52 protein-coding genes and 1 tRNA gene are annotated in these 56745 nt (G+C 58.4%); 19 read left to right on the top strand and 34 right to left on the bottom strand.

The window, feature by feature from the left end; translation table 11 throughout:
* Positions 1-545: 545 nt before the first annotated feature.
* Positions 546-971: a DUF2996 domain-containing protein gene (locus ACVWZG_RS10000; RefSeq protein WP_011432290.1), complete on the bottom strand. Its 426-nt coding sequence runs from the start codon at positions 969-971 to the stop codon at positions 546-548.
* Positions 972-1051: 80 nt separating this feature from the next.
* A complete protein-coding gene (locus ACVWZG_RS09995) occupies positions 1052-1417 on the bottom strand; it encodes an NAD(P)H-quinone oxidoreductase subunit M (RefSeq protein ID WP_011432289.1) in 366 nt (121 codons plus the stop codon).
* A 114-nt stretch (positions 1418-1531) separates the two neighbouring features.
* On the opposite strand from ACVWZG_RS09995, the gene ACVWZG_RS09990 reads away from it, so the two are divergent.
* On the top strand, positions 1532-2620 hold the full coding sequence (locus tag ACVWZG_RS09990) for a radical SAM/SPASM domain-containing protein (protein ID WP_414330230.1): 1089 nt from the start codon (positions 1532-1534) through the stop codon (positions 2618-2620).
* A 95-nt stretch (positions 2621-2715) separates the two neighbouring features.
* Here the strand turns inward: ACVWZG_RS09990 and ylqF are convergent, their stop codons facing one another.
* The 3 genes from ylqF to ACVWZG_RS09975 form a co-directional block, all read right to left on the bottom strand.
* Positions 2716-3567, bottom strand: a complete 852-nt coding sequence (ylqF, locus tag ACVWZG_RS09985; protein ID WP_414418820.1) for a ribosome biogenesis GTPase YlqF — start codon at positions 3565-3567, stop codon at positions 2716-2718.
* A 342-nt stretch (positions 3568-3909) separates the two neighbouring features.
* On the bottom strand, positions 3910-4404 hold the full coding sequence (locus ACVWZG_RS09980; protein ID WP_414330224.1) for a GNAT family N-acetyltransferase: 495 nt from the start codon (positions 4402-4404) through the stop codon (positions 3910-3912).
* Positions 4405-4472: 68 nt separating this feature from the next.
* Positions 4473-4757 (bottom strand): DUF6464 family protein, encoded by a 285-nt coding sequence (locus ACVWZG_RS09975; protein WP_457406829.1) that lies wholly within the window; start codon positions 4755-4757, stop codon positions 4473-4475.
* 182 nt (positions 4758-4939) lie between these two features.
* On the opposite strand from ACVWZG_RS09975, the gene ACVWZG_RS09970 reads away from it, so the two are divergent.
* Positions 4940-6022 (top strand): Mrp/NBP35 family ATP-binding protein, encoded by a 1083-nt coding sequence (locus tag ACVWZG_RS09970; RefSeq protein WP_457406827.1) that lies wholly within the window; start codon positions 4940-4942, stop codon positions 6020-6022.
* Here ACVWZG_RS09970 and ACVWZG_RS09965 read toward each other — a convergent pair.
* From ACVWZG_RS09965 to ACVWZG_RS09950, 4 genes are all read right to left on the bottom strand, one after another.
* Positions 6019-6387 carry a hypothetical protein gene (locus ACVWZG_RS09965; protein ID WP_414347463.1) on the bottom strand — a complete coding sequence of 123 codons (369 nt, stop codon included), beginning with the start codon at positions 6385-6387 and terminating at the stop codon, positions 6019-6021. The two genes, ACVWZG_RS09970 and ACVWZG_RS09965, sit on opposite strands and share 4 nt — an antisense overlap.
* Positions 6388-6452: 65 nt before the next feature.
* On the bottom strand, positions 6453-8384 hold the full coding sequence (locus tag ACVWZG_RS09960) for a BamA/TamA family outer membrane protein (protein WP_457406825.1): 1932 nt from the start codon (positions 8382-8384) through the stop codon (positions 6453-6455).
* A 187-nt stretch (positions 8385-8571) separates the two neighbouring features.
* Positions 8572-8916 carry a hypothetical protein gene (locus ACVWZG_RS09955; RefSeq protein ID WP_011432412.1) on the bottom strand — a complete coding sequence of 115 codons (345 nt, stop codon included), beginning with the start codon at positions 8914-8916 and terminating at the stop codon, positions 8572-8574.
* Positions 8917-9158: 242 nt separating this feature from the next.
* Positions 9159-10412 carry an ABC transporter substrate-binding protein gene (locus ACVWZG_RS09950; protein WP_457406822.1) on the bottom strand — a complete coding sequence of 418 codons (1254 nt, stop codon included), beginning with the start codon at positions 10410-10412 and terminating at the stop codon, positions 9159-9161.
* A 325-nt stretch (positions 10413-10737) separates the two neighbouring features.
* Here ACVWZG_RS09950 and ACVWZG_RS09945 point away from each other — a divergent pair, with 325 nt between their 5' ends.
* Both ACVWZG_RS09945 and ACVWZG_RS09940 read left to right on the top strand, forming a co-directional pair.
* A complete protein-coding gene (locus ACVWZG_RS09945) occupies positions 10738-11556 on the top strand; it encodes an ABC transporter ATP-binding protein (RefSeq protein ID WP_457384143.1) in 819 nt (272 codons plus the stop codon).
* On the top strand, positions 11553-12260 hold the full coding sequence (locus ACVWZG_RS09940) for an ABC transporter ATP-binding protein (protein ID WP_414418768.1): 708 nt from the start codon (positions 11553-11555) through the stop codon (positions 12258-12260). Before ACVWZG_RS09945 ends, ACVWZG_RS09940 begins: the two co-directional genes overlap by 4 nt.
* Positions 12261-12305: 45 nt before the next feature.
* On the opposite strand, the gene recN is transcribed toward ACVWZG_RS09940, so the two are convergent.
* The 4 genes from recN to ACVWZG_RS09920 form a co-directional block, all read right to left on the bottom strand.
* The gene (gene recN / locus ACVWZG_RS09935; RefSeq protein WP_457406820.1) at positions 12306-14012 is read right to left on the bottom strand and encodes a DNA repair protein RecN; all 1707 of its coding nucleotides are present in this window, start codon (positions 14010-14012) and stop codon (positions 12306-12308) included.
* 176 nt (positions 14013-14188) lie between these two features.
* Positions 14189-15223, bottom strand: coding sequence for a M14 family metallopeptidase (locus ACVWZG_RS09930; protein WP_457406818.1), 1035 nt, complete (start codon positions 15221-15223; stop codon positions 14189-14191).
* Between the two features lie 234 nt (positions 15224-15457).
* Complete coding sequence (locus tag ACVWZG_RS09925; RefSeq protein ID WP_457406816.1) at positions 15458-16927, bottom strand: glutamate-cysteine ligase family protein; 1470 nt, start codon at positions 16925-16927, stop codon at positions 15458-15460.
* Positions 16928-16998: 71 nt separating this feature from the next.
* On the bottom strand, positions 16999-18351 hold the full coding sequence (locus tag ACVWZG_RS09920; protein ID WP_457406814.1) for a TldD/PmbA family protein: 1353 nt from the start codon (positions 18349-18351) through the stop codon (positions 16999-17001).
* A 324-nt stretch (positions 18352-18675) separates the two neighbouring features.
* On the opposite strand from ACVWZG_RS09920, the gene ACVWZG_RS09915 reads away from it, so the two are divergent.
* Positions 18676-19986 (top strand): UbiH/UbiF/VisC/COQ6 family ubiquinone biosynthesis hydroxylase, encoded by a 1311-nt coding sequence (locus ACVWZG_RS09915; RefSeq protein ID WP_457406812.1) that lies wholly within the window; start codon positions 18676-18678, stop codon positions 19984-19986.
* Positions 19987-20072: 86 nt separating this feature from the next.
* On the opposite strand, the gene ACVWZG_RS09910 is transcribed toward ACVWZG_RS09915, so the two are convergent.
* Positions 20073-20423 carry a hypothetical protein gene (locus tag ACVWZG_RS09910; protein ID WP_414329946.1) on the bottom strand — a complete coding sequence of 117 codons (351 nt, stop codon included), beginning with the start codon at positions 20421-20423 and terminating at the stop codon, positions 20073-20075.
* A gap of 238 nt (positions 20424-20661) precedes the next feature.
* Between ACVWZG_RS09910 and ACVWZG_RS09905 the strand changes: the two genes are divergently transcribed.
* From ACVWZG_RS09905 to ACVWZG_RS09895, 3 genes are all read left to right on the top strand, one after another.
* The gene (locus ACVWZG_RS09905) at positions 20662-20955 is read left to right on the top strand and encodes a TIGR02450 family Trp-rich protein (protein WP_414329949.1); all 294 of its coding nucleotides are present in this window, start codon (positions 20662-20664) and stop codon (positions 20953-20955) included.
* A gap of 364 nt (positions 20956-21319) precedes the next feature.
* Entirely contained in the window at positions 21320-21793 is a 474-nt protein-coding gene (ispF, locus tag ACVWZG_RS09900) for a 2-C-methyl-D-erythritol 2,4-cyclodiphosphate synthase (RefSeq protein WP_457406845.1), read from the top strand.
* A gap of 268 nt (positions 21794-22061) precedes the next feature.
* The gene (locus ACVWZG_RS09895; protein ID WP_457406842.1) at positions 22062-23825 is read left to right on the top strand and encodes an ABC transporter substrate-binding protein; all 1764 of its coding nucleotides are present in this window, start codon (positions 22062-22064) and stop codon (positions 23823-23825) included.
* Positions 23826-23954: 129 nt separating this feature from the next.
* Here the strand turns inward: ACVWZG_RS09895 and ACVWZG_RS09890 are convergent, their stop codons facing one another.
* Together ACVWZG_RS09890 and ACVWZG_RS09885 are read right to left on the bottom strand one after the other, a co-directional pair.
* A complete protein-coding gene (locus ACVWZG_RS09890; protein ID WP_457406810.1) occupies positions 23955-26120 on the bottom strand; it encodes an amylo-alpha-1,6-glucosidase in 2166 nt (721 codons plus the stop codon).
* Between the two features lie 131 nt (positions 26121-26251).
* Positions 26252-27322 carry a glycosyltransferase family 4 protein gene (locus tag ACVWZG_RS09885; RefSeq protein ID WP_414350481.1) on the bottom strand — a complete coding sequence of 357 codons (1071 nt, stop codon included), beginning with the start codon at positions 27320-27322 and terminating at the stop codon, positions 26252-26254.
* 256 nt (positions 27323-27578) lie between these two features.
* On the opposite strand from ACVWZG_RS09885, the gene ACVWZG_RS09880 reads away from it, so the two are divergent.
* On the top strand, positions 27579-28274 hold the full coding sequence (locus ACVWZG_RS09880) for a hypothetical protein (protein WP_414330153.1): 696 nt from the start codon (positions 27579-27581) through the stop codon (positions 28272-28274).
* A 141-nt stretch (positions 28275-28415) separates the two neighbouring features.
* Here ACVWZG_RS09880 and ACVWZG_RS09875 read toward each other — a convergent pair whose 3' ends face one another.
* From ACVWZG_RS09875 to ACVWZG_RS09845, 7 genes are all read right to left on the bottom strand, one after another.
* Positions 28416-29717 carry a class I SAM-dependent methyltransferase gene (locus ACVWZG_RS09875; RefSeq protein WP_457406808.1) on the bottom strand — a complete coding sequence of 434 codons (1302 nt, stop codon included), beginning with the start codon at positions 29715-29717 and terminating at the stop codon, positions 28416-28418.
* 54 nt (positions 29718-29771) lie between these two features.
* Positions 29772-30884, bottom strand: a complete 1113-nt coding sequence (locus tag ACVWZG_RS09870) for a glycosyl transferase (protein WP_457406806.1) — start codon at positions 30882-30884, stop codon at positions 29772-29774.
* A gap of 10 nt (positions 30885-30894) precedes the next feature.
* Positions 30895-31794 (bottom strand): DMT family transporter, encoded by a 900-nt coding sequence (locus ACVWZG_RS09865; protein ID WP_457406803.1) that lies wholly within the window; start codon positions 31792-31794, stop codon positions 30895-30897.
* Positions 31794-32159 carry a hypothetical protein gene (locus ACVWZG_RS09860; RefSeq protein ID WP_457406801.1) on the bottom strand — a complete coding sequence of 122 codons (366 nt, stop codon included), beginning with the start codon at positions 32157-32159 and terminating at the stop codon, positions 31794-31796. Before ACVWZG_RS09860 ends, ACVWZG_RS09865 begins: the two co-directional genes overlap by 1 nt.
* Before the next feature lie 59 nt (positions 32160-32218).
* A complete protein-coding gene (locus tag ACVWZG_RS09855; RefSeq protein ID WP_011432432.1) occupies positions 32219-32500 on the bottom strand; it encodes a hypothetical protein in 282 nt (93 codons plus the stop codon).
* A 114-nt stretch (positions 32501-32614) separates the two neighbouring features.
* Positions 32615-33691 (bottom strand): leishmanolysin-related zinc metalloendopeptidase, encoded by a 1077-nt coding sequence (locus ACVWZG_RS09850; RefSeq protein WP_457406799.1) that lies wholly within the window; start codon positions 33689-33691, stop codon positions 32615-32617.
* 151 nt (positions 33692-33842) lie between these two features.
* Positions 33843-34313, bottom strand: a complete 471-nt coding sequence (locus ACVWZG_RS09845; RefSeq protein ID WP_414331929.1) for a hypothetical protein — start codon at positions 34311-34313, stop codon at positions 33843-33845.
* Between the two features lie 597 nt (positions 34314-34910).
* Here ACVWZG_RS09845 and ACVWZG_RS09840 point away from each other — a divergent pair.
* The 6 genes from ACVWZG_RS09840 to ACVWZG_RS09815 all read left to right on the top strand — a co-directional run bounded on the left by ACVWZG_RS09840 (position 34911) and on the right by ACVWZG_RS09815 (position 41772).
* Positions 34911-35879, top strand: a complete 969-nt coding sequence (locus ACVWZG_RS09840) for an isopenicillin N synthase family dioxygenase (protein WP_457406797.1) — start codon at positions 34911-34913, stop codon at positions 35877-35879.
* An 18-nt stretch (positions 35880-35897) separates the two neighbouring features.
* Positions 35898-36572, top strand: coding sequence for a cysteine hydrolase family protein (locus ACVWZG_RS09835; RefSeq protein WP_457406794.1), 675 nt, complete (start codon positions 35898-35900; stop codon positions 36570-36572).
* Between the two features lie 34 nt (positions 36573-36606).
* Entirely contained in the window at positions 36607-38814 is a 2208-nt protein-coding gene (locus ACVWZG_RS09830; protein ID WP_457406791.1) for a phosphoketolase family protein, read from the top strand.
* A 56-nt stretch (positions 38815-38870) separates the two neighbouring features.
* Entirely contained in the window at positions 38871-40196 is a 1326-nt protein-coding gene (locus tag ACVWZG_RS09825) for an AAA family ATPase (RefSeq protein WP_457406788.1), read from the top strand.
* Positions 40174-40839, top strand: a complete 666-nt coding sequence (locus ACVWZG_RS09820; protein ID WP_414328947.1) for a Rho termination factor — start codon at positions 40174-40176, stop codon at positions 40837-40839. Before ACVWZG_RS09825 ends, ACVWZG_RS09820 begins: the two co-directional genes overlap by 23 nt.
* A gap of 489 nt (positions 40840-41328) precedes the next feature.
* Positions 41329-41772 carry a DUF29 domain-containing protein gene (locus ACVWZG_RS09815; protein ID WP_457406785.1) on the top strand — a complete coding sequence of 148 codons (444 nt, stop codon included), beginning with the start codon at positions 41329-41331 and terminating at the stop codon, positions 41770-41772.
* A gap of 123 nt (positions 41773-41895) precedes the next feature.
* Here ACVWZG_RS09815 and ACVWZG_RS09810 read toward each other — a convergent pair whose 3' ends face one another.
* The 5 genes from ACVWZG_RS09810 to petP form a co-directional block, all read right to left on the bottom strand.
* Entirely contained in the window at positions 41896-42825 is a 930-nt protein-coding gene (locus tag ACVWZG_RS09810; RefSeq protein WP_011432440.1) for a restriction endonuclease, read from the bottom strand.
* Positions 42826-42958: 133 nt separating this feature from the next.
* Positions 42959-43030: transfer RNA gene (locus tag ACVWZG_RS09805), tRNA-Met, on the bottom strand.
* Between the two features lie 100 nt (positions 43031-43130).
* Positions 43131-44591, bottom strand: coding sequence for a DASH family cryptochrome (locus ACVWZG_RS09800; RefSeq protein ID WP_457406783.1), 1461 nt, complete (start codon positions 44589-44591; stop codon positions 43131-43133).
* 12 nt (positions 44592-44603) lie between these two features.
* On the bottom strand, positions 44604-44933 hold the full coding sequence (locus ACVWZG_RS09795) for an HU family DNA-binding protein (RefSeq protein WP_457406781.1): 330 nt from the start codon (positions 44931-44933) through the stop codon (positions 44604-44606).
* 37 nt (positions 44934-44970) lie between these two features.
* On the bottom strand, positions 44971-45168 hold the full coding sequence (gene petP / locus ACVWZG_RS09790) for a cytochrome b6f subunit PetP (protein WP_041436278.1): 198 nt from the start codon (positions 45166-45168) through the stop codon (positions 44971-44973).
* A 141-nt stretch (positions 45169-45309) separates the two neighbouring features.
* On the opposite strand from petP, the gene ACVWZG_RS09785 reads away from it, so the two are divergent.
* Positions 45310-45753 carry an ATP-binding protein gene (locus ACVWZG_RS09785; RefSeq protein ID WP_011432443.1) on the top strand — a complete coding sequence of 148 codons (444 nt, stop codon included), beginning with the start codon at positions 45310-45312 and terminating at the stop codon, positions 45751-45753.
* Between the two features lie 3 nt (positions 45754-45756).
* Here ACVWZG_RS09785 and ACVWZG_RS09780 read toward each other — a convergent pair whose 3' ends face one another.
* The gene (locus ACVWZG_RS09780) at positions 45757-47565 is read right to left on the bottom strand and encodes a DUF3352 domain-containing protein (RefSeq protein ID WP_457406778.1); all 1809 of its coding nucleotides are present in this window, start codon (positions 47563-47565) and stop codon (positions 45757-45759) included.
* A gap of 298 nt (positions 47566-47863) precedes the next feature.
* Between ACVWZG_RS09780 and uvrB the strand changes: the two genes are divergently transcribed.
* Positions 47864-49951 carry an excinuclease ABC subunit UvrB gene (gene uvrB / locus ACVWZG_RS09775; protein ID WP_457406776.1) on the top strand — a complete coding sequence of 696 codons (2088 nt, stop codon included), beginning with the start codon at positions 47864-47866 and terminating at the stop codon, positions 49949-49951.
* Here the strand turns inward: uvrB and ACVWZG_RS09770 are convergent.
* Complete coding sequence (locus ACVWZG_RS09770) at positions 49948-50079, bottom strand: hypothetical protein (protein WP_414343450.1); 132 nt, start codon at positions 50077-50079, stop codon at positions 49948-49950. The two genes, uvrB and ACVWZG_RS09770, sit on opposite strands and share 4 nt — an antisense overlap.
* Between ACVWZG_RS09770 and ACVWZG_RS09765 the strand changes: the two genes are divergently transcribed.
* Entirely contained in the window at positions 50061-51905 is a 1845-nt protein-coding gene (locus tag ACVWZG_RS09765; protein WP_457406773.1) for a mechanosensitive ion channel family protein, read from the top strand. The genes ACVWZG_RS09770 and ACVWZG_RS09765 overlap by 19 nt on opposite strands.
* 33 nt (positions 51906-51938) lie before the next feature.
* The gene (locus ACVWZG_RS09760) at positions 51939-52544 is read left to right on the top strand and encodes a DUF721 domain-containing protein (RefSeq protein WP_414351773.1); all 606 of its coding nucleotides are present in this window, start codon (positions 51939-51941) and stop codon (positions 52542-52544) included.
* A gap of 8 nt (positions 52545-52552) precedes the next feature.
* Here ACVWZG_RS09760 and pxcA read toward each other — a convergent pair whose 3' ends face one another.
* The 4 genes from pxcA to ACVWZG_RS09740 form a co-directional block, all read right to left on the bottom strand.
* A complete protein-coding gene (gene pxcA / locus ACVWZG_RS09755) occupies positions 52553-53935 on the bottom strand; it encodes a proton extrusion protein PcxA (RefSeq protein WP_457395589.1) in 1383 nt (460 codons plus the stop codon).
* Between the two features lie 180 nt (positions 53936-54115).
* Positions 54116-55519: a glycosyltransferase gene (locus ACVWZG_RS09750; RefSeq protein ID WP_414398428.1), complete on the bottom strand. Its 1404-nt coding sequence runs from the start codon at positions 55517-55519 to the stop codon at positions 54116-54118.
* 256 nt (positions 55520-55775) lie between these two features.
* The gene (locus tag ACVWZG_RS09745; RefSeq protein WP_011432450.1) at positions 55776-55892 is read right to left on the bottom strand and encodes a photosystem II reaction center X protein; all 117 of its coding nucleotides are present in this window, start codon (positions 55890-55892) and stop codon (positions 55776-55778) included.
* 104 nt (positions 55893-55996) lie between these two features.
* On the bottom strand, positions 55997-56353 hold the full coding sequence (locus ACVWZG_RS09740) for a ferredoxin-thioredoxin reductase catalytic domain-containing protein (protein ID WP_011432451.1): 357 nt from the start codon (positions 56351-56353) through the stop codon (positions 55997-55999).
* Positions 56354-56745: the final 392 nt, after the last annotated feature.

The following is a 56745-nucleotide window of genomic DNA, read 5'->3' as shown; positions in this document are numbered from 1 at the left end:
TTCGAGACCTCCCGTAGCACCGCCTTAGCTTTCTTTACAAACGATAATCTTTTTGGCCTCGACAGAACATCCCTCCCAATGGCAAGGGATCCCTGCACTGGGGAACAACCTCTGGGCCGACCGGGTTCGAGCCCCAGCTGCGCCGTTTGCCGGGGAACCTGATCTACGGGAGCAGCCCTCTGGGCAATTATGGGCATTTCGATTCAAACTAGAAACGTTGAATGCACGGGGCCAGAAGGCTTTTCAAGGACTCCGTCGCGCTGGCGCGATCAGTAGCCCAGGCCTCTCACCCTAACCTGAAACGCGACTATGAACGGCTGATCCCGCTGGGGCGGTACCGTTCTTCGAGCCAAGTGCGCAGCTCATCTTCCGGGAAGGCGGCAGCCAAGGTGCCCGTTCTGGGATCGTGGGCATGCCGAAGAACATGGCCGGATGGATCCTGGCTTTACGGTAACTGCAGCCGGCTGCACCTCCCCTTGTCTCTTGCGAGCAGACTTACTCTCTCCGGCTAGGGGTAGCCAGGGATCCTTCAAGGTCACGCGAACTCAATACCACTGCTGAGCGTAAAGGCGCTGCACCAAATAAAACACGAATAGGTTGACATCCACGCGCCGCTCGTCGATCATAAAAGACTCGATGGTGCTGGCCGGGGATCCTTCGGTGGTACAGCGGAAGAACTTGCGGCCATTCAAGGATCCCTCAGCAAACAGCACGCTAAATTGCTTCTTGCCTCCTGCAAACGCGCCGACCAGCGTCTTGCCTTCCAGGCGCAGCTCCAGATCGCTGACTCCGCGCTTTTGAAAAGCCGCAATGGCTGCCGGGATCACCTCTTCCGTGATCTGTTGCTCGAAGGGCTTTTCTTCCTTAGCAACTTTTTTCGCAGCGGCTTTGGGGGAATCCTCAGCAGCAGGCTTGGCAGCTTCAGCGGGTTTCTCGGCAGCAGCGGCCTCGGGGGTGGGTTCTCCAGACATGGGGAAACGCTCCGACAATCAGATGGGTAAAAGCCTTAGATGCAGAACAATCAAAAACTCTGTCCAGAACCGGCAAAGAGCTAGCCCTTGGGGATGTATTGGCCGACAATTTCTTCAGCAGGGATCTGGGGAAAGCCCATGCTGAAGTTGGGGGCACGCCCCTGCAGGTTATAGGCGATCTCCCCTTGCTTGAGCAGGGAGCGGATGAAATGTTCCAGGTCAGACCCAATGCGGCGGATATTGTACTCGGTCAAGTCTCGCCCCCGGTATTCTTCCACCAACTCTTCGAAACGGGCATAGACCTTTTGCAGGGCAGCATCCGTCCAGACCAGCTCGTTGTCCGGATCCACATCGAGGGTAAACAGGTCGTCGCGGGGCACGAAGTTGTTGTCGGCAGTAACTTCACCGGCAAAAATGTGGACGTGGCGAGTGGTGCATTTCAGCATTGCGATGGCTCCGCTCCGGATCTAACCTGATAAACAGCGTATCACTACCTAGCGCTTGTGGGGGATCCGCTATTTGCCCTCGACTTGTTCCGGCCCTCTCTATGTCTGCTGTTAATGTCTGCTGTTATTCCCCAACTGGAACGCCTGCACATAGAGGTGACCAACGTTTGCAACTTTAAGTGCGAGTTTTGTCCAGATGGGATCATGCAACGGCGGCGGGGGCACATGGAGCCCGCTCTGCTGGAGCAGATTTTGGAGGAAGTAGCGGCAACAGGGCTGGCCCGCGTGATGGCTTTTCACCTGATGGGGGAGCCGCTGCTCTACCCATACCTTTTCGAGGGTATTCGCAGGGCCGCTGAGCTTGGCCTTCGCCTGCACCTGACCAGCAACGGCAGCACCTTTGCCCTCTGGCCGGAGCACATTGAAAAGCTGAACCGCAGCCCCTTTGCTAAGCTAACCATTTCCCTGCAAACTCCCGATCCAGTCACCTTCAGCATTCGCGGAGCACCTCCCCGCCTCACGCCGGAGCGCTACTTTGCTGGGATTACCCAATTTCTGCAGGTGCACTTGCGCTCCTCCAGCCCTACGCAGGTGCATCTCAAATTCCTGGATACTAGCCCCCACCCGTTTTTGGTGCCGCATAAGGCTCTTTCGGTGATCGATTCTGCACAGCAGATGCGCGCTCAGCTCTCGGCTTGGGCCAGACGAGCTTTGCAAGGGATCCCGGATGCACCGGCTCTCGATTGGGTAGAAGCCCAGATTGCTACTTACCGACCGGGCCGCTGGCAGCAGATCCGCATCCATCCCCGCTTGGTTTTGGAAACGTTTCCCTTGGACAGTTGGGGCAACGTGGAGACAGACCGGGTAATCCCAGCTCGCTGGGGATACTGCAATGGCGCTTCCGGTCAGGCGGGGATCCTCTACGACGGCACGGTGGTGCCCTGTTGCAAGGACTATGAAGGGCAAATCCCGCTGGGGCAAGTGACGCTGGGGGGATCCCTGGCCGAGATTTTGCGGGGCCAACCGGCCTGTGCGCTGCGGCGGGGGTTCAATCGTCTGCAGGTGAACCATCCCGTTTGCCAGCGCTGTATGGGTGGAGACACTTGCATCAAAGCCTTGGCCAGACAAGTGGGTTCCGTTGTCTACTTCAAGGTGTATCGGCCTTGGAAACAGAGGCTGGATCCCGGTTGGGGACAAGTGTAGACAGTTTCGGGAAAAGTCAACGCCCCACAGCAGCGGTTTCCCTGCCGTGGGCATAGCAACAACGTGACTTTCTTTCGTGATTTCTTCTAAGGGGCTCAAGCCTTGGGAGGGAGTTCCAAGGCCAGCGGCCCCAGCAAGCCCTTGCGGTAGTCGTTGAGAACTTGCCGTGCCGCCCGCTGGGGATCCCCTTGATACCGCCGCTCGGCCAACTCCTGCACTGCGGCACCACCGGGAGGGATCGGATCCGGCCAACCGTAGCGCTTTTGCAAGAGAGATCCGGCTTGGGGCTGCACCCTCAGCACGTGATCCAAAAAGTGGGCCGCCACCCGTTCGGGATCGTAGGCCGCTTCGCCGATGTCATCGCAGATGGCCAATAGAGAGGCCGCCTGTTGATCCGGCAGAGAGGGCGGTAGGATGCCCGGCGAGTCCAACAGATCCAACTCTCCCCCCAGCCGCACCCACCGCAGTTGCCGCGTCACCCCAGGACGTGCTGCGCTCTCAGCTGCCCGCCGCCCCAACAGTCGATTCAGCAAAGCAGATTTGCCCACATTGGGAAAGCCCACCACCACCGCCCGAACGGCCCGCGGTCGCATTCCCCGCTGTTGACGCCGCATATTGACCGATTGCCCCAGTTGCAAGACCGCCTGCTTGAGGCGATTCACCCCTTCTCCTGAGCGGCCATTGGTGGGATAGACAGGGATCCCTTGCCGTAAAAAATACTCCTGCCAAGCTTTCAGATCCCCAGCCTCAATGCAGTCCGCCCTGTTCAGAGCCAGGAGGCGAGGTTTTTCCCCCAGCCACCGGCCCAGCTCAGGATGACGACTGGCCAACGGGATCCGCGCATCCAACACCTCGATGACTGCATCCACCCGCTGCAACTCTTCCCGCAACTGGCCAATTGCCTTGGCAATATGGCCAGGATACCACTGGATGGCCGGAGAACTCATGCCGCCAGAACCCTAGAAGTGGACAGCAGAAATCAACAGTGGGATCCAATCTAGCCCGATTCCCCAAAAGAGGCTCGACCTGCCGGCTGAAGTAGCCAATAATACAACGTGAGTGCCGCTGGGATCCCTTTCCTGGGCAACCTAATGTTTAACCAACGGGGGTGCGGGGGCAACAAGCCCCGCGCTCTACCCGCAGGGTTAGCGTCGGGATACATGGATCCCTGCATGCTATGAGGTAAAGACTCCATCCCGCTGACGCCAAGGGAAGCCCGCGCTCTGTCCGTAGGACGAGCGCCGGGAGGATGTCACGAATGCTAGGGTCTGTAACAGAGGGGAGCTTGCTCAAGATCGACAGGGATCCTCAGCCAGCCGAGCCAAAGCTTCCAAATCAGCACCCACCACGCGGTTGAGAATCCATTCGGGATGTTGCTGGGCACCCATGCGTCGATAGAACTCTATCGCCGGCTGATTCCAATCCAAAACCATCCACTCCAGCCGCCCATATCCTTTGGCCACCGCCTCCTGAGCCACCCGCGCCAAGAGCGCTTTGCCAATGCCTCTGCCGCGAAACTCCGGCAACACGAACAGATCCTCAAGGTAAATCCCTGGTCGGGTCAGGAACGTGGAAAAATTGCGGAAGTAGAGGGCAAATCCCACCGCTTGCCCCTCCACTTCTGCCAACAACGCCGAGGCCAAAGCCTCTGGGCCAAACAAATAGTGGCGCAACAGATCAGCGGATCCCGTTACCAGGTGGCTCAGCTTCTCGTACTCGGCCAAGGCGCAGATGAGGTCAAACAAAACGGGCACATCTAAGGCGGTGGCAGGACGGATTTCCATACTTTTGCCTGGCTTCACAACCAATTCCTTGAATTTCCTGAGATACCGGCACGAGAACAGACCACAGTTTATTCTTGTTGTGGACAGAACGCCCAGGCAGCATCTTTTGGACGCGCAGCGTGGTGGGGGCAGCGGCAGGGGCCCAGAGGACTCACCGCACAAGGCAGGTAGGGTGACCGAGAAAAGTAACGGCAGAAGGGATCCCAGGCCGAGTCAGAAAAGAGAGTTGGCATGGCCCGGCGCTCGTCCCCGATTGAGAGGCGACGGGATCCACTCTTTTCCAGCAGAGGGATCAACTGCGCCCAGAACGTTAGCCCCAACCACAAGCCAACTCCCATGACCAGTGCTTGCACGATCGTTCTCCTTCACTCACCCGTTCAAGAGTGTCGCCTTCCGACCCCGATAGCCTAAGTCAGCTTGTTTCGGCAGAGCTAGAGCGGCAGCCCGTTTTGGAGCTGTCCTTCGCTGCCGGCAAGAACCCGAGAAAAACCGATTAGAGTGAAATATGGACTGACCCACTGGGCCTTTGGATTCCATGACCACCTCCACCCTTGATGCTGCTGCCATCCTTGAAGCGTTGCGCCCTGTTCAAGATCCGGAGCTGCGCCGCAGCCTGGTGGAACTGAACATGATCCGGGATATTCGCGTCGAGCCTGGGCGAGTGGCCTTTACCCTGGTACTGACCACGCCGGCCTGCCCTTTGCGGGAATTCATTGTGGAGGAGTGCAAAGCTGCCATCCGCCGGTTGACCGCCATCGAAGCCATTGATGTTACGGTAACGGCAGAAACCCCCCGTTCCCCTTCCCTGCCGAATCGCCAGTCCATCCCCGGTGTGCGCAACATCATCGCCATTTCCAGCGGCAAGGGGGGCGTGGGCAAAACCTCGGTGTCGGTGAATGTGGCGGTGGCGCTGGCCCAAAGCGGGGCCCGGGTGGGGCTACTGGATGCCGACATTTACGGCCCCAATGTGCCGCTGATGTTGGGCCTGCAGGATCGGTCTCTGGTTGTGCAAAAACGGGAGGACGGCGGTGAGGATATCTTCCCCCTGGAAAATTACGGCGTCAAGATGGTGTCGATGGGCCTTTTGGTGGGACGGGATCAGCCGGTGATCTGGCGGGGGCCAATGTTAAACGGGGTGATCCGGCAATTTCTCTATCAGGTGCAGTGGGGAGAGTTGGACTACTTGATTGTAGATATGCCCCCCGGCACCGGCGATGCCCAATTGACCCTAGTGCAGGCAGTGCCGCTGGCAGGAGCTGTGATCGTCACCACGCCACAATCGGTGGCCCTGCTGGACAGCCGCAAGGGCTTGAACATGTTTCGGCAGTTGGGGGTGCCCATCCTGGGCATTGTGGAAAACATGAGCTACTTCATCCCACCCGACCTGCCGGATCGCCAGTACGATATTTTCGGCTCAGAAGGGGGAGAGACCACGGCCCGCGAGCTTGGTGTCCCGCTGCTGGGGCGGATCCCGCTGGAAATCGCCCTGCGCCAAGGGGGAGATATGGGTACGCCTATTGTCATCGGCCAACCTGAGTCGGCTTCAGCCCGGGCCTTGAAGCAGATTGCCAAAACCTTGGCAGGCCGCGTTTCCATGTTGGCTTTGGGGGCAGGCTAGAAGCGCTCGGCTTCCACCAACGAGACCCCGAAGCTGCGTCCTCCCACCACAATCCCCTCTTGGGCCTTGCCGCGCACGGTTACAGTGCTGTTCATGGCCGGTAGGCCCTTGTCGGTGATGACCCAAAGGGAACCGCTGTTGTCTTGGAGCTCATACACACCCTGGCCGAACACCCCTATCTGGTTCACCACGCGACCGCGGACATACACATCGGTGTAGCGGGAGGGATTTTGCTCTACGGTGGCGATGGGAGTTGTGCCGATGCCCAGCCGCGCCAGTTGCCCACACCCTGCCAGGGCTAAGCTGAGGCCCAGCAGGAGCGCCAGGGATCCGCCGCGGAACGATTGGCCAAGTTGCTGTTTCATGGGTTGCTTCCACTGACGAGCACCTGCTCCCACCATAGCAAGCCGGCAGCCGATCCACGGCCAAGTTAGAACTTCTCGCCAATGCCGAAATGCAGTTGACCTTGGCCGGCTCCGCCTTGCCCAACCGCGTAGTCGATGCGCAGCGGCCCCAAGGGAGATTGGATGCGAATGCCGACCCCCAGCCCCAAACCACTGCCCGGCTTGTTGCGCACCGCTGCGGGATTGCCGGCCACGGCAGCTCCACTGCCCAGATCAGTGCCGTAGTCGGCGAAAACCACGGCTCCCACCGGGTCAAAAAGGGGGAAACGCAACTCGGCGGTTGCCGTAGCAAAGCTGCGACCGGAACCGATACCCCCCTCAAAAAAGCCCCGCACCGAGTTGCCGCCACCAATGGCAAAAGCATCGTAGGGAGCCAAGTCGCCGATGGTCGTGCCCGCCCGCACATCAAAGGCCAATACCTGCGGTCGCTCGCTGCGGGTTTCAAACAGGTTGACGGGAATGAACTGGCTGTAGCCGGCCTCGAGGCGGTTGGCATTCAAGCCATTTTGAAACAGACGTACCGACTGTTCGGTGGAGATGCGAAAGACCGAGCCCTGGCTGGGGCTGTTGGGGTTGTCGCGGGTATCGTTGATGAGGCCGAGGCGCAGGGTGGTGTAGCTGTCTTGGCCGCTCTCGCTGAAGGTAATCGGGTTGCCCAGCACATCGAAGCGCTGCTGCTCCCCGTTGCTGTTGCGAGCTTCTACAAATTGGATGCGGGTGCCCAAGCTAGCCCGCCAATTGCCCCCAATCGGGCGAGAGAAAGTCACCCCGCCACCAAGACGGTTGATGCGCACGGGATCCCCATTGGGCAGGGTGAATCCCTCATTAAAGACAAAGCTGGAGCTCTGCTGGTTGGAGATGTTGACGTTGTAGGAGGTGGGAATGTCCAGCGTGGCAATCCGCGGGTCGGTGAAGTTTAAGTCGAAGAGGGTTTCGTTGGTGCCCACCTGCACGTTGAAGCTGGCACTTTGGTTGTTGCCGCCCAAGTTTTGTTCGGAGACGTTGAGGCCGGCGAAGACCCCTGTGGCGGAGCTAACGCCGATGGTGCCGCCCAAGGTACCGGTGCGACGTTCTTCCACGTTCACCACCACCACCACCTTGTCGGGATCCTGGCCGGGGTTGAGCCCCACATTCACATCTTGAAACAGGTTGAGATTAAAAACCGCCTGCAGGTCTTCCTGGATTTGGTTGCGGTTAAACACATCCCCCGGCTTGGACTTCAACTCGCGGGTGATGATGAAGTCACGGGTTTTGGTGTTGCCCTGAACGCGAATATCCTCGATCACCCCCTCGGCAATTTCCAGGACGATGGTGCCATCTTCGGAGGAGCGCACATCCGTAACCTTGGCCAGCACGTAGCCCTTGTCGGCGTACCACTGTTCAATCTCGGCCACCGCCGATTGCAGCTTGCCAAAGTTGAGCACCTGCCCTTCTTGATCGGCAAAGGCGGCCCGCAACACTTCGGGATCCAAAACGTTCGCCCCTTCTGTGCGCACGGCTTTCAGGATTGGGTTGGGCTTGACCTCAAAGGTGACCCGCACCCCCAAAGGCGTATCGGAAGGCACTGCCCGCACATCGGCAAACAATCCGGTGGCAAACACGGCATTGATGTCTTCCCGCAACTGGGATCGGGTGGAAACCTCGCCGGCGCGGGTGCGGATGACGCTGTAAACCCGGTTGATCAGCTCCGGATCTTCAGTGCCCTCAACCACTACCTCCGCTACCAACACTTCTGGCTCGCCGGCAGTGGGGGGTGGGGTGGGGGAGGGCTGGGCGGGGGTGTCGCCACCGGTGCGCAGGTCGAGGGTGCCGGGCTGAGGAACCGATTGCGCCCAAGCCGGGGATCCCATCAGCAGAGCGCTACGGGACGCTTCAGCAAACGCAAAAGCGGTGCTGAGCACCATCCCGCGGGTGAGAGCTGAAGCCAGCCAAGGGCGAAGTTGCCTGGAACGATTCATGGGGATCCCTCGCACACCAAAAAGCAAGATTGCAGAGCCGGGCCAAGCTTGCGTTAAAACCCTCTGCCGCCCAGCAGCGGACAATTGCCCTGGATTATATCAATCCCCATCCACCCAGATCCGAGCGTGGCCGCGAACCGGATTGCGGACTTGGGCAGTCTGGAGTGCAAAAAGCAGCCTCCCCCGCTCAAGGCAGGCGCAGGGATCCCCTACAGCGCTGGCCGCAAGACCTCGGCTCGACTTCCTCGGCAGCTAGGTTGACTTGGGAGTTGAGGATGACGACGGTGATGGGAGCAGGAGTGGGAGGCAAAGAGCGGCTGCTCCTCCAGCCCCAACTGTCGGCGTACTGTTGTGGGGGAACGTTGGGCAGGATCAGGACGGTGTTTTGCAGGACGTTGCTTTGCAGGGTGGTGGCGTTGCCGTTCAGGATCGCCATCTGCTGGGTGTGGGAAGTCTGAGCCAGGACGGCTGGAGCAAACCCGAAGCCGAGCAGAGCTGCCACTCCGGGGAGGAGGAGTTGGGTGGACAACATCGAGGATTCTCCACAAGACGCCAGGATGCCGACACTTTAGCCTGCTTTGCCCTCCGCTGAGTTGCCGCAAAAAAAGCTACGTGATGGGGAGGGATCCCTGCTGGGGACGTACAGCCGCGCGGCCCAGGCCCACAAAAAAGCCTGCAGAGGGTACTCTGTGCAGGCCCGTCTTGCTCATCTGGATTGTCTTGATGGAGCTCAGAAGGAGAAACCGACCCCCACTCAGGAGCCGCAGGGGAAAATCAGCTCTCCGGCTCAAACACCTTCAGATCCACCACCTTCCCCCCTTGGAAAGTCCAGTGGGCAAAGGTGCCGGCCACCTCCCCATTCTCATCGAAGTTGATGGATCCAGAGGCGCCGGTGTAGAAGATGTCTTCCCCTTTGCCGATCAGCTCCACCGCCTTGGCCCACTCTCCGGGCAGGATCTCGGTGCCGGGGGGATTGGCCACTTCCCGCAAGGCATCTCGAACAGCGGTGCCATCGGTGCTGCCGGCTTTCTGAATGGCCAGAGCCAGGACAAAAGCGGCATCGTAGGCGGTGTCGATGTAGGGGGTGGGGGGCAGCTCCCCGTAGGCGGCTTTGTAGGCTTCGGCAAAGATTTGGTAAGCCTTGCTATCGGTGAGGGCCTGAGGCGAAACGCCGATGGATCCCTCTAGCTTTTCGGCTCCCACCTGGGCTGCCACATCGGGAGAGCGCATGCCATCGGTGAAGACAAAGCGGTCAAACAGTCCTTCTTCCAAAGCTTGCCGCAAAATGACCACACCGTTTTCGGGGTAGCCAATCAGCACCAACGCCTGGGGATCCCCTTCCTTCAGTCGGGTCAGCTCACTGCGGTAGGAAGCCTTGCCGGGCTCGTAGGGAACCGACTTGGTGATGGTGCCGCCCCGCTTTTCAAAAGCAGTCTTAAAGCTGTCGGCAAGGCCCTGGCCGTAGTCGTTGTTAATGTAAATAATGGCCAGGCGCTCCAGCTTCTCTTCACGGGTGATCTGGGCCAGGGCTACCCCTTGATAGGCATCGGAAGGAACCGTGCGAAACAGAAAATCGTTGTCCTCCAGGGTGGTGATGGTGGGGGCGGTGGAAGCGGGGGAAATTTGCGGGATCCGATTGGGAACAGAAACCGTCGTGGCCACCGGAATGGTGATGCCGCTGCCCAAGGCGCCGATGATGCCGGCCACCTTCTCCACGGTGACCAACCGTTGAGCTGCGTCGATAGCCGGCTGAGCCGACGTCTGGTCATCCGCTTCGACCACTTGGGCAGGGGATCCCAAAATGCCGCCAGCCGCGTTGATTTGGTCAATCGCCAGCTTGATCCCCTTGAGGCAGTTTTCCCCGAAGGCCTGCAGATCCCCGGTAAGAGACATCAAGGCCCCGATTTTGACCGGCCCTTGAGTGGCCTGCTGAGCCGTGCTGGGCAGCAGAGTGGTGGCAAGAGCAGCCGCCGTCAGGGCAGCCGCCGCCGCAAAGGCCCGTCGGGTGAGTTTGTTCATGGGAGACATAACCAACAACCTCCTATGAGGGAAGGGAAAGTAGAACTCAGATCCCAAAGGTCAAGTAAAGTCAAGTGTTGAGTCGTAGCAGTCAGACGTTGACTCACCTCAAAGCGTTCCCCACTTCCTCAAGAAAAGATGGCTCCGGGAAACAGGCGGGCCAGACTCAGGATCTCGCCCGTTCCTTGGCTGCTGTAGGGCTGGCTGCGGCCTCCAAAGGCAGTTGCCCCTGTAGGAATCCAGGAAGGATAATGGGCAAACTCGGCCATTGGGCTCATTATATTTTGAGAAATACTGAACTCATCGGTCGGCGGGGTTTTCCCAAGGCAGCGGCGTGATTGTTATCGACGACATCTCCAAGCGGTTTGGCGGCATTAGCGCGGTGGATCACTGTTCCTTCCGCATCGAAACCGGTCGGATTACGGGCTTGATTGGCCCGAATGGGGCCGGGAAGACCACGCTTTTTAACATCATCGCCGGGTTTATTCGGCCCAGCAGCGGGCGCATCTGGCTGGATGGGGAAGACATCACCGGCTTGCCCCCTCACCATCTGTTCCGTCGAGGGCTGGTGCGCACCTTTCAGATCCCGCGGGAGTTTGGCCGCATGACCGTCTTGGAGAACTTGATGGTGGTTCCCCCCAACCAGATAGGGGAAAACCTGTTCGCCACTTGGTTCAGTTGGCGGCGGGTGCAACGACAAGAACGCAACCTGCAAGCTCGGGCGGAAGAGGTTCTGGAACGGCTGAACCTGATCCATCTGCGGGATCAACTGGCCATCACCCTTTCCGGCGGGCAAAAAAAACTCTTGGAACTGGGACGTACCTTGATGACCGATGCGCGGGTGATCCTGCTGGATGAACCGGGGGCTGGCGTCAACCGCACCCTGCTGGCGGATTTGATGCGCTTTATCGAGTATCTCAACCGCGAGCGGGGCTGCACCTTTTGCATCATCGAGCACGACCTGGATCTGGTGACCCGTCTCTGCGACCATGTGGTGGTCATGGCTGCCGGCAAGGTTCTCACCCAGGGATCCATGGAGGAGATCAAACAAAACCCAGCCGTGCGGGAGGCCTATTTGGGATCTGTGGCACTGGCCGACTCCCTAAACCCACCCCAACCCTCCCCTCTGCCTTCGGAGGGATCCCTCTCATGACCCCTTTGCTGGACATCCAAGATCTCTACAGCGGCTACCGGGGGGTGGACATCCTCAAAGGGATCCACCTGAAGGTGAACCCCGGGCAAATTGTGGTGATCATCGGCCCCAATGGAGCCGGCAAATCGACGGTGCTGAAATCCTTATTTGGCTTGGCCACCATCCGCTCAGGCCGAGTGCTGTTTCAGGGATCCGACATCACCCACCTGCCCGCTGAGCAACTGGTGCGACGGGGAATCGGCTTTGTGCCCCAGACCAACAATGTCTTTCCTTCCCTCACCGTGCAAGAGAACCTGGAGATGGGGGCCTTCATCCGACGCGACAACCCTGCCGCCCAACTGGAGCGGGTTTATGAGCTGTTTCCACCCCTGAAAGAGAAACGACGCCAAGCGGCGGGATCCCTATCGGGTGGACAACGGCAGATGCTGGCCATAGGGCGAGCGTTGATGGTGGAGCCGCAGTTGTTGTTGCTGGATGAGCCGACCGCCGGCCTGTCACCGCTGTACATAGAACAGACCTTCGCCCTCCTGCAAGAGATCAACCGTCTTGGCATCAGCATCCTCATGGTGGAGCAAAATGCCAAGCAGGCCCTGAAGATGGCGGACTGGGGCTATGTCTTGTCCACGGGAGAAAACCGCTTTGAGGATACTGGCCCCAACTTGTTGAACAATCCTGAGGTGCTGGAGCTGTTCTTGGGCGGGTGAGGCCCTCACCCCCCTCCCCTCACTCAAAACAAAAGGAGAGGAGGGTCAAGCGGGGCTGGCCAGTTGCTGCTTGCGCAGTTGAGCTGCTTGGTTGAGAAGAGCCTCCACAAACGTCATCGCTTCTTGGGCAGAGTGACCGGCAGTGAGTTGGGCCAGTTCTTCGCGGCGTTCTCGTTCTCCCAAAAGCTCCACCCGCACAGAAGTTCGTTTTTGGTGCACCACCTTGTGAACCCGCAGGTGGTGATCCGCCAAGGCAGCGATCAGGGGTTGGTGGGTGACGCAGAGGATCTGGTGATCTCGGGCGATGCTGTGCAGCTTGGTGGCGATGGCTTGCGCCACTTTGCCCGACACGCCGGTATCGATCTCGTCGAAAACCATGGTGGCCACCGGATCGATGCGGCTGAATACGGCTTTCAAGGCCAGCAGAAAACGGCTCATCTCGCCGCCCGAGGCAATGCTGGCCAAGGGCTGAAGAGGCTCACCCGGGTTGGGGCTAATCCAAAAACTCACCTGATCCACCCCCTCTGCTGTCGGGGGGCCGGGTTGGATCTGCACCCGGAATTGCACTGCGCTCATCCCCAGCGGGCTGAGCTCTTCTATGAGGGCCTTTTCCAGTTGACAGGCCGCTTGTTGCCGCAGTTGAGAGAGCACCTGGCAATGGCGCTCCAGGTCTTGGGCAGCTTTGTCCAGCCGCACCTGCAATTCCTCTAGGTCGGTGTTGTCTCCTCGCAGTTGGGCCAACTCCGTCTGCACCCGCTCCGCATGGGCCATCACCTCGGCCAAGGTCGGGCCGTATTTGCGGCAGGCTTGTCTGAGTTGCGCCAAGCGCCGTTCAATTTTGTTCAACCGACCGGGATCCGCCTCCAGCGTCTCGCCGTAGCGAACCAGCTCCCGCCCCACCTCCTCCACCTGAATCAGGGCGCTGCTGACCATTTCCGCCAGAGGGGCTAGGTCGGGATCCCGCTGGGTCATGGTCTGGAGCAGCCGCTCTACCTGGCCCAACAGATCGGCGATGGCCGGTGAGCCGCTGTCGTTTTGATAGAGCAATTGGTGAGCTGCGTAGCTTTGCTGTTGCAGTTCCACGCGGTGGGCCAGGCGCTCCCGTTCCCGCTCCAGCTTGGCCATTTCGTCGGGATCCTCCAGGCGCAGGGCGGCCAGCTCTTGCGCTTGAAACTCCAGTAGGTCTAGCCGTTGCAGGCGCAGTTGTTGGTTTTGCCGGCGGGATTCCACCTCTGTTTTCAGTTGGTTCCAGGTTTGGTAAAGGGCAGCCACCTCCGCCCGTGTTCGCAACAACTCTTCGCCGCCAAAGTCGTCCAGCCAACGGCGCTGGGTTTGGGGAGATTGGATTTGAACGGTTTGCCCCTGGGCGGTGATCTCCACCAATTTGGCCCGCAGGTTGAGCATCTGGGCTTTGTTCACCAGCACCCCATTCACCCGCAGGCGACTGGTGAGCTTGCCGTTGCGCAACACCAGCTCGCGACTACAAACCAGGCCCTCCTCTAGGGGGTCGATGTGCTCTTGTTCTAGCCAGGCTTGCAGTTCAGGATTAAGACTGAAGATCGCTTCCACCAGACCTCGTTCGCTGCCAGTTCGCAGAGCCCGAGCTGTACCTCCTAGAGCTGCATCCAGAGCATCGAGGATGATGGATTTGCCGGCCCCGGTTTCTCCGGTGAGCACGTTTAGCCCCGCTCGAAAGGGGATCTCCAATTGCTCGATCAGGGCAAAGTTCTCGATCCGCAGCAGGCGCAACATAGGGATCCCGTGGGCTCAGCGTGCCGTTGGCAGTTTTCAGGATAGGGCTTGCGGGGTCGCTCTGTCCCACGTTAGCGTACTCACCATCCCTCGGTAGACGGGTACTGTTAGCGCAGCGGTGCGGAGCACTACCCGTTCTGGTTTGGGGATCCCCTCGGGGAAATTGGCAGCCCGGCTCAGCCCACCAGGGGGTAGCGCTCCATCAGGTAGCAGAGGCAGTCTTGGCGGATGATGCGGCTGTTGAGGGTGAGCATGCCCGGCATGATGGGCACGCTGGTGCGAATTTCTCCATTGCAGGCATAGAAAAAGCGATCCGCCACATTTTGGCCCTGCTCGTCTTGCACCTCCAGGTGGAAGCCGTTGTTCGTCCAGCCAATGGGGGTGTGGGGGGGAAGCTCCCGAAAATTGAGGAGATCCAAATCCGGCGGGAAGCGGATGTGGGAGGGGGATCCCTCTTGGTCGCCATTCTCTTCCCCAAAGCTGAAGCTCACCTGATCCGGGACTTTGACAATGGCGACGCTGTGGAACAGGTCGATATCTTGGCTGAGGACAGGGCGCTGCGGGATCGCCGACAGGTGAAGGCAGGCTTCCAGAAATTCGTAGGCATGCTGGGTGCCGTGGGGCTGATCCGGCTTGCCGCATTCCAGGGTCACCGCCGGGCAGAAGCGCCCGAAGGCCATGCTCTGCACCCCTTCTGGCTTGGTGAAATAGAGGACGGTGCGCCCAAACAAGGTGGCCAGGTGCAGGGTAGGGGCATCCAGGTGATTGACACAGGCGTAGTGGGGGTTGGTGCCCGTGTTGTTGTGGATATCGACGCTGGCAAAAACGCCCCGCTGCTGCATTTGCTGAAGGACGGCCTGGGCCATGGCATGTTCGGGGGTGGAGCCGGAGCCCCAAATGCGGTTGTAGTCGGGTTGGCCGTCCAGCCGCCGTTGTCCTTGACGGGCTGCCTGAACATTGCCGATGAAGAGGGAAAGGGAGCGGGGCAATTCCCGTTCGCGGCAGCGGTGCAGAGGACTGTAGCGGCGGAGAAGCTGTCGCACCGCCTGCCAGCCGGTGGTTTCGTTGCCGTGCAGCAGCACGGAGACAAACAGGGCCGGATCCCGTCGCCCCGGCAGATGGATGAGGGTCGGCCCACCCAATCGGTCGTAAAGCTGATGGGCCTCTAGATCCAGCAGTTGATCCGGTAGATGATCGAGAACGGTGAGCATACTGTTTGGGCTAAGAGGCTCGACTCAAACTTCTGGCTTCTGGCCTCTCTCCCTGGGGTAGGAGGGAGCAGAAGTCCAACGAAGTCCTTGGTCGCGAATGAACCGTTTCGCTGCGGTAGCTCGGGTCGCAACAAGGCCATCTGAGAGAGAGTTTGCCCACTCGAGATGCGGGCCAGGGATCCGTCCTGCCGCCGCGGTGGCCCACCGCTGGTACAACCGGCTGTGGAGAGAGCCCTAGCTGAGATCCCAGGTGTGTACCGGTTGGCCTTGCCGCTGCCGTTCCCAGTAGGCACAGGTTAATTGTTGCATATCTTTACCATGCCGAGCCACGTAGCGGCGCTGCCAGGTGGCCCCATTCTGCCCCGACTCCACCCGGGCGCGGAGAATGCCCAGGTACTCCTGAATATCGGAGGGGGCCAGATCCAGTTGAACCAAACCCGCCTCTGCTTGGGGGATCAGCTCTTCCAGCAGCAATTGGCGCAGGGATCCCTGCCAACCCTTGAGCCAAGTGATGGGGGCCTCCAGGCCGAAGCGGGCAGCCGTGTAGAAATTGGCGCGGCACTGGGCAAAGCTTAGCTCCTGCTCGGGGGAAACGGGCTGGGATCCCAAGGCTTGCACCAGGCCAAAGTAGAAGGCCGCATTGGCGATCATGTCGGGTAGGGTTGGGCCTGCCGCTGCCACCCGCTGTTCGATGCGCAAGTGGGGAACGGGATCCAAGCCGATCAGGGGTCGGTTCCAGCGCCAGATGGTGCCGTTGTGGAGGCGCAAATGGGCCAGCTCTGATGGGGAAGTGGCTAACCTTTGTGGCAATACCACCGGGTAGCGATGCACATTTTCCCAAAACAGCTCCATTAGGGATCCCTGGACATACCCTTGCCCGAAGGTGACGCGGGGGTAGTGGGTGGGGGCAAGGGGGGGTGGCCCATCTAGGGCCTGCTCGAACAAAGGGATGCGGGTTTCTGCCCACAGGTTGTGCCCGAATAGGTAGGGAGAATTGGCCGCCAGCGCCACCAAGGGGGCTGACACGAGCAGGGAAGCGTTGAAGTAGCGGGCTGCCTGGTGGGGGGCCACCTGCAGATGGATTTGAAAGGAGGTGGTCGCCGCCTCCAGCATGATGTCCGGGTGGGTAACCCGCAACCGCCCAGCCGGTCCTTCGATATCTAGCCCCAGGGAAGGGATCGCTTGGGATTGCTCACGCCGGTGCAAGTTCAGGATCTGCTCGTTGAGGGCCAGGTAACGCTTGCGGGGCGAGATCATCTTCAGGGTCAATTGCCGTTGCTGCACCGTAGGCAAAATGCCGATCATCATCAGCCCCGCCTGCAGGTATTCAGCCACTTGGCAACAGCGATCCCACGTTTGGCCCAGCTCTTGCTGAAACTGCCGCAGAGCCAAGCCGGTCAAAACTTGGGGCCGGCTGTTGATCTCCACGTTAAACTGGGCCAGTTCCGGCACCACCAGCGGATCATTCACCGCTTCCAGGTAGGCTGAGTTGATCGGGGCCGGATCCCCCTGAGGGGTGACCAGCCACGCCTCCAGCTCAAACCCGCCCACCGGGGATCCCTGGGCAAAGGGCCGGCAGGCGGGATCCAGCCCCGGCGCACCGGCCAACCAGCGCTCGAGCAACTTCGTCTCTTGCTGGAGCCGAGCTGCAAACTGAGCAAAGTCTGCAGTACCAAAACGGAGGCAGGTGATCTCCTGGCCCATGGGAACAACTCCGCAGCTTTTGGGAATGAGGTTAATCGCTGTTGCCGGGATCTCGACACCCCTAGCTTTACTTAGCCCGCAGTGATGGATACATCTTCAATGCGCAGGGCGGGAAAGGCAGCCGTGCCGTTGAAAACCGTTACTTCCTGGGAAATGGCGGAGATATTGCGCAAACAATCGTAGAGATTGCCGGCAATGGTGGTCTCCAGGATGGGGCGTTTCTCGCCGCCTTTGACCAAGAAGCCCCCTTTCACCACCCCAGAAAAGTCACCGGTAATGGGGTTGCTGCTGCCGGAGAGGCGGGTGACGATAACTCCTCGATCCATCGCGTAGAGCTCGGACAGGGGGGTTGTCCCTGGGGCCACCCTCAGGCAAGCCGGCCCTACTCCCGGCAGGCTGCCTGCTCCCCCTGTGGCATGGCCGTTGGAGGGAACGCCAGCAGCGCGGGACTCGTAGCTGTTGTACATGAAGTTGCAGAGGATCCCTTCATGAATCAGGGGGGTAATCTGGCGAGGGATCCCTTCGCGGTCGAAGGGCTCAATGGGGTAGCCGGGCAGGCCCAGGCCTTCAGAAACCACGGTGAGCAACGGGCTGGCGATCCGGGATCCCATTTTTTGCGCCAAGGGGCTTTTGCCTTTGCGCACCGCATCCGCCCCCAGCACAAAGAGGAGATCCCCTAGAAACTCCTCCACCACATCTGGCGGCAGGACAATGGGGCCGCGGAAGCTCTCCCCCTCGCCAGCCCCCAGCGCGCCCACGCATTTCTGGACAAAGCGATCAAAAGCCCGCTCCAGCGCCGGCACCAGATCGGCCCGCTTCTGCACACTGTCGCCGTCGTAGGCAAAGCTGCCCACCTCGTCCCCGTCGATGGCCATGCCAAAGAGGGATCCCCCCGCCTCGACACTGTGGTAGTTGGCCCGGATGCCGGTGGAAGAGGCGATGGCCAGGGTCTCTTCCTCCACGCTGAGGGAGCCGCTGTCGATGGTGATGCGAGGGTCTTTGGAGCGCACCCACTCCAGCAATTGGGATCCCAACTGGGTCAGGGTGGCGGCATCCAGTTCCAGCAGCCCCGGATCAAGGGCAAAGGGCACCTGGGGCAGAGGTTGGGGCTCCGGCAGCCCGTTGAGGGGATCCGCCGGCGAAGCCTTGGCCATGGCTACAGCCTCAGCCGCCGTCTCGGCCAGCTCTTCCGGGCGGTTGGAGGTGGCAAAGCCCAGCCTGCCGTCGCAGAAAACCCGGATGCCGAACAGGGTCTCGCTGCTGCTGCGGGCCAGGTTGAGGTCATTTTTCTCAAAAGTGACTTCCGTTTCCCGGCCTGAGTTGGCAAACACTTCTGCCTGGTCGGCTCCAGCAGCCAATGCCTTGTGTACACCCTGTTCACAAAGATCCAGCAGGTTTTCCGGGGAAATGATGGAGCTGGGCATAGAAAGCGGGATAGCAAGAGGACAGTCCTATTATCGGCCATGGCTCAGGGATGCCTTTCCCAGCCCCCTGCGGCCCATGGGATCCCAGCACCAACCCCTTCGTCCAACAACGTCACTCTGGTGCGCACCTTCCGGCCCGCTCCCCCTGGGCAACAATCAGCAGAGAGCTACCCACAGGGATTCCACCCTGCAGCAGCAAACAAAGGGGCTGAGATCAAAAGGGATCCCTCGTGGCGCTTTGACCCCACTTGCCGCTTGTCCTTAGCGGCCTGCCGGGTGCAGGAACCCTAGAATGGAAGTTAAGCCTACTTGCCGTGAGTGCCCATGAGCCTTTTGCCCACTTCCGCTGCTCCCCTAGCCATTGCTCCGACAGCAGCCAAGCCAAGGCGACTGGACTTCGAGGTGGTGATTGCCGGAGCTGGGATGGTGGGATCCACCTTAGCAGCCGCTTTGGGCCAGGCCGGGATCCGCGTCGGGCTGATCGAGGGGCGGGATCTCTCGCAGGGGGTGGGGGCGGATGGCCGAGCCAGCGCTTTGGCTCTGGGGACAGCTCGTATTCTGCAGCGGATTGGGGTATGGCCCCTTATGGAGGCCTGGGGAGTCTCTCCCATCCACCGCATTCAGGTCTCTGATGGGGAAGGCCCCTGGGTGGCTCAGCTGCGCCGTGAGATGCTCCAAGCGCCGGCCCTGGGCTACGTCGTGGAAAATCAAATCACCCAAAAGGCCCTGTTGCAGCGCATTCGCGAGTGCCCTTCGGTAACCCTTTTCAGCCCTGCTCAGGCGCAAAGTTTCTCCCCTGCAGCAGATCACATTCGGGTAGAGCTGGCCCAGGAGGGATCCCGGCAAACTCTGCGAGCTGCTTTGCTGGTGATTGCAGATGGGGCCCGTTCGCGGCTGCGGGAACAGGCTGGGATCCCGTTATCCTGCTGGGGCTATGGGCAGGTGTGCATCGTTTCCACCCTCACCCATGAGCATCCTCACCGGCAGGTGGCCTACGAGCGCTTTCAGGTCAGCGGTCCCTTCGCCATTTTGCCCACCTCCGATCCCCATCGCAGTTGTGTCGTCTGGACAGTTCGCCAAGCGGATCGAGATCGGCTGATGGGCTTATCTGAGGCTGAGTTTCTGCAGGCCATCCGGCCTTGGTTTGGATCCCAGTTGGGAGCCTTGCTGGCGGCCTCTCCCAGAGCCTGTTATGAGCCACAGCGGGCCCATGCCCAAACCTATATCGGATCCCGGCTGGCTTTGGTGGGGGATGCTGCCCATACCACCCATCCGCTGGGGGGGCAGGGAGCGAATCTGGGCATGCGGGATGTGGCGGCCTTGGCTGCCCTGTTGATCGAAGCCAAAATGGCGGGCCGGGATCCCGGCGATCCGGCTTTGTTAAAAGCCTACGAGCGCTGTCGCCGCCCAGAAAACGCGCTGGTTCTTTTTGCAACCGATGCTGCCAATCGCCTCTTTTCCAACCGAAGCTGGCCGTTGCTGGTCTTGCGTCGCCTGGGCCTGTGGGGACTGGAGGTTTTGCCGCTGCTCAAGCCTGCTTTGATGCGCCAAGCAATGGGGATCCGCCCCCACCAACCCCAACTGCAGCAGCTCCCTTTCCCTGCACCCCCGGAACCTCTGGCTACGCCTGTCTAGATCCGGCCAACCTGTCACAGCCGGGCTGGGATCCTCACTAAGAGAAAGTCATTATGTCCTCGGCAGGACAAGCGATCCACATGGGATCAAGGCTGCTCCAGGGGTAAGTCTGAAAACAGCAATGGGGCAATATTGGCCGCCTGGTTGATGGGGATCTCGTCGTTGACGGCATACTGATAAAACTGATCCAAGCGCCGACACAAACCTTCTGGGGTCAAAGCCTGCACATTGGAGCTGATGATATAGCTTTGGGAAGGAGAGGCGCGAAACGCTTGAAAGGCTTTGCGACAAAAGTCCTGCTTGGCCTCCGGGTCTGCTTGTCGCCACTCTGGCCCCGTAAGTTTGCCGGACAAAGTGGGGCCGGTTGCCGCTCCCAAGGGCAGGCCTGTTCCCAAGATTAGGCCAGCCAGGATCAGAAACAGAAGGCCTCCCTTCAAGACTGCCTGCCAGAAAGAGAACTGAAGCCGTTGCCGGTGCTGCTCCATGGTTGGATAGGCTGGAGTGGAAAGGTATCCCCTCGATCATACCGATCACACATACCGGTCACAGGCGGATCTGAGGGAAACTCAGGATCTCAGCTGGCTTTGCCGCTCCCCTCGATCCCCGCTGCCGTCCTCAGGAATGGCCGGAAAGCTGGGTCCCTTTCATCCCTTACCCGCTCGCACCCTCCGTCCCGTGGCTCGCAACAAACCCCGTCGGAAACAGCCTTTCCCGCATCTCCTCGGCTCCAAATGGACTTCCGTTCAGCCTGTTCTGGGTTGGCGACATTTTCAGGTCACCGCTCGCCAACAAGGGGAAGGAGGGCTGGTGTTTGCCGAGCTCAGAGCCGTCTGCGATCCCCAGGTGCGCCTCTGGGTCAACGCGGCCACCCTGAAGAACCGGGATCTTTGGCAGCCGGGTTGGACGCCTCTCGAAGACGGGATCCCCTGTGGGCGGCAGGATCCCCTTCTGGACAGGGCTGGGGGATAGTTTCTCTCAAGCTGGGGCTCAGGGATCGATTAGGATCATCTCTCTAGTGTGGTGTTTTAATTCGGAAGCTTGAGGAGAAGAAAGCGGGATGGCCAGATGTGACGTTTGCGGAAAAGATCTTAGCTACAGCGATTATCAGTGGGCCAAGCGCTGCGCCAATCCCTACGGGAAGTCTCACCTCATCTGCTTCGACTGCTACAGTGGTTCGTCTTGTCCCATCTGCTATTCCCCTCTGGAGCCGGCAGAATAGAAAGAGGCGTTCTCAAAAGCTGCTTGTCGGTTACTCGACTCCCATCCCCCTAGCTCCTCGGAGGGGGCGATGGTCGACAAGGGTCTCGATGGTTTTCCCAAGGGAGCCGGAAAAGTGCGCATTGGCCAGGGCTACGACATCCACCGCCTCGTCGAGGGGCGCCCCCTGATCCTGGGCGGGATCCGGATCCCCTACGAAAAGGGGCTATTGGGCCATAGCGACGCCGATGTCCTCACCCACGCCATCATGGATGCTCTCCTGGGGGCTGCCGCTCTGCGGGATATTGGCTACTACTTCCCCCCTGAAGAAGAGCGTTGGAAAGGGGCAGATAGCATCCTTTTACTACAGCAAGTGGTGCAGCTGGTGGGCCAAGAGGGCTGGTGCGTTGCCAATGTAGACAGTGTGGTGGTGGCGGAGCAGCCGAAGCTCAAACCTCACATCCCCGCCATGCAAGCCCGTCTAGCCGAGGCAATGCAGATCTCCCCTAAGCAAGTGGGGGTAAAGGCCACCACCAACGAAAAGCTGGGCCCCGTCGGCCAGGGAGAGGCCATTGCTGCCTTCGCCGCAGCTCTGTTGCTGGAGTGCTAACCTTCCCAGCAGAGTCTGAAAAGAACCTGGTCACCCCACTGCCTGAGCTGCCAAACTGGCAAGCAATCGCTCCCTCAAAATCGCCGTGAAACCACCCGTCGCCTCGATCCCCAACTTTCCCTCTGGGAAAAGGGCCGGGGGCGCGGGCCAGTCTTCTAGGAGAAAGGCTGGGGGTGAGGGCCTTAGTGGTGTGGAGCGCTTGCGCCTCCAGCACAGGACAGCAACGGGCCGTCTCAAACCTGCTTGGAACGACAACTTGGCAAAGGAAATGGTGGGCCAAAACAGCACCTCAGCAAACCGACTCAGGAGGAACCTTTTTGTCTCTCTACTAGGGATCCTCCTGCTCTGGCTTGGTGCCTGTGCTGCCCCTGCCCGCCCGCCCCATTTGATCGCCACAGTGACTTCGGATCCCAAAACCTTCAACACCTATCTGGCCGCCGAAAGCTCTAGCCGCGACGCTATCGCCTACCTAGAGGCGGGCTTGGTCACCTTGGATGAGGATACCCTCTTGCCCAAACCGGAGCTGGCGGAAGGCTGGGAAGTGTCTGAGGACGGCTTGCGCTATGTCTTTACCTTGCGGGAAGGGCTGCGCTGGTCGGATGGAGAGCCCCTGACGGCAGCAGATGTGGACTTTACCTTTAACCGCATCATCTTCAACGAGCGGATCCCGACTTCTGCGCGGGATGTGAAGCGAATTGGAGAAGCCGGAGCATTGCCTCAGGTGCGGGCGCTGGACGAGCGGCGGATTGAGTTCGTTTTGCCGGAGCCCTTCGCTCCCTTTCTGCTGCAGGCCGGATCCCCTATTTTGCCCAAGCACATCCTCGAGCCCACTGTCGAGCAGTTGGACAGCCGGGGCAACCCCCTTTTCTTGCAAACCTGGGGTATCGACACGCCGGTGCAGCAATTGGTGGGGGCTGGCCCCTATGTCATGCAGGAATACACCCCTGGCCAACGGCTGGTGTACCGGCCCAATCCCTACTACTGGAAGGGGGAAGGGATCCCGCGCATTGAACGGGTAATCCTGCGCATTGTGGACTCAGAGGACACCGCGCTGCTGCAGTTTCGCTCCGGCGAGACCGACGTGTTTTCGGTGCGGGGGAGAGATTTTCAGCTCTTGAAGCGGGAAGAAGAACGGGATCAGTTCACCATCTACAATCTCGGCCAGACATTGAACAACAGTTTCTTTGCCTTCAACCTCAGCCGCGCCCGTAACCCCCAGACCGGGCGGCCTTTTGTGGATCCCGTCAAAAGCCGCTGGTTTAACGATTTGAACTTCCGCCGGGCGGTGGCCCATGCCATGAACCGGCAGTTTTACGTCGATAGCGTTCTGCAAGGGTTGGGCGAGATCCAGCACTCGGTCTTCTCCCCCGCCAGCCCTTTCTACCTCAGCCCCGAAGAGGGCTTGCCCACCTACGACTACAACCCTGAAAAAGCGCGGCAACTGCTCCTCGATGCCGGATACACCTATGATGCTGAGGGCCACCTGCGGGATTCCGAGGGCAACCGTGTCCGTTTCACCTTGCTCACCAACGCCGGCAACAATCAGCGGGAGGCCACTGGCGCGTTGATCAAAGCTGATCTGGAGCGGATCGGCATCACCGTTGATTTTACCCCCATCGCCTTCAACACCCTGGTGCAGCGCACCGATAGCCGCGACTGGGAAACCCTGCTGCTGGGCTTTGGTGGCGGCGGCACCGAGCCCAACAACGGCTCCAACATCTGGCGCAGCGATGGCCGTTTGCACCTCTTCAATCTGGGAGATTTGCCCGGCAACCCGGCAGAAGGGGTTGAGGTCAGCGATTGGGAACGGGAGATCGACCGCATCTTTATCGAAGGGGTGCGGGAGCTAGACTTTGAAAAGCGCAAGGCCCTCTACGACCGGTTTCAAATCATCATCCAGGAACAGCTGCCCCAAATTGGCACTTTCAACCACCTGGTTCTCTCAGCCCTGCGCAACCGCATTCAAGGGGTGGATCCCCGACCCATTCTGGGGCCATTGTGGAATTTGGATCAGCTCTACATTCAAGAGTAGAACTTCTGATGATGTGGGTGATGTGGGATAGGGAGAGGCTGTCTGAACTGTTGAGTTGTGTCCCTATCGCCACATTTGGCAGGTGAAACTTAGTTGTAGGTTGTGTTGCGGATGTCTTGAATTTTGCAACTATTTCACCGTCAACTCCACGTCCCCCGCACTCCTGAGAATGTTGATCCCCACTCCCCCCGCTTGTAAATAGAGGCCGATGTCCAGGGATCCCTGGCCCACCTGCACATTCTCAAGGATGACGTGGGGCAGCCACAGGGGCAGAGTGGGCTTGGTCAAATGTACCCGTTGAGCCAGCCCGTCGATCTCCAGCCCCAGACAAGCCTGCAGCAGCAAAAACACACTGGCCGCCGCCCAAGACTGGGGCAGACAGGCCACCGGATAAAGGGTGGGGCCCTCCCGCTGTCGCCGCCGAAAGCCACAAAACAGCTCAGGCAGCCGCTTCAGCTCCAGAAACTGGCTGGCATCGAACAGCGCTGTCAAGACCCGCACCGCTTCGCCCTTGAAGCCATAGCGAGATAAGCCTGCGGCAATCAAGGCATTGTCGTGGGGCCAGATGGAGCCATTGTGGTAGGACATGGGGTTGTAGCGCCCCTCTCCCTCCGGCACCGTGCGGATCCCCCAGCCGCTGAAGAAAGCTGGCTCCAGCAGTTGCCGGGCAATGCAGGCAGCATGCTCGGGATGGGCAATCCCCGAAAACAGACAGTGGCCCATGTTGGAGCTGCGCACCCGGCAAGGTTGCTTCTGGCCATCCAAAGCCAGGGCATAGCCCCCCAACTCTTCGCACCAGAAGTGATCCCAAAACTGCTGCTGCAGCTTTTCCGCTTGTTGTCGCAACTGGGCTGCTTGCTCTTGCCGCCCCAGCAGCTCGGCCATCTCTGCTGCCAACTGCTTAGCTTCGTAGGCATAGCCCTGCACCTCGCACAGGGCCAAGGGGGGTTCTGCCAGGGATCCGTCCGGGTAGAAGATGGCATCTTCAGAATCTTTCCAGCCCTGGTTGCGCAGGCCCCGCCGCGCCTTGCCGGCATACTCCAAAAAGCCGTCCCCGTCCGCATCCCCGTAAGTGTCCATCCAGTGCAGGGCTGCTTCGATGTTTGGCCAGAGCTGCCGCAACAGCTCTAGATCGCCGCTGCGGCGCACGTAGCGCCCTGCTAGCACCACAAACAAAGGGGTGGAGTCAATGCTGCCGAAATAATTGCCAAAGGGGATCTCGCGCGTCTTGGCCATCTCGCTGGAGCGCTGCTCATGCAGGATCTTGCCAGGCTCGGCATCGCGGCTGGGATCCACCTCCTGGGCCTGGTGGGCCGCCAGATACAGCAGCACCCCCCGCGCCAAGTCTGGAAACCACCAGAGAGTGGCCAGGGCGGTGATCAGGGCGTCGCGCCCGAAGACCGTGGTAAACCAAGGCACCCCCGCATAGGGATAAAGCCCGTAGGGAGTGCGGGTGAGCATCATCAGCAGATCATCCCGTGAGGCGTTGAGCCAATCGTTAAACTGAGCATTGCCGGTGTCGATCCGGTGGGCTTGCGCCCGCAAGGAAGCCCTTTGCTCCCGCTCCGCCTGCAGAGCCTCCTGGTAGGTCAAAGGGGCAATCTCCTCCCCGCCGTAGCTGCAGATCACCCTCAGCTCCAAATCCCGTTCCTCCTGCGGGGCCAAAGGCACCCACCACTGCGCCAGCTTCTCCGACACTAGCTCCGGCGCCAGCAAAAATTGCAACTGGGTTTGCCGCTCCACTCCATCCAAGCCGCGGTAGCGGAGAACCACTCCCTCAGGGTTCACCTGGGCCGGCAGCACTTGACCCCGCTGGGCCCGTCGGATGCCCCGGATCTCAAAAATATCGGCAAAGTCCGCCTCAAAGCGCAGGGTAATCGGCACGCGAAACGGCTCCGAGCCGTAGTTGTGAATGCGAATGCGCTCGTAGGCTACGTTGTTCCACAGAAAAGTAGTCCGTAGAACATGCAGGGTATCTTGACCGATAAACTGCCCCTCTGAGGTGGTGAACTCCGGGTTGGTCAGATCCACCGCCAAAATATCTTTGTCTTCCCGCACCTCTGAGCTGAGCAGCAGGAACTGCTTTCCCTGCAAGTCCAACACCCAGCGGGACAAAAAGCGGGTGTCGTCCCGGAAGAGGCCATGATCCCGGATGCCGAGGGGGCGCATGTTCCCTCGCCGGTCAAAGATGGCAAAGCAGTTGTCATGCTTGAGAACATGAGAGCGTGCCTCCACCCAAGAGGCGCTGGCCCGGATGTAGTACTGATCTTGAATTTGGATGATGTCTTCTGCCATCTCGGTCTTCTCGATCCCTATCCAGCCGGTCTCCTACGCGAACAGCTTACTGCTATCGGTCCACTCAAAGAAGGCGAAGAAGCAGGGGCCCCCCGATGCAGCCCAGCAGCCCTAGCTGCTACTTGGCCCATCTAAGCCTTATTAAGCTGCCTTCTTCGCGACATCTCCTGCCGCTCGTTCACCAGTTGGCGGTAGAGAGCCTCGTAGTCCGACACCATTCTTTCCACGCTGAACCGCTCCTCAAACACCTGCCGCACCCCGGCTCGGCTCAGGGATCCCACCTTCTCCACAGCCTCCACTGCTTCCTCCACCGAGTCGACAATAAAGCCGGAGCGCCTGTCGGCCATTACCTCGGGTACTGAGCCAAAACGGGTGGCAATTACCGGCGTGCCACAGGCCATCGCTTCAATCATCACCAGCCCAAAGGGCTCCGGCCAGCGGATGGGAAACAGCACCGCATAGGCCTTGCCCAAAAACTCGCTTTTCTCTTGGTCGGTGATTTCCCCTATGATCTCCACATTGGGGTGGCGACTGGCCAAAGGCTTAATTTCTAACTCGTAGTACTGGCGATCCACCGCATCGATCTTGATAGCAGCCTTCAGCGGCATCCCTGCCCGCGCCGCAATTTCAATAGCCGTGTCCAGCCCTTTTTCCGGGGAGACCCGGCCCAAAAAGGCCAGGTAGTCCCCCTTTTCTGGATAGAAACGGTGGAGATCCAGGGGCAAGCCGTGGTAGACCGTCCCCACCCAGCGGGCCTGGGGCAGCGGCAGCCGCTGGGCGTTGGAGATGGAGACCACCGGAATGTCCTGAAACTCGGTGTAGAGGGGCTGCAGCTCCGGAATGTCCAGTCGCCCGTGTAGGGTGGCCAAAAAAGAAACCTGCGGGTGGCGACGGGCCAGGGCATAGGGATAGTAGTCGATGTGGCCGTGGATAATGTCAAACTCGTCGGCCATCTGAAAGGCTTTCTCGACCATCAAAACATGAGGAGCCACTGTGTCGATGGCCGTGGGATCCAAACGCAAAGCCCGCTCCCGAAAGGGGATTAGACGCGCTTGGGTTTGGGAGTCGCCGCTGGCGAACAACGTCACCTCATGCCCCCGCCGCACCAGCTCTTCGGTGAGCCAAGACACAACTCGCTCGGTGCCGCCGTAGAGCTTGGGGGGCACACTCTCATGCAAAGGGGCAATCTGAGCAATGCGCATAGCCATCCTCCACACCGAATCATCACTGCTTAACGAAAACTTCTGCTGGCGCTCCGCCGCCGACCCTTGGGATCCCCTGTTGAGGGCACGCCATTCCTGGCTAGACTGTTCCAGAGTGAGCAGGAAAGGAGTTCGGGCTGCCGCCACCTGCCGGAGAGTTGAAGAGGCTTGAATGAGAACCCCAGCCATCACTTGCTCTTGCCCGCCGCAGCTTAATTTTCCTCCTCAGCGCTGGCTGTGGAGTTGCTTGGGAGCCATGGCCATAACGGCTCTCACGGCTGTTGCCGCTTGGGCGCGGCCAGTGCTGGAAGTACGCATGACCCTGGGTTTGCCCATCAGCCCCAACTACTGGTACATGGTAGCTCTCAGCCGGGCCGGCAGCCCTGGCCCTACCGCCAACTTGGTGGATCCCAACGTCCGTGTGGGGCCCAACGAGTACACCTTTGTGCGGGACTGGGATTACCTCATTCGGGTTACCCCCCTCAACGAAGAGTCGGTCTTGCAAGCCACCATCCAGCGGTTTGGAGAGCCGGAACGAGAGTTTGCGGTCGGCTTTAACCAGGTACGGGTTAATCGCCTCACCCGCGACCGCGATACCCTCAACTTCCAGATCGATATCTCCGAGCTGCAGGGTCTCGATGGGCGAGACCAAGATATCCAGGTGGCTCTGCTCACCGCCCGTGCCCCCTTCCGCGTAGCCCCTGAAGAGACCAATCTGGCCATTGATGCCACCCGGGGGGATCTGCCCAATTTCTATCGCCTCAGCCTGTCCAATCAGCGGCAGGTGGTTGTGGACGACCCCCAGCGACAGGAGACGGTGCGCCGCAGCCGCGAATTGATCCAACAAAGTGGCTCCGGGGCTGCCCTCACTCGCGACCTCATTGAGGGCGGGGCTTTGGAGATTTTGGCTGCCAACATCCTCACCTTCGAGCTGCGCCTGGTGGATCGCTAGAGAGGGATCCCTTCCCATCTGACATCTGCCCAAGACCGTTCTTGCAGCCCGGCAGAGCCTCAATCCCTCAATAGTCGTTCCAAGTTGCCGTGAACCGGCCCATTGGCTTCCCTCTACCCTTGGGAGAAAGGCTCGGGGATCTCAAGCGATTGGAAAAACTCCTTCTCCTGGAACGGGTGCAGGATCCAACATCACAAACAAAAACGACTCCAGCCCCGCCAGGTAGGTGAGCACTTCCTCCCGGGCCGCTTCCAGCTCTAACTTGTTGACCTGGGCCGCTTGCTCAATCAAGGCTTTCACTGCCGTTGGCCCCTGCAACAGGGATCCCAGCCAGGCCATCTGAGGAGCTGGAATGGTTAGGCGTCCATAGCTGGATCCCGGCCAATTCATAGCAAACTCCAGCTTCTTCTCGTAGGCTTTGGCGAAGTTTTGGCGAAATTCGACGTTGTCGGCCAGGATGGGGTTAGGCTGCACTCTGCCCCCCAGCCAATCGGCGTCGCTCCAGGGCAAGACCAAGGAAGAGCCGGGGTGTTCTGCCCAAAAATCGATCAGGCGATGGTTGGGGTAGATCAGCTCATAAAAGTGATTCTGGTCGGCAGGCGAGAGTTTGTCCAGCTCGGCTTGCAGCCAGGGGGGCATGGCCCTCTCTTTGAACAAAATTGCAGGATCCCAGTCGGCATAGTCCACCAGACAAACCAGGCCCAGCTCAGCTTCCTCGAGCATGCGCATCAAGTCGGGAACCAAGAAGCCTTTGTCCCCCGGCAAGAGGTAGTTGGCCCGGATGTTGGTGTCGTCTTTGTAGATCTCAGGGTTCCAGCGCAGGGCTGCCCGCATTTCGTCCGAGGCCAAACTGGCCATGAATTCCCGCACCCGCTGACAGGCCTCAGGAGTGGGCAGATCAAACAGCCCCAGCAGCCGAAACGCCTCTTGTAGGCGAAAGATCACCTCCCGCTGGTAGGCGTGATGTAGGTTGGCCCGCAGGATCCCGTCAGGTTTGAGAACCCGCTTAAGCGCCTTTAGCCCCGCCACCGGATCGTCCAGCAGATAGAGCACATCGTTGAGGCTGATGAAGTCAAATTCCAGCCCCAACTGTTCGATGTCCAATAGGTTGAGAACATGGAGCTCCACCTCCCCGAAGCCGTGGTAGCGCAAGCGTCGCTCCGTCACCCGTACCGATTCTGCCGACAGGTCGCACACCACCAGCCGCGCCCCTGGATTGGCCTCCGCCAGGATCAACGTTTCCCAGCCAGAGCCGCAGCCGGCATTCAAAATGAGAGCGCCTTCGCTGGGCACAATGGCGCGAGTGCGAGCGTACTGAGCCGTCGTCAAGCTCAGGCGGTACAGCCCCTCAATGGCGTTGCGGCCCGAGGCCTCAATGGAAACATTGGGGTAGGGCAATTCTTCGTACAGTTGCCGCAGAGATTCTGTCGAGCTGCTGGCCATAGGGCTCCACACCGCTACCGTGAAGGGATCCGCTGCAGAAAGCTGCCCCCTATCCTACCCGGCATCCCTTCCCCGCAGGAATGCCTCTAAGGCAGCAGCCAGGGTTTCATTCCCCTGCAGATCCAATCCATCCGGCCTCTGGGGTGGGTGGGCGGGATCCCGCAAAAAGTCCCAGGATCCCTGAAAGAACTCCTCTGGGGAGAGGATGCGATGCCAGCCATAGCGCCGCAAACCCTCAACCAGCAACGGCGACTCGGCAAACCCAGAGCGGGTAACACAGGCCATAGGTGTGCGGCTGCGCAGGGCCTCTGCCAAAGTGCCATAGCCCGGCTTGGACACCACCCAGCGGCAGAGGGGCATCACATCCACCGGTCGCCACACCTGCCCATCCAAAACCCGCAAGTTGGGCAAGGGAGGAGCCTCCCGATCAAACGTGAGAAACTGCCAGTCGGGAAAATCTTGGAGCCGCTCGTAAGGAAACCCCTGCACCCCCAGCCCGCCAAAGGTAAACAAAGCCCTGGGTTGCTCCGGGTGTAACCCCAACTGGGCGGCAACCTCCTCCGGCCCGTAGCGGGGATCCGATCCCGTCAGCCCCACCTCCTGCTGACGCGGAAAAGCGCTAGTGCTCCGCACCGCTGACGCGACCATGCTCTCGCTAAAGGGCAGGCGAAACAGAAGGTCACATTGCCCATAGAGCTCCCGAACCCAGGCCACAAACGGTTGAAACTCCGGGCCATACTCCTGATAGATGAAATCCCAGCCAAAATTACTGGCCATCCAGCAAGGGATCCCAGCAGCCTGGGCAATCGCCGCAGCAATGGGCGGCACATCCGCCAACACCAAAGGCACCCCCTGGGCTCGAATGAAATCCGCTTCTTCTCGAACAAGCTCCGCAGCGCTGGCTTTAAACGCCTTGAGGGCAGCCAACGTAGCCGGCAGATCCGCTTGCAGCCCATCCGGCTGCACCACCCCCACATCCAACGCCCGCGGCCGATGGAGAAACTTCCCCTCCACGTAACGCTCCAGGAGCCAGCGGGGAGCCGGCGTAACAAAGATGGGCAGAACATGGGGATCCCGCCGCAGCAAAGCATTCACGACCGCCGCCAGACGGGTAACGTGCCCAAACCCGTGAGCTGTTGCCGCCACATACAGAGGAACGGGATTCATCGCGACCACCTCAAGACAGAACAGGATCTGCGGGGGACTTTTCCCTACGGGATCCCCACAGATTGCTGGCCAAAATCAGACCCAGGCCCAGCACGGATCCCAGCGCAATCGTCTCGCCCAACAGCACCGCAATCAACCCCAACGACAAAAAAGGCGTCACATACACCCAGTTGGCCAGGGATCCCCGATGGCCCGCCAACTCCAGAGCCCGCAGCCAAAATACAAAAGTCAGGCCCATCTCCGCCAGACCAATGTAAGCTGCCCAACCCAGCCCGGCAAGGCTCCAAGAGACCTCCTGAAACGGCAGCAGTAGCAGGCCATAGAGGCTGCCGAAGAGAAACCCCATAAACAGCTTCAGCACCGCATCTCGCCCATCCCGCACATTGAGCAGCCAGTAGAGCGCCCAGAGTCCAGAGCTGCCCACCGCCAGCAGCACCCCCCAGGGATCCCCCGCCTGCAAGGTGCCCCAGGATCCCCCCGTAGCCACCAGCACCACCCCCAGCAGGCTCACCCCCAAGGCCAACACCAGCCGCCAACGGAAGCGCTCTCCCAGCAGCGGCACCGCCAGAAGAGCCAGCACCAGCGGCCAAGTGTAATTCAGAGCCATCGCCGCCTGAGCCGACAGACGGTCATAAGCCTGGAACAACACCCCATAGTAGCCGAAGGGGTTGAGCAGCCCCTGAAGAGCCGATAGGCGGACTTGGGATCCCCTCTGCTTGCCGAGGAACCCTGCCCGCCCTGTAACCACCAAAACGATCCCCAGGATCAAGCAAGAGCTCAATGCCGAAAAAATCAGCAGAACCGTCGGCGACAGGTACCGCAACCCAAACTTAAAAGCGCTGGCAGCCGTGGCCCAGCCCAAGATGGCCGCCGCCAAGTAAACATAGGCTCGCCAGGGATCCCTGCCCATCAAAAGCTGTCGAGATGGTGCTCCGCACCGCTACCGCCGTCCTCTGGCTTCGACTTAGCTCCGGTGGGAAGGCCCAGCCGCGGTGCCACCACCCAGGCGTAGAGCAGGTAGCCCAACCCCGCCACCACCGCCCACCTGAGAACAGTGCCGAAAACCCGGAAGAACAGCCCAACCAGAAGAATACAGCCCAGAATGGCGAAGACCGTCACCAGTGGACGCCCCCAAGTCTCAACCCAAGCTCGAACGGCACTTTTCCCCCGAGACGCAACGGATGTTCCCGACTCCCGAGAGGCTGCAGCCGCCTGCTCCAGTTCACGCTCAAGCTGTTTCAGCCGTTCTTGTTCTGAGAAAGAGAGATCGGACATAGAGAGCAGTCTCCAGCGTTTCACCTCCATCTTACGGGCTGCTCCCGAAGATGGGCAGACTAAGCCCGCGCCGAAGGGATCTCCTGAACCATAGCCCGGAACACATCCAAAGCCGGGCCAGGGCGACGGTTAGGACGCGGAGCCGAGATCTCATTGGGCACAAAAGGCTTCTCCACCACCACCTTGGGCTTGTTGGCAGGAGCAGTTGCTGTAGCCGCAGGAGCAGAGCTGGGAGAAGCTGGTGCAGAACGAAAAGGCCCGGTAACAAAATCCACCAAGCCGCCGAAGAGAATGCCGAAGAAGGAGAACAGGCCGCCGAAAAGCTTCTTGAGGATACCCATGGCTCATTGCAAAGAAATGAGGTGAGAGATTGTCGAAGTTGTGAAGTTGTACAACTTGACCTTCATTATTGTTAAGAAGCAGCATCTTGGCCATGAGTAAATATGCTCTTTTTCTCAGGGATCCCCCACCCGCCTGCCCTCGGCGTCAAATCGCTGTAGGGGTAGGGTCAACTCCAGCTCTTGCAGCTCCAAAGGTTGAGAGACCCCCCTGACGCGCCCCAAAGCAAAGCCATCCGCCGCTGCCGGGTTCACGTCATAGCCGATATCTGCCATTGCTTCGACGGTGAGAATGCTTAAGGGGTTGGCTACCCCCCGGTCGATGCGGCTGGTCATCAGCTCGCGGCCCAAGACATTCTCCCGCCAATGGGAATCTCGGGATCCCTCCCCAAACTCGTTTTCTAAAGGAACAGAGGGCGCGTTTCCTCCCAGCGTGGCGAAGGCGCTGACCGCCCTGGGGCCGATGAAGCGGGGATCGTAGCCAGGGGGCGTAGGCTGATCCCGTCCCACCAAGCCCACCGTTAGCCCCTTGGGATCCCAGACGATGGGCAAGAAGCCCAAGGCATGGCCCAACTCGTGCAGGGCAGTAATGGGCAGATCCCCTCGCTCTTCCAGGGCAGATAGATTTTGACTGTTGAACAGAACTACGGAGTAAAAAGGCAGACCGTTAGAGGCCCGCACAAAACAGGGAGCAGCTCCCCCCAAAATTCGCTCGTTGCCGAGGTTTCTGGCCCGCACCTCCACCAGCAGATCGTCGATGGGGAAATTGAGTGGCGTGCTGGGAAACCCTCGATCGCATTCGTCGGCCCGAATGGTGGTGGGGGGCAGATCCGGCTGGTCACCAACGATGATCTGTTGCCAGCGCAGAGCGGCATTGCGGATGATCGACTGCTGGGTGGGGGTGAGACTGTTGTCGGGAAAGCGAACGTCAATGGTGAACTGGGAAGCAGGCGCAGTCGTTGGCGAGGGCAAAGGGGCAGGAATGACAGTCGGAGTAGGGGTGAGAACGACAGTTGGAGTAGAGGTGGGAATGACGGTTGGAATGGGAGTGGGAATGACACCTACAGAAGAGGAACCACCACTTCCGCCGCAAGCCTTGAGCACCAGTACCAGAAGCACAGCCACCAGGGATCCAAGCAGACGCAGACCCCATACTTTCCCCAGAAGCTGTCGCTGCCCCGAAAAAACCTTCACACCACCCCCAAACGCAAAGAGCCTCACGGCCCAGTTGGATCATACCGGCTGCAACCATCCTCCCGAGCATGATTTGCGTCACACCGCACCGGTCAACTTCAAGGCCAGGAAGAGATGGGTTTGGAGGTCTATATTTTCAGGTCAGGATCTCTCAATCTGAGGAGTCGGAAGAGTTTTCCTCTTCTATGCCCCAGCCCGCAGCCAAAACATCCACCGCTGCCCGCAGCGCCTGGTTATCCCCCAAGAGCTCCTCGGGATCCGAACGCGGCTCCACCAGGGGAACCAAGCGCAGAATACGTCCGTCCTGAACCAAGTCGATAACCACGCCCGGCTGCTCCTTGCCCAGGTTGGCAATCTCTTCTTCGGAAGCGGGATCCCGCAGACAGGCATAGTCAAAGCTGTTCACATTTAAGTAGAGGCTACGGTTTACCACCAGTGTGGCAGCAGTGGGATCCTGAAAAACATCCACCACGCAGCCTTCCCCTTGCTTCCGCACTGAGCCATCGACGATATCGAAGTAGCGAACACGGGCCAAATCGGATAGGAGTCGGTAAATATCCCGCTTGTTCACCAAAGTTCCCGTATTCACAATACAGGGGGCACAGGGATGAGTGTCTGTCATAGAGCAGTCGGTCTCGAAAGGTCAACAGATTGAGAGTAGGCAAAAGGAAAGCAACATCAACAGTGTCTGCAAACTATCTCCGAAAACATCAGTCCTCGGCAATTCTAGGCGCGGTTATGGTTGACAAGCAACAGGTATCCGTAACTTTACAAAAACTTTAATCAGCTAAAAAAGAGAGAAGTAGCCTGCCCTGCTTTATCCAGTTAACCCAGTGCAACAACAGAACAACTCGCTCCATTCCGCCTACCCAGGGCTCAGACTGCTCTCAAGGCAAAATCAATCCATAGCTTTGCTTCTATCGACTTTATCACAGCCTTCCAAAAAGGGCACAGGCCACTACAAGGTGCAATCTCCAGACAAAAGGGACAGAGGCTGTCCGGCAGGATTCTACCTGCATCTTGTGGGAAGGCAAGTAGCTGAGCAGCTTTAGACTCTAGATATTGTAGCTAGATATTGTAGATAGATATTGTAGATGAACCCCGAACAGACCGTCTTCGATTCAGAACTCTCCCCTTGGCTTCTTAGGAAGGATAGCATAGGACACCAAGCCCGCTGCCTAGAAATAGCGTTGACTCTTCGCCGGAGACGACTTCTGCCATGGCAACCACTCCCCAACGCCAGACTCTGCCGGTTGTCGATTTTGCCGCCTTTCAGAAAGGAACGGCAGGTGAGCGGGAGCAGTTTGTCCGCCAGGTGGGGGAAGCCCTGCAGCAGATTGGCTTTTTTGCCTTGGTCAACCATGGCCTATCGCCGGAATTGATCCGGGAAGCCTATGAGGTGGCAGAAGCGGTTTTTCTTTTGCCAGAGCCGACCAAGAGAGCCTATGAGGATCCGGCCCTGCTGGGGCAACGAGGGTACACCCCCTTTGGCAAAGAACACGCCAAAGATCATCCCTATCCTGACATGAAAGAGTTTTGGCACATCGGGCGCGAAGGGGATCCCCACCTTCCTGCCAACATCTGGCCTCGGGAGGTGCCCCAATTTCGCAGGGTGATGGTAGAGCTGTTCGCCCAATTGGAAACCTGTGCCCAGGGCCTGTTGCAGGCGGTCTCTCTGTATCTGGGGGAGCCTGCCGAATACCTGCCCAAAGCGGCGGAAGGAGGAGCCAATCTCTTGCGGGTGATTCATTATCCGCCGATCCCTGCTGAAGCCCCTCCCCAGAGTTTACGAGCTGCAGCCCATGAAGACATCAACTTGATTACGCTCTTGTGTGAAGCCACCGCACCAGGTCTAGAGCTTCTGCAACGAGATGGATCTTGGCTGCCCATTTCGGCTCTGCCCGGTCAGATCATTGTCGATGCTGGGGATATGCTGCAAAACCTCACCAATGGCCTGTTGCGCAGCACCACCCATCGGGTGACCAACCCCGACAACCCTCAAGAGCGCCGCTTTTCCATTCCCTTCTTTGTGCATCCGCGGCCAGAGGTGGATCTCACGCCCTTGCCGACTTGTGTGGCCCGCACCGGCGGGATCCCTCGGTTCCCTTCCCTGACTGCCGGAGAATACTTGGCCCAGCGGTTGAGGGAAATCGGCCTGGCTGAGGCAGGATCCCCGCCCCAGCATTGATCCCAACTGGGGGTCTCTATGGTTCGGATCCCAGCCCTGCCCTACGAGTATGAAGTTCCCAGCCTGTCTCAGTTGGCCCTGGTGATCATCGATATGCAGCGAGATTTCCTGGAGCCGGGCGGCTTTGGGGAAATGTTGGGCAACGATGTCACCCAACTGGGATCCATTGTGTCCACCCTGAAGGGGCTGCTGGACTTTTTTCGTCAAAAGGGCTTAACCGTCATTCATACCCTAGAGGGTCACCAGCCAGATCTCTCCGATTGCCCGCCCAGCAAGCGCAAACGCGGCAAGGGATCCCTGACCATTGGGGATGAAGGCCCTATGGGGCGGATTTTGATTCGCGGAGAGCCGGGCAACACCATCATCCCTGAGCTTGCTCCGCTTGCGGGAGAGATCGTCATCCCCAAACCCGGCAAAGGGGCTTTCTACGCCACCGAGCTGCAAGAAATCTTGCAAAAGCGCGGCATCACCCACCTGCTGTTCACCGGGGTAACCACAGAAGTCTGCGTGCAAACCACAATGCGCGAGGCCAATGACCGCGGCTATGAGTGCCTGCTGGTGGAAGATTGCACCGCCAGCTACTTCCCAAAGTTCAAGCAAGCCACCCTGGAGATGATCCGGGCGCAAGGGGGCATCGTCGGCTGGACGAGTTCTGCTCAGAACATCCAAAAAGCGTTATCGGGTTTACAGTGAGTGTGAATAACCCAACAAGCGTGAGGCTGAACCGATGACACTGGCTCAGGAGGCAACTGCCCAAGTCCCCGCCTTTTGCGAAGGGATCCAGTACTTCGGGGATCCCTGGCCGGAATTTGACCGCCTGGGCCAGGCCCCTGCAGTGGATGCCGGCACCGGGAAACTGAGGGATCCCGGCAGTCGCATGGCCGCCTACCAAACCTTGCTCTATGCCGATGCCTTGCGCTACCTCACCCTGCAAATGACCGCCAGCAAAGCCTCAGGCCATCCGGGCGGATTTGCCAGCCAAGCAGAAGCCTATGCCGCTCTGGTGTACCTGGGCCAGAAGAACATCCCCACCGAAGTTGGGCACCACGCGCCGGGCTTTTACGCGGCCATGTTTTTGGATGGATCCCTGGCCGAGATGGGCATCCACACCGTCGCCGACCTGCGGGCCCGTTTTCGAGAGCGGGAAGGGCTGTTGGGTCACCTCTCTGGCTACATTCCCGGACTGCTGGCGCCGGCTGGGCCGCTGGGGCAGGGGCAGCACTTTGCCATGGCGGGGGCATTACTCTACCCAGATCGCCTCTTCCCGGTCACGATTGGGGATGGCGGCCTGGGGGAGCCCTATGTGATGAGCTCCATGATTCACTTCCACACAGCTTTCCCGCAGCGCACCAACTTCCTGCCGGTGCTGGTCTGGAACGGCTACAGCCAAGAGCACCACAGCATGATCTCCACCGCCAGCAACGCCCAGATGGCCGAGTATTGGCGGGGCAACGGCTTTGAGGAAGTGGTGTTGGTGGATGCCAAGGACTTTGACGATGCCCAACAGCCTGGCCCTTACGTCGACAGCACTCAGTTTTCCCTAGAAGCCCGCCTTGCCTTTGCCCAAAGGGTGCTGATCGAAATGGAGCGAGCCATCCAATCAGCCCTGAGCGGACAATTAACGGTTTTCATCCTCAAGCAACTGAAGGGGGCTGGGGTACATGCCAAGGGATCCAAGTCCCACAACCTCTACGGCCACCACACTCTGGATCACCCGGACATTGTGGCGGCTCTGCGGGCGCGGGCCTTACATCCGGCAGCTTGGGCCCTGGTGCGACAAAACTGCCAACGGGCAGCCGGGGGGCCAGCCGCCAAGGTGGCGGTTACAGAGTTCGTTCGGCCTTTGCCGCCTTTGGGATCCCTAAACCTAACGGAGTTTCCCCTGGGGGACAAGCAGGTTTCCACCACGGCCATCGGATCCCTCGTGGTGCAGGTGGGGCAGAAAGATCCCGACTTTTTGGTGGCCAATGCCGACGGCAACGAAGCTTCCGGCATCGCCAATGTGAACCAAGGTCTCAAGGTGATTCACCCCACGGTGGATCCCTTATACAACCAACAGCCCCAAGGCCAGGTCTACGAACCCCTGAGCGAAGATGCCTGCGCGGGGCTAACGGCGGGCCTAGCCCTCTTCGGCGGACGCTCCCTGTGGTGCTCCTACGAGTCCTTTGCCGTCAACGGCCTACCCATCTGGCAGACGGTAACCCAAGCCATGGCGGAGCTGCGCCGGCCCACCCCCTCGGCCATTGCCCTCTTCACTGCCGGCGCTCTGGAACAGGGGCGTAACGGCTGGACCCACCAACGCCCGGAAATTGAGGCCTACCTGGCAGCCATGATGCGCAATGGCAACATCTTTCCCCTCTTCCCGCCGGATGCCAACTGTGCCCAAGCTGCCTACGAATGGGCCCTATCCACCTGCAACAAAGGGATCCCTATCATCGCCAGCAAAACTCCCCTACCCATCCGCACCACCCTCGAACAAGCTCGCCAAGCAGTAGAGCAAGGCTGCACCGTCCTTCAGGAACTTCCTGGATCCCGCACCGTGGTCTTTGCCGTGGTGGGGGATATGATTCTCCTGCCCGTGTTCGAGGCGGCTGAACAGCTCCAAGCCCAAGGGATCGGCTGCAAAATCGTCTCGGTGATTAACCCCCGCCGTCTGTATCGCCCCGGCGACGTGGCCTGGTCCACCTGTGCTCAGCCAGATGGGGAATTCATGTCCGACCAAGAATTTGCCGCTTGGTTTGCCGGCGAGGCCCTCATCGGCGTAACAGGCGGATCTAGCCTGATGTTGGAGCCTCTGACATTGCGCTACACTGGCCCGCGCGACATTTTTGCCTGGAAACGCGGCGAAACCACCGCCACCCCCGCCGAATTGATGGACTACAACGGCCTGACAGCTCAGGCACTAGCAGAACGAGCCAAGCAACTGCTATGCTGAGGGCAAGCTTTTAGCTTGGTTAGCATTGTCCACCTTATTTTTTCCTATTTTTTCCTATGACTGCGGCTAGCTCTCTCCGAGAGAAGCTTGAGAGGATATCTCCCACCGAGAGGGTAGAGCGAGTTGTTGTCCAACACTTTGCTGTTCCTCTCCTGCAGGCGCTTGGCTTTGACGACTCGGAAATTAGAGATGAATTCGAGACAGGTTGCGGCCAGGTCGATCTCGCAGCAAGAAAGAACGGAGATCCTGAAGATATTTTCTTTAGATCCCCGAAGAATCCCTACTTGCTTTTGGAGGCAAAATCTAGAGCAGTTAATCTCAGAGAAGGATCTTGCTATAGAGATGTAGTTTGTCAGATAGAAAGTTACTTGCTTGCCAAGAACTGCAAATCTGCAAAATGGGGAATTATCACCAATGCAAATAACATCCAGCTTTGGAGGAAGCACGGAAAAGTCGTTCACCCCGCTACAGCAAACCTTGATATTAGCTCAGATAACATTGAGAGCATAGTGCGTAACTTGCGAGACAAGATAGAAAACTATGAGCGCGCTCTGACTGTATGCGTGTATAACAATAAAGGGGGCGTAGGCAAAACAACGACGATCATTAACCTTGCGGCAACACTAGCAACCAAGAAAAAAAAGGTCTTAGTTGTTGACTTTGATTCTCAGGGTGATCTGACAAGAAGTTTGGGAGCCACTCCTGGAAAAATTACACTGACGCAATGTTTAAAGGATCCCAAAATAGACGTCCATGCCATTGTCCAAACATATAGACTCAGGGGTATTTCCATCTTCGACATTATCCCAAGAGACCCTGAGCTGGAGACGTTGACCGACAGCCAGTCGCTAGCATATATCCAAAAGGGAACCCGACGCCTTCGAGATCTGATTGCCCCTCTTCGCAATGGGTATGACTACATCCTAATTGACTGCCCAACTCAATGGCTTTACTTCAGCCAAAGTGGTGTTTTTGCTGCCGATGTTATTTTGATACCTACCCGCCCCGACGATCTGTCTTCCCTGAATAATGCTGCTAGAGTAATCACCAGCTTTGTTCCAGAAACTGCTAAGTCACGACAGGATGGCGGCCCCAGGACTTTGCCTATCTTTTTCAACGGCGTCTCTTCGGGAAGTGAATACACTATTAAACTAGCTAACGAAGAGATAGATAAGCTTATCAACCAGGAGAAAAGTGTAGATCTACGTCCATATTTCTGGCCGCATTTTAAGAGAGGTAATGAAAACAAAAGCATTTTTAGGATACCTGACTATGCAGTGATATCCTCTGCAAGCTTTGCTCGAATTCCTGCCGTCTTTAGGGACAGGAGAGTTTTAGAATACTACCAGAGTCTTGCCCGTGAGTACTTTATCGATGAGTGAGTTTTCAGATCTAGGTAGGTTGGTTAACTTACCCCTTGAGAGCATTACGCCCGCCGATGGGTTTTCTGCTCCCTCCTTCCTTGTTGCCGCAGCCGCAGATCAGCTAAGGGCGACAGGAGGACACAACTGGGTTCCTCTGCTGGTGGTCGAGGCTGGCGACTATCAGTACAAGGCCATTGGTAACCATTTTGTCTATGCAGTTGCTCAAGAAGCGGGACTGGAAAGGCTATGGTGTATCGTTGTCGATCCTGATCCAGAGCAGGTTAAGCAGGCCCAGATTCTCGCCAAAGAAATTGTTCCGAAGGTAAATTTGACCAATACATCGAGAGAGACTATCTTGGCTGCGCTAAGATACCTAGCCGAGCAACCCAGCAGTCCCCTCAAGGGAGTCGATGTAACCATTGCAGCTGCCCGGATTGCAGAGGCGGATAGAAGTTGGTGGCAGGACTTAACCCCCATAACCAAGCTTGGGTGCAAAATTACGCGAGGCAAAAAACTGGATGCCCTATCGGAAGTATTTTTCGTAACTCCTACAGCGTTGCCCCCTACTCTGAAGAAATCATCCAAGAGATCTGCGGCATCCGCTGGCGCGAAGAAAGCGACCTCAACTCGCTCGCGGAAAAAAACAGAGGGAGAGAGCTGAAAGGGATCCCTTCAAAAACATATTCTCCTCTCCACATCACCGAGGCCCGACTCCGCTTGCTGTGGGATGCCTGCCTCAAGCCTCCCTTTGAATGGCTACTGCCACCCAAACAGCCTTGGCCGCTCTCAACAACAGCCTCCATGGCAGGTATGCTCTGCTTACCTAGGACGACCGGATCCATCTGGAGCTCATGCACAGGATGATCACCAGCATCTTGGAGATCGACCTGACCCAAACCGTCCGGTATTATCTTGACCACAGGGATCCCCCCCCTTATCGCCTGGATCCTGGGCCGTGATCAAGCGCTCCAGACCTGTTGAAACCTCATATTGTTCAGGGTCAGGCCCCATTGGGATCCAACGCTGCCACAGATCCGAGGCTTTGTAGCTACAGAGTTTGAGGACTCGATAAACTTATGAGGTCGAAGCTCAACGGCTGGAACCGGTAGGATTGACTTATCTTTGGCCGGTGTCCTGTTAGGAATGGATCATGGCGCTTTACGACTGCGACTTTTATGCCTGGACGCAAGAGCAAGCCGCACTGCTGAGATCGGGGCAGTGGGATCGATTGGATATTCCCAACTTGGTGGAGGAGATTGAGACTTTGGGCAGGCAAGAACGCCGCGAATTGGTGAATCGGCTAGGGATCCTGGTGGGCCATCTGCTAAAGTGGCAGTTTCAGCCTCAACAACGAAGCAAAAGTAGGATAGCCACAATTATCGAACAGCGGCAAGAGGTGCAGGAGTTAATTGCGGATAATCCCAGCCTTAAATCTTATCTGGTTGAAGCAATGAATAAAGCTTATCAAAAGGGCATACTGCTGGTGGTTAAAGAAACGCCCCTATCTCTAGATGACCTGCCTGACCGGTGTCCCTACACGTTAGATCAGGTGATGGATCCCGACTTTTACCCCGAGCAGGAGAGCCCCCAGTGAGGATCTCGTCTTTCCCTCATGGCGTATCTCCCTCTTTCAGTTGGGCGTTTTCATAGTTAACATTCCACCTAGGCAAATGACAATTTCGCTGTGGCCAATTGACGGTCTGAGCTGATGCGGTTGTCAGATGCTCTCTTCAAAATAATCACTATCAATCTTCTTTACCGGATACAATGAAACTGTAGATACGCCAACGTCGTGCTCAATCATTAGATTTGTTAGTTGTTCGCCGTCAATCAAAACAATCTTACTGCCGATCTGCGAAACGTAGCTGCTAGCGTCTTCAGTAAACCTGGAGGTAGTGATAAAAATACCCTTGTTTGCTCTTTGAGCCTGTAAAGCACCCACAAACTGCATGACATCAGGACGACCTACCGGATTGCTATCCCAACGCTTTGCCTGAATATACACAACATCAAGACCGAGTTTGTCCTCTTTTATGATCCCATCAATTCCACCATCGCCACTCTTGCCAATTGCTTTGCCCGCATCTGCTCGTGAACCTCCATAGCCCATTTTGACCAGCAGTTCCACAACAACCTTTTCGAAGAAGGCGGGCGATACTTTCTTTAGCTTGGCAAGCAATTCGTCAGCCAGTTTGTCACGGAGACTTTCATATGCAGCTTCTAACTGCTCTAATGGTGTCGCTGCCGAAGTCTCTGATAAAGCTTTTTGTTTGCTTGCCTTGTTGCTGCTTCTTGTGTCTTTGGGCCCCTCAAATTCTCGGAATTCAGGATATTGCCTGAGTAACTCTACATTGATGGTTTTGGGCTGTTTTTCAAGAAGATCTCTTCCGCGGTCAGTAATTTGGTAGAATCCTCTGCGCGTTGTTTCCAGCAGCCCTGCCTTTTTCATATAAGTTGCAGCCCAGCCGACGCGATTGACAAAGGTTGGCTGTACACCGCTCGGCAGCATCTCCCTGAGATCGTCCTCTGTGAGGCCCAGTTCCTTTGCCAGAACTTCAACAGCTTCGCTGGTTGATATTTCGGTTTCTTTACGTGCTGCAAACTGGAGAAGTGGCAACATCAAGCTCTGATAATCGGGAACGGCCATTTGTAGAACCGATGTGAAGACAGGGATCCCAAACCGAAGTAGGTTCCACCCATAACTTTACGCCAACCCTCTGCTGCAAGCCAGTTAGGGTATCCGCCAGGCCGGGAAGCCTCTGAAAAAAGTTTGACGTGGATGGCTCAGGCGTGATTTGAACACGCGACCAAGGGCTTATGAGTCCCCTGCTCTACCGCTGAGCTACTGAGCCAGGACAGCGCTTAACTAGAATAGCACTCTTGGGCCGGAACTGCGCCTCAGAAAATCCCCTCAGCCCCCTCTCGGGAGAGAAGCCCCAGACAAGGCAATGCCTATCGGCAGGCCAGGGCAGCTTCGTAAACCCGTCGGTTGGCCGCGAGAGACTTCTCCAAATCCACCAGTGGGCGAGGGTAGTCCACCCCCAATCGGACTCCAAATTGCTTCTGCTCGGCAGCAGTGAGGCGATAGGGCTCGTGGATTTTATCCCCCGGGATCCCGGCCAATTCCGGCAACCAGTGGCGCAGATAGTCTCCTTTGGGATCGTACTCGCGAGATTGTTTGGGGATGTGGAAGTAGCGGAAGCCACGGGCATCATTCCCTACGCCGGCGGTGTAGTTCCAATTGCCGTAGTTGCTGGCCACGTCGTAGTCGATGAGCAACGACTCAAACCACTCAGCGCCCATGCGCCAGTCGATGCCCAGGTTCTTGGTCAAAAAGCTGGCCACATTCTGCCGTCCCCGGTTGGACATAAATCCGGTAGCCGCCAGCTCCCGCATGTTGGCATCCACCAAGGGGTAGCCCGTCTCACCCCGACACCAAGCCTGAAAGCGCGGCCAATCCTGCTGCCAAGGGATGGGGATCCCTTGGATCCCAGAAGGACGGAACAGTTTGGCGCCGTGCTTGGCCAAGATAAACCGAAAATAATCCCGCCACAGCAGCTCAAACACCAGCCAGTAGGTGGACTCATTGCGCACCCGCTCCTGCTCGTAACGCTTGACCTCGGCATAGACGGTGCGGGCCGAGATACAGCCCAGGGCCAACCAAGCAGAAAGCCGGGAGCTATCGTCGGGATCCAACATGCCGTTGCGGGTTTCTTTGTAGATGCGCAGCCGATCCAGATCCCAAAAGTAGGTTTGCAGGCGGGCATGGGCAGCAGTGCTGCCGCCAAGGTAGGTGAAGCGGGCCCGTGGATCCCCGGCAGGTGGGGATAGCCCCAGCGAGGCCAAAGTAGGCAGAGGGCCGGGATCCAAACCCGATGGCAGGGGGGGGATCGAGGGAATGGGCAAGGGATCCCGGATGGGAGTGCTTTCCTCGACTTGCTTTCGAAAGCGGGTGAACAGCTCCGGCAGTTGCGAGAGACAAAAGGGGAGATCCTCAGGGTGATAGAGGGTATGGCCCCAATCAACCTGCAGCCGGATCCCCAGAGACCGCAAAGCCCGCTCAACAGCAGCCGTCACCTCCTTCTCCTCGGTGCCCACCTCTTCATGGGCATAGACCGCCTCGACCCCCCACTCCTGTGCCAAGGTGGGGATCACCTGTTCCGGCTGTCCCTGGCGGATCACCAAATCCGAGCCGCGCGACCGCAACTGCTGCCGCAAATCCGCCAAACTCTCCAGCAAAAACTGACCGCGGAAAGGGCCGGTTCTGGGGCGGAGCCCAAGGGAAGTCTCGCCGAACTGGCGGGGATCCAAGCAATACAAGGGGATCAAAGGGGATCCCTGTTGGCAGGCCCGCGTCAGCGGCTGGTGATCCAGCAGGCGCAAGTCGGTGCGAAACCACAGCAGGACGGTCATTCTGCAGCTACCCTACACGGATCCCGCGGACTCAGACTTGGACACCCGAGCCCCAGCTGGACGCCCCAGCTCAGGGCTGGGAACAAAATGAGGCACATCGGCAGCCGGGATGTGAACAGGGGCCTTGGTGCGCGGATGATAGGTTTGCCGGGCGGGACGATGGCGCAGCGAGAACGTGCCAAAGCGAGCCAGCCGCACGGATCCCCCCTGGGCCAGGCATTGGCTAATGCTGTCCAGCATAGCCTCCAGAGCAGCAGCAGCCATTTCCACGGTCAGGCCATCCACCTGCGCGGCCATCTGGCGGGCCAGCAAACGGCGAGTCAAATGAGGAGGAGAAGCCACCAACCGACCCTCTAGACAACAGAACACAGACAGGGGCTTAGAGCACCTCCAGTTCACTCTCGAAAAACCAATGTCGAGAGCGATCGGGAAACTCCAGAATGTAGCCGACACCGCTGCCATCGACCACACGCCGTGCCAGCACCACAGCCTCTTTGCCCACCAGAGCGCTGAGGTTTTCTTGTCCGCGATCCTGGACAGAGCGAACTTTGACCTTATTTCCAACCTTGATCGCCATAAAACCGCGAAGAGACTTACCACTCAAGATGGTACGGCAAAAGTCCCCTTGCCGAGCTCCTGCCGCACCTCTGCTGGGGTTGACCCCGATGGGATTGCTAGAATGGGGTCAGAGTGCCGTGCCCCAGGGAAGACTGCCTCCGTGATTGCCCTTTCCCTCAAACCCGCCCACTGCTCCTGGAGCGTTATCAGCTTTCCCTCCACCCTCTACACTCAGCCTGTCCTCGATCTCTTGATCTCAAAAGTCCCTCCTGCCTGGAGAGCGGAAATACGTTTGGGCCTACAGGAAGCAATCATCAATGCCGTCCGCCACGGCAACGGCCTCGACCCCAACAAGAAGGTGATCATCGAGTACGCCAGCTCGGAGCCCTTTTACCAATGGCTGGTGCGAGATCAAGGGCCCGGCTTTTGTCCCCAAGAGAAGCTCCACCGATGCCAACATAACATCTTGGAAACCGAAGAGTCGGGCCGAGGAATGCTGCTGCTCACCCAAATCTTCGACTTTGTGGAGTGGAATGAAACAGGCAACCAGGTCTACCTGGCCAAATACATCCACGCCAACTGTCGGGATCCCTGGATAGTCTGACCCTCAATGCCACTCCCAAAACAGCTTGCCCATTTGGGTAATCTGGCAGCCCCGATCGGGGTAGGGAGCTTCAGAAACCGCTAGGGCTGTGGTGGCGAAGGCAAAGCGCGTGGATGACCAGCGGGATCCCTTAGCGCTCCGCGCCGCTGACGCGACCGGGTCGGGCAGCTCGCTTTCCAAGAGCAACCCCAGGGATCCATAGCCATAGCCCAAATTGCGGTGGGGCAGGGAAGCCACCAACTTGCGCCAGGCGCGATTTGCACTCAAGGGGGGATCCGCGAGGGCCGTCTCCAGAGCCCCCAAAGAAGAGGCCAGGTAGGAATAGCCTTTGCGGTCGGCGTGATACACCTGCGCCGGCAACGGGATCCCTGGCAGCGTTTGGGGGAGAGCCTCTGCCGCCTGCAATGACGCGGATCCTCCCTTCCCGCTGACTTCCAGCGGCTCGCCTGCCAACACAGGGATCTCCGGTCGATGGATAGAGCGGTAAGGACTCCGTCCCGCTGTCGCCACCGGCGGGGGTTCTGACGGCAAGGACTCCGTCTCCCCCGCAGGAGTGGTCGGTTGGGCCCAGGCAGTGGCGGTGCCGCGCTTCGTTGCCAGAGAGATTACCTGCCAGCCTTGGGCGCGTGCCCGCTCATCCAAGTCGAAATAAGGACTCCGTCCCGCTGTCGCGACCGACTCATCCGGCAGCTTACCGACCCACAGCCAGGCTGGATCCCCGTCGCCGGGCAAAAGGGCAAAGGCAAACTCTCCCCGTTCCGGCAACAGACGCTGCCAGTCCAGCGCCACCTGAGATTGCAAGCGCTGCCGCCACTGGCCGGGATCCACCCGCAATCCCAGGGGATTTAGGGGCTGGATCTGCCCCAGGCTCTGCCAAACTGAGACCAGATTCTCTCCGGAAATCAGCGCCAAGGTTTTATCCGGCAGATGTTGAAGGATCTGCGGGCGAAAGGCTTCTGCCGCCGGCAAGGAGAAGCCAGCGGGCGCATGCCAGAGGGCAGCACTTTCGGCCACCAAGCCGCGGAAGTTTACCCCCAACCCCAGCCCTACCGCCTGCAACGTCAGCCCATCTGAAGAAACCGCCTCTGGATTTTGCCAGAAGGCCCAACCCACATGCGCCTCCCGCAAGGGCTGGATGACCTGCTGAAACAGAGGCTGAGCCACCAGAGACAACTGCGGCAACTGCCAAGCATCGATTGCAGCCCGAATGGCAGCAGACTGCTCCGCCAACAACACGTATTGCTCGCCGAAAACGGCTGCCGAGAACCCCTGCAGGCCCGGAATCGGGCTAGACACCACCTGAATGCCCTTGTAAGTGTCCACCTGCACCGGCCTCCCGGCCAAGCTCTGCCGTTCCCACAATAGGTTCAGCTCAAACTGAGAGAGCGCCGCATCCCGCGTTTCCAGGGCAACCAAGGTGCCCCACTCCGGCAAACTGGCCAAGAGGGTGCTCCTCCCCAGCCAGGGCCGCACCTCCCGCTCAAAATCAAGGGATCCCCCGGCCAGCATGGATCCCAGCCAGCCTGGGCCTTCGGGGGAGAAAAACTTTCGCCATTGCTGACGGGTAGCGCGTCGCTGAGGGGCAGGGGTTGCCGCTTGCCAAAACGCTTGCACCTCGTCCAGGGGAACAGCCAACACCAGCAGCGCTTGCGCAGAGCTGGGGGCAAAGCCCACAATGGGCGGCAGCTCCGGGTGGGCCAGCAACAAAGCCACCGGACTGCGGGTGAGCAGCCATACGACAACCCACACCACCATGGCGGCCAGAAGACCCAACCCGATTAGGATCCCGCGCAAGAGTTGCCGTCGTCCCATATCTCAATCTCTGCACCGAGGGAGACATGGCGCGGACACCCAGGCCCTACTGCTCTGCACTGCTGGCATGAACAGGCCTAGTGAAGAAGCGCTGCCCTCAGTCCTGCATGATAAAACCTTACCATGGAACAGAGGCTAACCCTGGTGTGCCAGCTGGAGCCCACCGCTGAGCAGGCGGCCAAGTTTAGAGGCACCCCACAAGCCTTTGTGATCCGCACCACCATTCCAAACCAACGTGCAGATCAGCCCTGCCTTGACCAGCCCGGCAGCTATCTAGGCCCATCCGAAAGTCAAACCCATGTCAGAGTTTCAACTGGTTTCTCCCTATCAACCCACCGGAGATCAACCTAAGGCAATTGCCGGCTTGGTGAAGTCGATTTCAGAAGGCCATCGTTTTCAAACCTTGCTGGGAGCAACCGGAACCGGCAAAACGTTTACCATCGCCCATACCATTCAGCAGGTGGGCAGGCCCACCTTAGTGATGGCCCACAATAAGACTTTGGCAGCACAACTGTGCAATGAGCTGCGGGAGCTTTTTCCTCACAATGCCGTTGAATACTTCATCAGCTATTACGACTACTATCAACCGGAAGCCTATGTTCCCAGCACCGATACATACATTGCCAAATCTTCTTCCATCAACGATGAAATCGATATGTTGCGGCACTCGGCTACCCGCTCTTTGTTTGAACGGCGAGATGTGATTGTGGTGGCCTCGGTGAGCTGCATCTATGGTCTGGGCATGCCAGAGGAGTACCTGAAGGCTTCCATCCCCTTCAAAGTCGGCCAGGAGATTAACCAACGGGATGTCCTGCGGGATCTGGCCAGCATCCAGTACGAGCGCAATGACCTGGAGCTGGTGCGGGGGCGATTTCGCCTCAAAGGAGATGTGCTGGAAATTGTGCCGGCGTATGAGGATCGGGTAATTCGCATCGAATTTTTTGGGGATGAGATCGAGGCCATTCGCTTAATCGACCCGGTTACAGGCGAGATTTTGAACAGCCTCAGCGCCCTCAGAGTTTATCCTGCTCGGCACTTTGTGACGCCGGAAGCACAACTGGAGCGGGCAATCCTCAACATCGAGCAAGAACTGGAAGAGCAACTGGCCCTCTTTCGCAAAGAAGGCAAGCTCCTGGAAGCCCAACGGCTGGAACAGCGCACCCGCTACGACCTAGAAATGCTGCGAGAGGTGGGCTATTGCAACGGGATCGAAAACTACTCTAGACATTTAACGGGACGCAAAGCAGGAGAGCCCCCCGCCTGCTTGGTGGATTATTTCAAGGCCGACGATTGGCTGCTGGTGGTGGATGAATCCCACGTGACCGTGCCCCAAATTCGCGGCATGTATAATGGCGACCGTGCCCGCAAGCAGGTGCTGGTGGATCACGGTTTTCGCCTGCCCAGCGCCCTCGACAATCGCCCCCTCAAAGCCGAAGAATTTTGGGCCAAGGTTCATCAGTGTATCTTTGTTTCGGCTACCCCCGGCAACTGGGAACTGGAGCAGAGCGAGGCCCAATTTGAAACCCGGGTGGAAGATGGCAAGACCTTGAAGTTTTATGTGCAGGGCAGCGGTCGGGTTGTCGAACAGGTGATTCGGCCCACTGGGGTGGTGGATCCCGAGGTGCATGTGCGCCCTACGGCTGGGCAAGTGGACGATTTGCTGGGAGAAATTTACTTGCGATTGGAACGCTCTCAGCAGGGATCTGCCGAACGGGTGATCGTGACCACCCTCACCAAACGGATGGCAGAGGACCTCACGGAATATCTCCAGGAGCGAGGGATCCGAGTTCGCTATTTGCATTCCGAGATCACCTCGATTGAGCGAATTGAAATCTTACAAGATTTTCGAGAAGGGGCCTTTGACGTGTTGGTGGGGGTCAACTTGCTGCGGGAAGGGTTGGACTTGCCAGAAGTTTCTTTGGTGGCCATTTTGGATGCCGACAAAGAAGGGTTTTTGCGAGCAGAGCGCTCCCTGATTCAGATGATCGGGCGGGCAGCGCGGAATGTCCGTGGAACGGTGGTGATGTACGCCGACACCATGACCAGCAGCATGGCCCGGGCCATTGCCGAAACCCAGCGTCGCCGCGAAATTCAATTGCAATACAACCGCCAACACAACATCACGCCCAAGCCCATCGTCAAGAAAAACAGCAATGCCATCTTGTCTTTTTTGGCCATCTCCCGCAAACTTAACGACCCAGATCTGGAAAAAGCCTTTCAAGCTGCGCAAGAGATCCCTCTCTCCGAGATTCCGGAGCTGATCGGCCAACTGGAACTGAAGATGAAAGAGGCCGCCAAAAACCTAGAATTTGAGGAAGCCGCCGAGCTGCGAGATAGAATCAAAAAGCTGCGTCAACGCCTTCTGGGCCATTCTCAGGGCACCTAAAATCCTTGCTCAGATCGGCCAAAATTGAGGTCGGCTTGTGCCACCATGAGCTTGCGGGGCAGCACCAGGGATCCCCAATTGATCGATAGGCGTTCGTACCAAACCGGCCATGCAGGACTCCGTCCCACTTAAGCGAGCAGCTCTTTGGGTTGGGCTGACGGTGGGGATAGGTCTCTGGCTCACCCCTGCCGTCGCCTCTGCCTCCTCAGGGATCCCCTTGGCTCAAGCCCTTGAATTTCGGGATCCCAACTTTTTCCTGGCCGATCCCCGACCCACACCGGCTGAAGCGCCAACTCCTGAGGGATCCCCTGCTCCGGCTCCCAGCCCAGTCGGGATCCCTTTGACCGGCCAAGAGGGCACAGAAGTGCTGGTCGGGAACATACCGGTGTTCCGCCTGCAGACGGCAGACTACCCCAGCGATGTGCGGGCCGACAACGTTCGGGCGATCATCGAGCGCTTTCTCGAAGAAGGGCAGTTGCCACAGCCAGAGGTACGGGTAGCCCAGGATGCCAATGGGCAATACATCTTACGCCTGGGGGAAAGAGGCCGCTTTGAGGCCACCCAACGGTATTTGTTTACCGTCACCTATGCCGATGCAGCCGCAGAGCGCAGGGTGGCACCGGGTCAGGTGAACCTGAATGACGTGCGTCTGGTGGCTAACAGTTGGGCGCGGCGGTTGGAGCAAGCGATTGCCGATTACCGCGAAGATCTGCTGGCTCTGCAGCGGGCCCAGGATCCGCGCGTGCTGGTTCTGACCCTTTTGGCAGGGATCGCCACCCTGGTGGTGGGGTTCTTCCTCTGGCGGCTGTTCGACCGCAGCTTAACCCGTCTGCAAGGCTGGTTGGAGCTTAAGGCCGGAGAGACCTGGGGCACCTGGATCGATGTGGGTGGGATGCTGCTGCGGGGCGTGGGGGTGATCCTCATCGCCGGCATCTCGCTGGATCGCGGTATCAGCTTCATACCTGCCCTGCGACCTTTTCAGCGCTCCTTTTACCTGGGCCTGGGTCGTGTGGTTGCCACGGCTCTGGGCGTTCTCACCCAGCCTCTGCCCAACTCCAGCGTTTCGATTGCCAGCTTGCTGGTCTTCCTCGTCCTCTCCATCTTGGTTTTCACCGGCGCCCACTACGTCAGTGTTGGCTTCAAGCAGCGCTTTTTGGCACGCCTAGGGCTGGATCTGGGCACCCAAGAGTCTTCGGCGGCCATCTTCAAGTACATCCTGACCCTGTTCGGCATCCTTCTGGTCTTGCCCTTCAGCGGTCTTAATTTGGGCTCCTTGGCGGTTATTGCCGGGGCGGTGGGTTTGGGGATCGGCTTTGGTTTGCAAAACCTCTCCAACAACTACATCAGCTACATTGCCATTTTGCTGGAGCGCCCCATCCAAATCGGGGATCTGGTGGAAGTGGACAACTTGCTCGGCACGGTGGAGCGCATTGGGCCACGGGCCACCGTCTTGCGCACCCTGGATCGCATTTTTGTGATCGTGCCCAACTCCCGCTTTACCGAATCGAAGGTGGTGAACTGGAGCTACCGGGATCCCCGCTGTCGCATCCACATTCCGGTCGGCGTGGCCTACGGCTCCGATACGGCCCTGGTCACCGAAGCTCTGCTCAGCGCAGCCAAAGAAAATGCTCGGGTGTTGAGCAGCCCTGCCCCCCAAGTCTGGCTCAAGTCCTTTGGCCCTTCTGCACTTAACTTTGAGCTGCTGGTGTGGATCAACCGTCCTCAAGATCAGTTTGTCTTGATCAGCGAGCTAAACTTCCTGATCGAGGCTGAGTTTCGGCGACGTGGGATCCGCATCCCCTTCCCGCAACAAGATATTCACATCCGCAGCCTAGAGGGATTTGCCCCCCTCAGTCAAAACGGTGGATCCCCTCCTTTGCCCGATGCCGACTCCATTCACTCTGCCCTCAAAGAAGCAGCACAATCGCCGGAAGACCAAAATGGTGTTTCCTAAGCTATTGCCTGCCATTGACACCCTATCGACACCATGTTGCAGCGGTTAGATGAGGTACTGGGAAGCTTTGGCAGCCATCCCCGTTGGGCTGAACTGAAGCAAATGCAAACCCTGCGGCAGCTCTGGCCCGAACTCGTCGGAGAGGCCGTAGCCGCCCAAACCTATCCTCTCAGCCTGCGCCGACAGGTGCTGCAGGTGGCCACCTCTACCCCGGCCTGGGCACAAAACTTAACCTTGCAACGCCAGATCATTCTCAGGAAACTCAACAGCCGGCTACAATCTCCCCTCAGCGATATCCGCTTCAGCTCTGGTGCCTGGCACAAGGGATCCAGCCCGGCTGCCCCCCATCCTGATGCGGAGCTGACCAGCAAGTTTTATGGCGCTCCCCGCCTAGCAGACCAAGATGGACAACGCCCTGGATCCTGTCGCAGCCCCAATCCAAAACAGCCCACCTCCGACCCGAAAGTGGCTTTCGAGCGCTGGGCCAGAGTGGTGAAGCAACAACAAACCCAGGAGAACCTGTTCCCTTGCCCCGCCTGCCGCTGTCCTACCCCTGCCGCCGAATTGGAGCGTTGGTTTGTCTGCGGGTTCTGCCATCGACAATCCTTACGCCCGCGCGGCCACAGTTGTTCCGGTTAACCCAAAAATCAATCGTTCATAGCCCGATAGGTGGCCACCGAAGACGGCGATACACGGTTTAGATAGCGAAAGATCCAATACTTAAAAAGCGTATCTAGGAAAACCGGAAAAGTAGCAATAAAGCCGTAGATAAAATCGCGGTTCTCCGGTAACCCCAAATGGGCAGCCAAATTACCCAGCAGCACCTCCCAACCGTGGGGAGAGTGATAACCGACAAACACATCGGTAAAGAGAATAATAATGAAAGCCTTGGCACTATCGCTGAGGCCGTAGATCAGACGATCCAAAAAAGACTTGAGGACTTCGATTTCCTCACGCCCAATAAAGATAAGCCAGCCAAACACCAGCAGCGAAAGCAAATCAGCAAGGATATTCTTCAAGCCTTCCGAGTTCCTACGGCTATATTTTTTCAGCAGTTCCTCTGCCTTCATGGACAGTTGATCTGCTGATTCCAGATCCCACTCTGGAGATTGATGGTGCAAAGCTCGCTCAAATTCTATTCTTTCCTTGAAAAACTCGAACTCTGACAGGGCTTTTTCTTGGAATTCGTGGCTTAGAGCCACAATGGCAGGCTCCCGTTGTTGGAAGTGATCCACCAATGGCCCAAACAGAAAGTTTTTCGAGAGGATCTGGGTGAGCAGAGGCAAAACGGCCAACAACAACAGAAAACGAATCGATACCAGTGTGCGAGTGCGAGCCTCCCGATACTCTTGGATCAGTTCCTCCTCGGCCTGGGAACTCAGCTCACGGCGGATTTGGCTGGCCGTGCGCAGAATAGAACGGGGCAGAATCGCAGCTTTGGAAGCGACCGGGGCAGCGCCATTGCCGGAGCCTGCCTTGACAGAGACATTAGAAGAACTGGGTTCAGTTGAGGTAGGTTGTTCTGGCGGTTCGAGAGGCTCAGGTGAAGTGGAAATTGAAGCAGAGACAGGTTGGGATTTTCTGGTCGGGCGTTTGTATCGAGAAGTCACCTGATCGATAAACTGCAGTTTCTCCAAGATGGAAAGATCTCGTCTTTGGCGACCATTCTCAGGGTTTTCGCCGTTGCTTTCAGGAGCATCGACCTCAGCGGCATGGCGTTCTTGATCTTTATCTTGGGCAGAAACAGGGCCGCTGCCATTTTGCTCGGGATCCGGCAGGCGAGAAAAGGCGCTGCTGGCTCTGAACTCTGCCAAACGCAGATCGATCTGGCGCAGCTGCCGGCGCAGTTGAATTTGAAAGTAGCGGCTGACATTCTGGCCATGTTGCCCGTTGCTGCCGATGGATCCTCCCTGGAAGTATTGATCCTCGATGGCTTTAATGCGCAGGGCAGCCTCATAAGCTTGGTCAAGGGAGCGCAGGGGGGTATTCGAGATCCATTGGCCCAGCCTGCTCAATACGGATTCTCCCATTGCTCGTTCCCGTGGCACTCCCCATGGGGGCCGATCCACACGTTACAGTGATCCGATTGACTAATTATTGTAACGAGTCCTAGGTGCCTAGGCGGGAACCCCAACGGTGGAGAAGTACTTGCAGAGACTGGCCCTGCCTCGACAGAAGTACAGACCGGCACCTTTGGGTCAGAGCAAACTTCAGTATCCCTTAAAGCGCTTGAGGGCAAAGCCACAGATCTGCAGCAGCCGCAGCCCCTCTCGCACATGGTGAATGTTGGAGCGACCATAGGTTCTGGGGAAATAGCGCACGGGGATATCCAGGATCTTCAGGGTGCGCTTGGCGGATCCCAGCAACAGGTCAAAATCTCCAAACGGGTCGAAATCCCCCCACTCTTGGCACAGCTTGGCAATCTGCTGGTAATCCTCCCGCCACAGGGCCTTGGTGCCACAGAGGGAATCTTTGATGCGGATGCCGAGAATGTAGGAGAGGAGAGCGGCAAAAAAACGATTGGCCCATTGGTTTAGCCGAGGCATTGCCTCTGGTTTCAGGGGATAGATAAGGCGACAACCATTGGCAAAATCACATCGCCCGGAAGCCACAGCCCGGAAAAACTTGGGCAGGTCCTCTGCCTGTACGGTCAAATCGGCATCGAGGATGATCAACACATCCCCTGTAGCGGCGGCTAGCCCCTTGCGCACCGCATCCCCCTTGCCCTTGCCCTCCTGCCGTAGAGCCCGGATATTGCGGATCCCTTGGTATTCCGCCTGTACCCGCTGGATCTCGGCCCAAGTTCCGTCGCTGGAATGCCCCTCCACAAAAATGATCTCGGTGCGGGATCCCATCTCGGGCAAATGTTCCACGCAGCGGCGGATGTTGCCCGCTTCATTCCGAGCCGGAATCACCACGGTGCAGGAAGGCTGCTGCTCAGGGGGGGGATCCCAGGCAGGGTCGGGCTGCAGGCGAGCGATCGTGTACTCTGTCAGGCAGAGGGCGTTGATCCCGGGCAATGGGGCAATCACCCGGTTGATCACAGTCGAAAGGAACGGGATCCGCCGCGGCAACAACAGCCGCTTGCCCTGCTGAATGACCTCGTATCCTGCCAAGTGCAGCAGGTTGGCCACATCGGCTGCCGATAACCAGTTGGCTGCCGGCAGAGGCATCCGTTGCTTCAGAGCGGTTGCCAAGCCCAGAATCGGCTCCCAGAGCGGGTTGTGGTGGGAGAGGATCAGGCGGGTGCGTGGGGTACAGAAGCGGCGCAACTGCTGGAGAACCTGCTGGATGTCGGCCAGGTAGCCCAGGGTATTGACGAGCAAGATCACATCAAAAGGCTCCGCCAAGACGGGATCCCCTTTGTCCAGCGTGTGGGCATCTTGCACCCGGAAATGGAGATGGGGAAACTCTGCCTGAGCTTGGGCAACAATGTCCGCATCCCGGTCGATCCCCACCCCGAAGCTGGGCTGCAAGGCATTGAGCAGGGATCCCGTGCCGGAACCAATCTCCAAGATGCGCAAACCGGCAGGGACAAAAAAGCGATGCAGCCGCTCCAGATCCTCGTGGTAGTAGCGGTTTTTTTGCCGCCAGTAATACAAGGGGTGGGTCAACGCTGGCAAGGGATCCCTGGAGTATCGCTGGATAGTCTTCGATCATAAGGTGTGATCGTTTGCAACAACAGCTTCAAGCACCTTAGATCTCAATCTGTTGGTCACCCAACCCAGCTGGATCCCCGACAACAGGGGCGAAGCCCTCCAGCGATTGCGTACCGCAGCCACATCTTGCCACCCCAGTCTCTCCCCACCCAGCGATAGCAGTACAGGGAAAAGGGAAGCATTGGCGGGCAAGTGCCAACGAGCGGGGATCTCAGCGACGACGCACTTTATCCCTTTGGCTGACAAAGATGATGGCGCCAAAGAGAGCCCCCAGCACAACTGCACCAGCCACCAAGCTCCAGAGGAAGTTAGCAAGTGAGGGAGTCATAAAAGCGTTTCCTCCTCGTGCAAATAACCATTGCCCAACGGCTTTTCGATTATACCGAGCCCTGTCACCCTTCCAAAGCCTGCCTTTGTCCCTGCCGGGCGCTGTCATTTGGTAGTTTGGTATTCCAGGGGCACCTCCTCTAGGGTTTGGCTCTTGCCGGCAAAGGGGTTATCCGGCGTTAAGAACAGCATACAGTGACATTCCTTTCGCTCCCGCATGGGTACACAGGGGCAATTCCAATAGCCTGCTTTTGCTTCTGCCTCTTTGTCTTCATAAAAACGACAGGGACACAGCGGGGCGCCCAATTGCTCTTTGTGCAGAGCCAAGCCTTCGATCACCGCCGTCGTAATTGATGGATCCGAGCAGAAAAAGGTCTCGGAGCGTTTGGCGTAGGTTTCTGCGAAATGCCGCATCAACTCAAAGCTCTTCTGTGAGGACTTTTTGTAACCACGACTTTCCATGACGATTCCCAAAAGTGGAACTAACCGGCTGTTGCTAGCAATGGGGTTCACAGCTTTTTCCGACGACGCCTCCCGAAGCCAGTACAGACGTGTAGGGGGCCGGGATTCTATTAACTCCACAGACCTCCCACAACGTCGAGAAAAGCTGTATCTCGCTCTTCGTTGTACAGCAGACCTCTAGGCAGGACAAAAGATTATGCCCTTGCTGTTACACAAGGCAACATCTAGGGGCCGTAGCAAGAGCCAGCCTTGGCGTACTCTACAGAATACCTTGACATCCTCCCCGGCCTTTAGGCTGGAGATTCCTACCACGCTGCGCATGGATGGCTCCTTGCGCAGTCGTCTCGGCGGGTTCCTGCTTCCGACCGCCCGTGCAGTTCGATCCACAGGCC

This window comes from Thermostichus sp. OS-CIW-33 (assembly GCF_054059615.1).
Note: the sequence above shows the minus strand (reverse complement) of the source record. Positions and strands in the feature narration are given on the sequence as shown.

Bases quoted from the DNA above. Each gene is read 5' to 3' on its own strand.
- ACVWZG_RS10000 (WP_011432290.1), bottom strand. From the start codon at position 971: ATGTCTGGAGAACCCACCCCCGAGGCCGCTGCTGCCGAGAAACCCGCT.
- ACVWZG_RS09995 (WP_011432289.1), bottom strand. From the start codon at position 1,417: ATGCTGAAATGCACCACTCGCCACGTCCACATTTTTGCCGGTGAAGTT.
- ACVWZG_RS09990 (WP_414330230.1), top strand. From the start codon at position 1,532: ATGTCTGCTGTTATTCCCCAACTGGAACGCCTGCACATAGAGGTGACC.
- ylqF (WP_414418820.1), bottom strand. From the start codon at position 3,567: ATGAGTTCTCCGGCCATCCAGTGGTATCCTGGCCATATTGCCAAGGCA.
- ACVWZG_RS09980 (WP_414330224.1), bottom strand. From the start codon at position 4,404: ATGGAAATCCGTCCTGCCACCGCCTTAGATGTGCCCGTTTTGTTTGAC.
- ACVWZG_RS09970 (WP_457406827.1), top strand. From the start codon at position 4,940: ATGACCACCTCCACCCTTGATGCTGCTGCCATCCTTGAAGCGTTGCGC.
- ACVWZG_RS09965 (WP_414347463.1), bottom strand. From the start codon at position 6,387: ATGAAACAGCAACTTGGCCAATCGTTCCGCGGCGGATCCCTGGCGCTC.
- ACVWZG_RS09960 (WP_457406825.1), bottom strand. From the start codon at position 8,384: ATGAATCGTTCCAGGCAACTTCGCCCTTGGCTGGCTTCAGCTCTCACC.
- ACVWZG_RS09955 (WP_011432412.1), bottom strand. From the start codon at position 8,916: ATGTTGTCCACCCAACTCCTCCTCCCCGGAGTGGCAGCTCTGCTCGGC.
- ACVWZG_RS09950 (WP_457406822.1), bottom strand. From the start codon at position 10,412: ATGTCTCCCATGAACAAACTCACCCGACGGGCCTTTGCGGCGGCGGCT.
- ACVWZG_RS09940 (WP_414418768.1), top strand. From the start codon at position 11,553: ATGACCCCTTTGCTGGACATCCAAGATCTCTACAGCGGCTACCGGGGG.
- recN (WP_457406820.1), bottom strand. From the start codon at position 14,012: ATGTTGCGCCTGCTGCGGATCGAGAACTTTGCCCTGATCGAGCAATTG.
- ACVWZG_RS09930 (WP_457406818.1), bottom strand. From the start codon at position 15,223: ATGCTCACCGTTCTCGATCATCTACCGGATCAACTGCTGGATCTAGAG.
- ACVWZG_RS09925 (WP_457406816.1), bottom strand. From the start codon at position 16,927: ATGGGCCAGGAGATCACCTGCCTCCGTTTTGGTACTGCAGACTTTGCT.
- ACVWZG_RS09920 (WP_457406814.1), bottom strand. From the start codon at position 18,351: ATGCCCAGCTCCATCATTTCCCCGGAAAACCTGCTGGATCTTTGTGAA.
- ACVWZG_RS09915 (WP_457406812.1), top strand. From the start codon at position 18,676: ATGAGCCTTTTGCCCACTTCCGCTGCTCCCCTAGCCATTGCTCCGACA.
- ACVWZG_RS09895 (WP_457406842.1), top strand. From the start codon at position 22,062: ATGGTGGGCCAAAACAGCACCTCAGCAAACCGACTCAGGAGGAACCTT.
- ACVWZG_RS09890 (WP_457406810.1), bottom strand. From the start codon at position 26,120: ATGGCAGAAGACATCATCCAAATTCAAGATCAGTACTACATCCGGGCC.
- ACVWZG_RS09885 (WP_414350481.1), bottom strand. From the start codon at position 27,322: ATGCGCATTGCTCAGATTGCCCCTTTGCATGAGAGTGTGCCCCCCAAG.
- ACVWZG_RS09880 (WP_414330153.1), top strand. From the start codon at position 27,579: ATGGCCATAACGGCTCTCACGGCTGTTGCCGCTTGGGCGCGGCCAGTG.
- ACVWZG_RS09875 (WP_457406808.1), bottom strand. From the start codon at position 29,717: ATGGCCAGCAGCTCGACAGAATCTCTGCGGCAACTGTACGAAGAATTG.
- ACVWZG_RS09870 (WP_457406806.1), bottom strand. From the start codon at position 30,884: ATGAATCCCGTTCCTCTGTATGTGGCGGCAACAGCTCACGGGTTTGGG.
- ACVWZG_RS09865 (WP_457406803.1), bottom strand. From the start codon at position 31,794: ATGGGCAGGGATCCCTGGCGAGCCTATGTTTACTTGGCGGCGGCCATC.
- ACVWZG_RS09860 (WP_457406801.1), bottom strand. From the start codon at position 32,159: ATGTCCGATCTCTCTTTCTCAGAACAAGAACGGCTGAAACAGCTTGAG.
- ACVWZG_RS09855 (WP_011432432.1), bottom strand. From the start codon at position 32,500: ATGGGTATCCTCAAGAAGCTTTTCGGCGGCCTGTTCTCCTTCTTCGGC.
- ACVWZG_RS09845 (WP_414331929.1), bottom strand. From the start codon at position 34,313: ATGACAGACACTCATCCCTGTGCCCCCTGTATTGTGAATACGGGAACT.
- ACVWZG_RS09840 (WP_457406797.1), top strand. From the start codon at position 34,911: ATGGCAACCACTCCCCAACGCCAGACTCTGCCGGTTGTCGATTTTGCC.
- ACVWZG_RS09835 (WP_457406794.1), top strand. From the start codon at position 35,898: ATGGTTCGGATCCCAGCCCTGCCCTACGAGTATGAAGTTCCCAGCCTG.
- ACVWZG_RS09830 (WP_457406791.1), top strand. From the start codon at position 36,607: ATGACACTGGCTCAGGAGGCAACTGCCCAAGTCCCCGCCTTTTGCGAA.
- ACVWZG_RS09825 (WP_457406788.1), top strand. From the start codon at position 38,871: ATGACTGCGGCTAGCTCTCTCCGAGAGAAGCTTGAGAGGATATCTCCC.
- ACVWZG_RS09815 (WP_457406785.1), top strand. From the start codon at position 41,329: ATGGCGCTTTACGACTGCGACTTTTATGCCTGGACGCAAGAGCAAGCC.
- ACVWZG_RS09810 (WP_011432440.1), bottom strand. From the start codon at position 42,825: ATGGCCGTTCCCGATTATCAGAGCTTGATGTTGCCACTTCTCCAGTTT.
- ACVWZG_RS09800 (WP_457406783.1), bottom strand. From the start codon at position 44,591: ATGACCGTCCTGCTGTGGTTTCGCACCGACTTGCGCCTGCTGGATCAC.
- petP (WP_041436278.1), bottom strand. From the start codon at position 45,168: ATGGCGATCAAGGTTGGAAATAAGGTCAAAGTTCGCTCTGTCCAGGAT.
- ACVWZG_RS09780 (WP_457406778.1), bottom strand. From the start codon at position 47,565: ATGGGACGACGGCAACTCTTGCGCGGGATCCTAATCGGGTTGGGTCTT.
- uvrB (WP_457406776.1), top strand. From the start codon at position 47,864: ATGTCAGAGTTTCAACTGGTTTCTCCCTATCAACCCACCGGAGATCAA.
- ACVWZG_RS09765 (WP_457406773.1), top strand. From the start codon at position 50,061: ATGCAGGACTCCGTCCCACTTAAGCGAGCAGCTCTTTGGGTTGGGCTG.
- ACVWZG_RS09760 (WP_414351773.1), top strand. From the start codon at position 51,939: ATGTTGCAGCGGTTAGATGAGGTACTGGGAAGCTTTGGCAGCCATCCC.
- pxcA (WP_457395589.1), bottom strand. From the start codon at position 53,935: ATGGGAGAATCCGTATTGAGCAGGCTGGGCCAATGGATCTCGAATACC.
- ACVWZG_RS09745 (WP_011432450.1), bottom strand. From the start codon at position 55,892: ATGACTCCCTCACTTGCTAACTTCCTCTGGAGCTTGGTGGCTGGTGCA.
- ACVWZG_RS09740 (WP_011432451.1), bottom strand. From the start codon at position 56,353: ATGGAAAGTCGTGGTTACAAAAAGTCCTCACAGAAGAGCTTTGAGTTG.